Here is a 57,671-nt window from a genome sequence, read left to right on the forward strand (position 1 = left end):
TGAGAAGGTCAATAAAAGAATCCTGCATTTCTATGTGTTTTTAAAATACAAATATCTAGATTTTAATATTTCCCCACAACAATATGTATTGATCCATTAAAATTCGTTCCTGCAATATGTTTATGTCTGATCAAACTTCATTATAATATTTCCGTTTGAAACGAAAATAATCCCAATATTTGTCATTCCGAGGAACGAGGAATCACATGCAGCTCGACAAAGATTGGCGATTCTCTTTGTGGAATTTCTTGTGCGATTCCTCGTTCCTCGGAATGACAAACTTTGCAATTTGTTATTGAACAAACCAATTTAATTCATCTTGACGAAAGGAGATTTTTAGCATTACCGACAAGCGTACATCATGAAAAAAATTCTGGGGGGAATCAATTTTTGTCGATTTGCTCTTTTGGTTTCTCCTTTCGTCGAAATGAACTTTGTTTAAAACAATTCTTTTTCTTACTCAGCCTCCAAATAAGGATTTAAAATTTCTGCTAACTCATTTAGCCAATAAAAACAATTTTCCAGATTTTCTACACCTAGATTTCCTTTTTCCTTCATTGCGTTTAAGGCCAATAAATAATTCACTTTTCGTATTGACTTCGCCATGTCTTTAGGGTCAATATCATTTGCAAAAAAATCAACTAACTTAATTTCCATCTCTTCTGAAAAAGTATTTGTAGCCATTGTCTTATTTTTTATTCATCTCAAATATAATACTTTTAGACACATAAATGTGACCACGCCAAAAATAAATCTAATGAATTTTGAAATATGGATATTTCAGAAGAAACCTTTATTGCAAATCTTGGCATTCACATTAGACAACTACGTGAAAAGAAAGGTTTATCTCAACAAGATTTGGCTGATGATTGTGATATACGCAAAACTCAAATTGGCAGAATAGAAAGAGCTGAAATAAATACTACTGTACGAACTCTTGTGAAAATCGCCAATGCTTTGGATATTGAACCTAAAGTATTGTTTGATTTTCCTTTGAAATAATTCTAGAAGTTTTACATTGAATAAATACAAGAATCTCCATCTTACACAAAAGTTTGCTATTGCAATTCCTGCTTTATTTATTTTAAGCTGTCTAACAAAACATTATATTCAGAAATTTAGATATTCTCTCGAATTTCGATGGATATATGTTTATGGCAACATTGGAATTTTCCTTACATGTCTTGTACTTATTATTTTCTCCTTAGCAAATTCTATTTTGATTGTTCGGGATTTGAAAACCAAATTATTTTTAAAACTTTTTTGGCTTTTAGTAAGTTCTTCTGTTTTTGTATTTACAATTACAATGCTTATAATTATCTTCTTTCAAGATAATACATAATTCGATTTCAAATTTCAGCTAAAAGCCTTTTCTTCAAACAAAAAAACCTCCAGCTAAAGCAGGAGGCAATTCATTTGGATTTTTTTTAAATGCTAATAATCCGCTTAGTTTGTGATTACTTTTCGTTTCAACGGATTAAAATCCATTGCTATAGAATAAATCATTCCTACGGAATTTTTATAAAGAAGTTCCATCGGAACAAAAAGTATTGTAGGGATGGATTTTAATCCGTCCATCGCAATCAGGATCTCTCGTGTCTTGTGTAGTTTTGAATTTGGTCCCGAAGCCTCGGGATAATAATTGGAATTTTATTACCTTTTCAGTAATTCCAAAACCTTATCGACATTGATTTCACCATAATCATTGATATAAAAATCACATGGCGGAAGCTGTTCTTTTGTATGCGTGCTCAAAACACCTACTACTTTCATTCCGGCATTTAGCCCCGCTGTAACACCCGAAAAAGAATCTTCAAAAACCACACAATCAGACGGAGAAACCCCCACACGTTCAGCAGATTTTAGATACACTTCAGGATTTGGTTTATGATGTTGTACGTCTTCACTTGACATCATAGAATCCATTTTGTCTTCTATTTGCAAAGCGTTTATGATCAAATCGAGATTGGCGCGCGGTGCAGAGGTTGCAACGGCAGTTTTAAAGTTGCGGGATTTTAGTTCGTCCAAAAACTTCAAATAATGCGGAATTGTTTCGACTTTGTCTTTATAAATATCACGAAACATCGATTCTTTTTCGTCTTCGAGTTTTGTAAGTTCCTCTCCGGCGATAGCACGTTTAAAGAAATATGTCAGGATATAACCGTTATGTTTTCCGTACATATGGTCTTCAAATTCCTGCTCTGTATAAGGAATTTTGTAATTATCAAAGAAGGCTTCAAAAGCTTTTACATGATGCGGATTGGTGTGACAAATCACGCCGTCCATGTCAAAAATTACACATTGTTGGCTCATATTCTATTTTTGTTTTAACGGTTCGCAAGATAGGGTAATAAAGCTTTATTTCACAGAGATTCGCAAGGTTTTTCGCAGTCCTGATGGCTATTTCAGATTGATTGCTTGTCATCCTGAGGAACAAAGGACAACAAACGGAACTCTACATAAGATTGGCGAATTTCTGTGCGGAGCTTCTCGTGTGGACCTTCGTTCTCAGGATGACATAAAATGAAAAAGCTGAAACCTGAAATTCCCATGGTCCTTTATTAGAAGTATATTTACTTCTATTTTCATTGTGATATAATAATCTATGGGGAACATCTTCGCTAAAACCTTTGTAATAAATGTCAAAAGTTTTTGAATAAATAATATAAACCAAAACATAAATCAAGGCATAATTATAAAAAAAAATGCCTTTCCATTAAGAAAGGCATTTTAATATTTAAGCGGTCTGGACGGGACTCGAACCCGCGACCCCATGCGTGACAGGCATGTATTCTAACCAACTGAACTACCAAACCCACTGCGTTATTGTGAGTGCAAAAATACAATAGAAGTTGGATTCTGCAAGGGTTTTTGCGAATAAAATCAATAAATTTTTAATCCTCTGATTTTAAATAAATTCCAAGATTTTAAACCCGGGGCTTCGGGACCAAATTCCGATGTTGGAATCAAAAAAGCCTTTATTTAACCGCAAAGAACGCAAGGTTAAAAACGCAAAGTCCGCAAAGCTTTAAAAAAAACTTTGCGGACTTTGCGTAAATTCTTAGCGCCCTTTGCGGTTAATCCCGACATGCCTTAAATCAAAAAAGCCATCCACAAAAGTGGAAAGCTTTTCATTGGTCTAACTACTAAACCAGCTACGAGTTACAAATTCGTAGCAAAACAACACAACTAATCTTAGATACCGTATTTGGGCAAAAAAGCCTTTCTGTTAAGAAAGGCTTCTCCCAATATTGCGGTCTGGACGGGACTCGAACCCGCGACCCCATGCGTGACAGGCATGTATTCTAACCAACTGAACTACCAAACCTCTGCGTTATTGCGGTTGCAAAGATAGTACAGAATTTCATTTCTGCAAGTGTTTTTGCAAAAAAAATAAAATAAATATTTAAAATATTATACAAAGTTTTGTTTTTCAACTAAATATGTAGTCAGTATTTTTTCAAAACTGTCGCCAACATTTACCGGAACGTACTTAATTTGGTTCTTTGCACAGGTCAAAGAAAGGTTTTTAAAGTATTCTTCTGCTCGTTTTTCGTATTCTTCTTTTACATTATCTGCAAAAATCGATACTTCTTCTCCGGATTCGAGGTCAATAAATTTTCGCGGTGTATTATCAAAATCAAATTTCAGCTCTGTTTTATAATCAACAACATGAAACAGAACGACTTTGTGTTTGTTATGTTTAAGATGCTGCAGGGCATTAAATAATTTTTCATCATCTTCTGACTGAAGCATATCGGTAAACAAAATAATCATCGAACGACGGTGCATTTTCTCTGCAATCTGATGCAGGTAAGTAATGGTATTGGTGTTTTTTTTGACTTTTGGCTGTTCCAGTAATTGCTCCAGTTTATTGAGCAGCATTCTGTGATGGCGATCACTTCCTTTTTCGGGAGCATAATATTCGTAGTGATCTGAGAAAACGCTTAAGCCAACGGCATCGCGCTGTTTCTTTAAAATATTCATTAAAACCGCCGAAGCTAAAACTGAAAACCCGATTTTCTTTTCATAAAAAGGCTGATTTGATTTTAGTTCAGGATAATGCATTGACGAAGAATTATCTACAATAATATGACAGCGCAAATTGGTTTCCTCCTCAAAACGTTTGGTGTACAAGCGATCTGTTTTGGCAAACAACTTCCAATCAATATGTTTGGTACTTTCGCCGGCATTATAGACTTTATGTTCTGCAAATTCTGCCGAAAATCCGTGAAACGGGCTTTTGTGCATTCCCGAAATAAAACCTTCTACAACCTGATTGGCCAGCATTTCGAGATGCTGAAAACTGGAAACTTTCTCTATTTCTGATTCGATTTTCATTCGGTTTCTTTTTTTATATTCTGCTTGCGGTTTAAGCCGTCTGCTGCCTGAAACAGGTTTTGTTTTAATATCGGAATAAAATTAGGGTTTTCTTTAAAAAAGTCGGTCACTAATTCGCGGATTTTTTCCTAATTACCAAAAAAAGGCCTGACTTACGCCAGACCTTTACTACTAATTAAACTATTTAAAACAAATTACTCCGTTTGCTGAAAATCAAAACTTAAATCTCCGGCATTGTAAGTTGCCGAAACGCTTGTTGGAAAAGTCTGTGCCGTTCCCGAAAGCCATCTGTATTCATTAAATGTAATATTTCCGGCAACTATTGGATAAGTAGCAGCAGTATTATCTGCCTTGTTTTTTTTGTACCAGTCATTTCCATTCATGGAAATCAGGTATTTTTTGTCTTTTTCCAGAGCCAGTTCACTAATTTCTTTTGAAACCTGAACATCTGCTGTTGCCACGTTTAGCGTTTCTGTGCGCACTACAGCCTTAGTCTCATAATCCCAGATCGTAACACGTACTGCTGGGCTTACGGCCGGTAATTTTAAAGTAATTGCTTTAATTTTTCCTTTAACTGTTGGTGTAAATACAAGTCCAAATTCATAATCCCCCGAATCAATGAAATTGGTTACAGTAGAAAAACCGGTTTGAGTATAATAAGCTGCCAATGGATTTTCGGTTTCAAATTTTGGCTTGTTATCATTATCATTGTCGCTATCACTACTGCATGATGAGATAAAAATTGAAAGTAACATGATTGTAAAAATGGTTTTTAAAGTTTTCATAATATTAAAATTTTAGGTCGTTTTATAATTCTATTCTCTTCTCCCGCAAACTATTGTTGAATATTAAAGTGTGCACATACCTCTTCGTAACTCATTTTAGAATAATCCAATTTTGCCGTTTTGGATGTCGCAGCAGCAACTCCTCCTGGAATCAAAATATACCTCCAGCTAAGTGATGTAGGAAGATTTACAGTTGCGGCCTGATCATGTCTAAATCTGAATAATTTGATTTTCTTGACAGAAGAAATAGCGGTAATTGTATTAACAAATCCACCTGCTGTTGATGTATAAGGCAATGAAAATGTGCCAGAACCAAAAGACACATACACTAATACGGTTCCTTTTGAAACAATATCCTCTGTTAATTCCGGAGCGACAAGACTTGTAGACATTCCAGAAGTTCCGTCTACTGATTCTGCAGCGGCCACCGGAGCTGTTAACCATGCACTATAAATAACATTTGCTGTTCCTGTTGCTCCCGGTGCGCCTGCTTGTCCATTAACACCATCAACACCATCAGTTCCGTCATCGCTGCTGCATGAAATCGTAAAAATTGCAAGAAAAAAAATTGTAATAATTGGTTTTAAAAATTTCATAATAATTTTAGTTTTAAAATTCGTTAAATGATTCGTATTTAATTCAATAACATTATTTTTGTAACAGTCAGAAAGCTATATTTGATGTTTATTTCCAGCTTTTGAATTAATTACAGGACAAATTTGCGCCGATAAAACGGGCCTGAAAACAGCCAATAGACAAACAACATTTTAAATAGACAGACAACATAAATTGAGGTTCGAATGATGAAAAAATACACTTGTATTATTATTGATGACGACGAAATTGATAGATTAACTGTATTGTCTTTCGCTAAAAAATTTCCGATTCTGGATATTTTGGGTGTTTTTGAAGATGCAGAAGATGCGCTTCCTTTTTTAGAAAAAGAAAATATTGATATTTTGTTTCTTGACATTGATATGCCGGGTTTAAACGGAATTGATTTCAGGAAAAAAGCATTAGAAATTCCGGTTTGCGTTTTTATAACTGCTCATCCCGAACATGCTGTAGAAAGCTTTCAGATCGAAACTTTAGATTTTATAGTAAAGCCTTTAAAACTCGATCGTTTTACTCAAACCGTTAACCGCATTGAGGAGTTTATGGAAATTAAACTCAAGGCTTCTCTTTTTGAAGCCAGTATTGGCGGTGACACGATTTATATAAAAGAAGGGCACGAACAGACGAAAGTCAAATTACATGAAATTTTGTATCTCGAAGCCCTTAAGGATTATACGCTGATTATTACAGATAAAAAAAGACATTGTGTTTTATCAAGCATCGGAAATTTATTAAAAGAAGATCATTTTCAGTCTTTTATTCGCATTCATCGGAGTTTTGCCGTTCAGAAACAATTCATCCAGAAAATAAATTCGAGCGAAATCCTTTTAAACAATAATGTAGCTATTCCGGTAGGAAGAAGTTATAAGGAAAACCTAAACCTGATTTCATGAAAAGAATAGGTTTATGGTTTTTGTATTTGTTTCCGAATTTGGTTTTTGCCCAACAGGAACCCAATCTTGACCGTTATAAAACCACTGACCAAAAACTCAAAATCTGGCTAAAATATGCTAATGAGGTTTTAGATTTAGAAGATTATCCAAAACTATTATCAATTGTAGAAAAGGGAATTAGTCTTTCTAAAAACCATCCTGCTTACAGGAGTAGGTTTTATCTCTATAAAGGTGTTGCTTATGAGTTTAGCAATAATCAGTACGAAAAAGCTTTGGTAAATTATGAGTTTGCTTTAAAATATGCACAAAAAGCCAGACACCTAAAAAATGAAACATCTTCTTTGATGCGCCTGAATTATATTTATTATTCGCTTAATCAAACCTCAAAACGAAAAGAATTAATTACTTATATCAAAAAAGTACTTGACACTACAAAAAACTCTTATACACAGGCTGTTCTCAACGGAAGCCTGGGAGAATATTATCTCGATTATTCAGAATATGAATCCTTTATTCATTTTCAGTTAAAAGCTATTAACTACAAAAAGTTACTTGATAAAAGTGCAGTAAATAACGAAAATATTGGTATTTCATATAGCCAGATTGGGAGTGCGTATGTAAAAATGAAACAATACAATAAGGCAATCGAATATTTGAATGAAGCAAAACCTTATGTAAAAAATTCCCCTTATGTCAGTGCTTTTTTATGCAATTACTATCTGCAGTGTTTTATTCCGCTAAAAAAATCGGACAGCATTAAGAAATATTACAATTTGATATATACTTATCCTTCCAAAAAGGATTCTCTGTTTCTAAATCTGAGCTTTGCCAACCGTAGCATGTCTGAGTTTTCTATAGGTAAAAATCAAATAAATGCGGCTTATAAGTATGCCAAAAAAGCGGTTTTGCTTGGAGAAAAATCCAATGATGATGAAATTTTAATGGAAGCCAATGCGGTAATGGGGCGTGTTTTATATGAAAAAAAAGAGTACAAAAAGGCTATTGAAATTCTTACCCTTGCTTCAAAAAATGCCCTGACTTACGACAAGGAATCCTTTGTAATCATTAATAAAAAACTCTCGCAAAGTTATGCTGCTTTGGGAAACTGGAAAGAAGCTTATCACTACAACGAAATCTACAGCAAGTATAATGACGAAATGCTGCAGGAATCTGCCAAACAGAATATCGCCAATGCCGAAGCACGCTATCAGAACAAAACAAAAGGACAGGAAATAAAAAATCTCTCGATTCAGAATACAGTAAAAAACATTCAGATTGAGGAAGCCACAAAACAACGGTATTTTTTAATTGGCGGTATTTTGCTTGTCGCTATAATCGGATTATTAGTATTTAACCAAAGCCGGAACCGCAAAAAAACAAATCAAAAACTACAGCTTTTAAATCAGGAACTGGATGAGGCCAATAAAATAAAAGCGCGTTTTTTTGGAATCTTAAATCATGATTTGAGAAGCCCGGTTTCTAATTTAATCCACTTTTTGCATCTCCAAAAAGAAAGCCCTGAACTTATAGACGAAGAAACTGCTGCCAGAATGCAAAACAAAATTATTACCGGAGCCGAAAACTTATTGTCGTCTATGGAAGATATTTTGCTTTGGAGCAAAGGGCAAATGGAAAACTTTGAACCTCAGCATAAAAAAGTGGCTGTCGCTGTTTTGTTTGAAGAAACCCAAAAACATTTTTCGAGTGCAGATAACGTAAAAATTACATTTGAAAATCCTGAAAACATCATTCTGGAAACCGATGAAAATTATTTAAAAACAATCATCAGAAATCTAACCGGAAATGCCATTCAGGCTCTTGGCAAAATGCCAGACGGACACATTATCTGGAAAGCCTGGAACGCAAACAATACCAATTATCTTTCTGTAACAGATAACGGTTCTGGCGGAACTAAGGAAAAATTTAAGGCTCTTTATGATGATTCTGAAGTGGTCGGGATTAAATCCGGTTTAGGATTACATCTGATCCGGGATCTCGCCAACGCCATAAACTGCAAAATCGAGGTCGATTCCAGAACTGGTTTTGGGACTACGTTTACGCTAAAATTTTGCCACGAATTGCACTAATTTCCACGAATTATTTCTTCTCACGCAGATTGTGCAGATTTAGCGGATTAACTAAAAAACCTTTATCCTGCCAATCTGCACAATCTGCGTGAAATTTAAAAAACTTTTAATCTCTTTGATTAATTAGTGGAAATTAGTGCAATTCGAGGCAAAAAAATATAACTAAAAAAGGCCTGACTTTCGCCACAGATTAAAATGATTCTCACAGATTAGAAAATCATTTTAATCATTTTAATCTGTGGCAAAAAAATATTAATTCGTGGAAATTAGTGCAATTCGTGGCAAAAAAATCCAATAAAAAAGGCTTGACTTTCGCCAAACCTTCCTTATATAAATTATAATCTTACGATTACAACAAAGCGTCTAAACTATCTGCGTAGGTTTGTTTCGGAGCTACTCCTACTTGTTTTCCTACTACTTCACCGTTATGAAAAACCAAAACGGTTGGTATGTTGCGCACACCATATTTTGCAGCAAATTCCTGGTTAGCATCTACATCTACTTTACCAACCACAACTTTACCTGCGTATTCATCACTTAATTGGTCAATGATCGGACCAACCATTCTACAAGGACCGCACCATGCTGCCCAAAAATCTACCATTACTGGTTTATCTGATTTCAAAACTACTTCATCAAAAGTAGCATCTGTTATTGCTAATGCCATAATAATTTTATTTAAGTTCATCCCTTTGATCTCTCCGAGGGAACATTTTTTAATTAGTTCTTTAACTTGAGTACAAATTTAGAAATTTTAAACCAATCAAACGTCATTCATAAATTAGTTTTCATTATAAACGTATTGTCATTAATTATATTAATACTAAAATTCTTATTTTGAAAGTTAAAACCTACAACGCGCTAATGTACGGATTTTTTGAAATATCGTCAGATTTTTACCTTATCTTTAATATCCTTAATTATTAAGATGAAAGCGGCTTTACTCCAAATAAAACAATGGTTTCAATCGGCACCTTTGGCAAAATATGCCAGGCGGTTTGGCATTTTTATTTTAGTCTGTATGGCTTTAATTCTCCTTGCTTCGGGCGCTTTGTCTTTTTATTTTAATCGCAATAAAACAGAAATAATCGCCAAAATAAACACTAAAATCAATGAAAACATAAATGGCGAATTTCATATTTCTGATTTTCAATACAAGTTCCTGACCGGTTTTCCGAATTTTACACTTGCCTTAAAAGAAGTCGAAGTCAAAGACAAACTTTACCCAACACACAAACATACTTTACTAAAAGCAAAAGAAATTGAAGCACGTTTAAACGTTTGGAGTTTATTGCAAAACGAAATCAATATTCATAAAATCCTCATCAACGACGCCGATATTTATATTTATAAAGCCCAAAACGGGTATTCTAATGTCAATATCTTTAAACCAAAAAATAAAAAAGACACAGACAACGAAAAACGCGAAACTACAATTGACGAAATCAACCTCAACAATGTTCATTTAATAATAGACAATCATCTGGGCCACAAATTATTTGATTTTGAAGTACTAAAATTAGAATCAAAAGTAAAATTTGCTGATGATAACTGGCAGACCAATTTGTATCTTAAAACCAAAATAAACAGCCTGGCTTTTAATACCGTTCACGGCAGTTTTGCCAAAGAAAGAGAAGTTGAAGGCAATCTGGATATTTCGTATGCAGAGGAAAGTCAAAAAATAACGGTCGAGACCCAAAAATTCAAAATTGGTTCAGATCAGTTTGATATCAAAGCGTATTTTAATATCGGCAGAAATTCCCTTTTCGGAATCAATATCGGGACTCATATTTTATGGAAAAATGCATCTGACTTATTATCCGGAAACATTAGTACCAAGCTGAATCAGTTTAATTTAAAGAACCCAATTGATGTAAACTGCGACATAAAAGGCGACCTGAATGTAGAAGGCGATCCTAAAATTGTTGTGCAGGCCTTCATCAAAAACAACGAACTAACGATTCCCGACGGCGTGTTTACCAATTGCAGTTTCAGGGGTATTTTTACCAATAATTTTAAGCCCCAAAAAGGATTTAATGATCCCAATTCTGCTGTTGTACTCACTCATTTTACCGGAGATTACGAAACCATTCCGCTAAAAATTCCACAGGCTGTGATTAGCAATTTAGAAAAACCCATTGCGACAGGACTCATAAATGCTGATTTTGATGTGACAAAACTAAACGCAATGATGAATGAAAAAATGTTTCATTTTGAAAGCGGTCATGCCCGTGCCAACCTAAAATTTCAGTTTGATATTGTCGATTTATACATCACCAAACCCCGTTTTATTGGCGAAGTAGACATACAAGAAGCCACATTTGATTTTGTTCCCAAAAACATTCGGGCAGAGAAAACGGCTGTGCAATTGTCGTTTACAGAACAAGCGCTTTTCATTAAAAAAATTGCTTACAAACACAAAAAGAACATCATACAGATCAACGGAAAAATCGATAATTTCCTGAATCTCTATTACGATGCGCCCGAAAAAATGGTCGTAAACTGGAATATTTACTGCCCAAATATCGATGTAAAACAGTTTTTGGGAGTGCTGAAAAAATCGCAGTCACAGAAAACCGCTCAGAAGAAATCGACCAAAAAGAATGTCAATTTCTCGAACCAGATGAAATCGGTAATCGAAAAATGCAGCGTTATCATCAACCTAAAAGCCGACAAACTCAATTACGGCGCGCTCACAGCGACTGATACGCGCGCAACCCTGCAAATGCTGGATTCCAAGTTATTGCTCAAAAACGGAACTGTAAAAACCTCCGGAGGCACAATTGCTTTTAACGGCGCGATCGAGCCCAAAGGAAATTATTTTGTATTTAGTTCTGTAGCACAAGTCAATCGTGTGGATATTGCCAGCTTTTTAAGATCCTTTAATAACTTCGAAATCAAATCTTTTGATCCAAAAAACATAAAAGGAAAACTCAGCAGCAAGGCCAATATTACTGGACTCATGAGCAGCAAAGGCGATTTGATTGTGAACTCCATGCGCGGAAGTTTAAAATTTAATGTCATTCAGGGTGCTTTAGTCAATTTTGAGCCTATTGTCAAAGTCGGCAAATTTGCGTTTCCGTTTCGCGATGTCAAAAACATTACTTTCAGTGATTTATCCGGCGATCTTACACTTCGCGGCGAACAAATAGACGTGAACGATCTTACCATAAGTTCCAGCGTGCTCAACTTCGATATAGAAGGCGTTTACTCCTTTGGCCGGGGCACCAATCTCGCGCTGACGGTTCCGCTTCGCAACTCCAAAAACGATGCAAAACTAGAAAGCAAAGAAGAACGAGATGCCGTTAGAGAACGCGGTATTGTTTTGCACCTACTTGCTATGGATGAAAATGGGAAGATGAAGATTAAGTGGGGAAAGAAAGGGAAGTAATTTTATAAAAAACAGAAAGATGCCAGTCAGAAATGACTGGTTTTTTTATGTCTAAATCTGGAAAAAATAAAGTTCATAAAAAGTTGAAAACTAAAAATTAATGAGGTCAATTGTACGCAGGTCAATTTCTAGAACTTAAATACATTTGATTTAGTTACAACTTAAAAAAAACAAAACAACATTATCAAAAATGAAATATTTAGCAGAAATAATTTTCGGAAAAGATCAAATAAGGAAATTTCATAACAATCAAGCTTTTAATGATTTTGAAAAAATCATCAACTTAAAAAAATACAATTTTGATTCTCGAGAAGAAAGAAATGCATTTTATAAAGGTATTGACGAAGCAATTGGCTGGATGGAAATTGAAATAATTAAAGAATCTGAACACAAAAGCAAAGAAGATGAAGAAGATGAGGATAAATTTGATTATTGGTTGTTCATTGAGAAATATTATCCTAATTACTCTGGTTGTGATAATGTTTTGCTAAGTGATATACTGACTAGAAAACTTTTCGGTGAAGAAATTTGCGAACAAGATGAAGAAAATATCAAAGATTGGAATATTAGGAACGAGTTATTTGAAGTAGACAAAGAATTACTTTGCAAGGCGTTTGAAAATTATTTCAACATTGCTTTTCCTGAAAATCTTTAGATAAGAGTCGCTTTCCAAAATACCCCAAAACTTAGATGGTTTTGGGATATTATTTTAAAAAAAAGTCAAATTTAATTATATCTTAAATCTCTACAATTCCTAATGATTTAAAGAATTCAAAAGTTCCATCATACATAAATTCTGGCCTTGTAACATCCTCATTGTTACCAAAAGGAATATAAATTATCATTCCTTGTCTAGCTCTTGTCAATAAAACTCTATATGAATTAATTAAGTAATTTGTGATTTCCGAACTATTGATATTTTGCCATTTAGTTCCTTTAAATTTTCTATAATTCCACTTCTTATCATAATAAAACAAATCTCCATCCCAAGCAACACAAGTCCAATCTAATTCTAATCCTTGAATATCAAATTCAGTGGCAACTTCCTCAAGAAAATAAGACGAACGAATATCATCTTTATCATTTAAAAACCAAATTGGGGCATCAATTTTAGCTTTTACATTTAATCCAAAAGGTCGTAAACGAATTCCTCCTGACGATGCAACAACTCCAATTCTTTCTGATCCTTTTGCAGAATTTTTAAGCCAATTTCGAGCTTTCTCCAAATCACGAGTTATTTTTATTGGATAATATTCTTTAATAAAAAGCTCATAGATTTCTTTAGCATTTTCAATGTTATTATTAATTATTTCCTGAATAAAACTCGATAATTGAGCACTTCTAAATGATCTAAGAGAAACTGATAAATGTAACTCATCCTTTTTGATTGCTTTTTTATTACTTAAGATCAACAATACTTCTTTGTCCTTGATGTAATTTTCGTCTTCAACAATTTTAGAAGAATAATAAATATCCCAACCTTGAAACTTGTTTGAAAATGGTCTAATCCATTCTTCTAAGCCAGCTTCTCCTGTATTTATTTCTTGCCCGCCTCCAATCAAACAAACAATTGTGCACCAATCATCATGTCTGTCCATTACTTCAATAAGAAACTCAGGTTCTGATTTGTTAAAATCTGAAACACCTTTATTTCTCTTCATAAAGCTTGAAGCTTGTTCTTTTGTCCACGCTCTTTGAGCTTCATCAAAAATAGTTACTTTTTCGATTGGAGCTTTTTCATCTTTTATTGAAGCATCCCTAAAATGATGAATATTTTGAATAAATGATTTTACTTGAGAAGTTGCTGAAGATTTTGTTATAATTGAATTTTCTTCTCTAGCGGACTTAACTTTATCTCTCGCCAAGGCTTCACGTAAAACATCAACTAAAGGACCATTCCCAGAAAGAAAAACAGCATGCTCTTCCTCTTCATAATTTGAACGTAAATTGGCAATATTCAATCCTGCTAATGTTTTTCCTGCTCCAGGAACTCCAGTAATGAAACAAATTGATTTTCTCTTTTTATTTTTAGAATAATCTATAATTTCAGAAATACATTCTGAGGTGACTGATAAATTTTCTGCTCCAGAATCACTTCTTGATATTTCAGAAACCTTATGTTTTTTATATAAAGCTGTAGCTGCTTCTATAATAGTAGGAGTTGGTTTGTATATTGAATTTTCCCAATTTTCAACATTTATAATTTCAGAGCTTTTGAATTTTTCTAAAGTCTCAACTATAACTTCAGTTAAATTATTTTCATTCGCTACAATAGTTTCATATAAATTATCAAGAGTTTTTTTGTAACCATTTATGCAATTACTCCCATTATCAGCAATTAAAATTGGTATAATAATTTTATTGTGGCTTCCTTCGTGGAAATTATTTAAATCTAACCCATAATCAAAAACCTGATCTTTCGCATATTTATCGTAAGTATTTGAACCAATTTTAAATTCTAAAACAAAGATGCAATTATCGATAATTAAAATATTATCAACCCTTTTACCCATTCTTGGAATTGTAAATTCAAAATAAACTTTTCCATTAAAATTTAAAATTGTCTGCTTTAGAATCTTAATTTGACTTTGCCAAGCATTAGATTGCTGAATAGTCAATTTATTTAAATCATATCCGCCAGAAATTTTCCCATAAATACTATCTCGATCTTCTATACAGAAATCGCAAATAAAATTCGAATAATAAGCCCTATTCATCGAACAAGTCTTTTACCTTAACCTCTAAAGCATTCGCCAATCGCTCAACAACTTCAATAGAAACATTTCTTTCTCCTTTTTCAATCGTTGGCAAATAAGTACGATCTATCTCTGCTAAATTGGCTAGCTTTTCTTGAGATAAACCTTTGAGTTTTCTAAGCTCTTTAATTTTAAGTCCAAATTTTTTCTTAATATCCATAGAAACAAAAGTTGGAAAATGTAGACTCTAAAACAACGGAGTATAGTCGGGTTTTTGTTTATCTTTGAAATAAAAATCCTATGTTAAGTTTTGAAGAAAAGATTCAGCATTTAGAAAAATATTTGTCGCAACCAAATGAAAATTACGCTGACAGTTTTAAAGAAGATATTGTTATGTTTATAGATGATTTTACAAATAAAAATAAACTTTTACTTTTTCTCAATAAAATTAATTCAATTGAAGAAATTGAAAATTGGGTGGAGAATCTTTGCTCTAGAATTATTTTGAAGTTTGATTCTGAAGGAGAAGACACAAATGATTTTATATATGATTACATAAAATTTGGATAATATAGAGAAACTATTTATTCCTAAAAAATACAAAATATGATAGAATATTCAATTTTAGAAATTCCAACTGTGCTTCATCCACCTATAAAAATTATAGATGTTATTTATAATTGCCCTGTTTGTGATTACGAAATTGAAATAGATATATTTGTAGATGATAACAGTTTTGTAAAATGTGATGGTTGTGATCACATAACAAAATTAAAAATTAAAAGGATTTGAATTCTTATAAACGCAATTATTGCTGAGTTACTTACGAAGATTTCTCATTCTCCGAAATGACAAAATAGGCGGAACAAAACAATCACAAAAAATAAAAAAGCCACTTTTACAGTGGCTTTTCATGTATAAAAAACTTAATTATCAGTTTCCAAATAAGGATTCAGGATCTCTGCTAATTCATTCAGCCAGAAGAAACCTTGTTCGACTGCTTTTGGGTCAATTTGCATAGTTTCGCAGTCTCGCATCAGGGACATGGCGAGAAGATAATTCACTTTTCGAATTGTTTTTGCGAATCTTACAGGATCAGTCTCCTGGTTGAAAAATTCGTTTAATCGCAATTCGGTTTCTTTTGAAAGGGAATTTACACTCATAATCTGAAAGTTTAGGGAAATATAAAACCCGAACGGGTTAGCTGTCCTACGCCTTTCAGAGCGTTGCGGTTGTTTCCAATACCGCCAGCGTACCGCGCGGGCAGAAGTTTTGTCATGTTCATAATCTGAAAGTTTAGGACTGCAAAGATACCAAAAACCATAATGTTTTTGGTATGATTACGAAAGTAAATTCTGCTTAGTATTGTGAGGGCTTCTCCCGAAGCCTCGGGACGCTCCGCCTGGCAAAAAGGGTTGAGTTCTTCTCAAAAAAATTCATAATGTTTCCTTAACTCGCTTGGCTTTTTAAGCTAAAAAAAATAGCTTTGAGTAAACAATCATTAAATATAAACCGATTATGAAAGTACAAATCAACACCGATAAAAATATTGAAGGAAGCGCAAGATTAGAAAGCTATTTTTCTGCAGAAGTAGAAAAAAGCTTAGAACGCTTTGAAGATAAAATTACCCGCGTCGAAGTTCACTTTGGAGATGAAAACGGAGAAAAATTTAGTCTTAATGACAAAAGATGCGCAATTGAGGTTCGTCCTGTAAAATTACAGCCAATCACTGTTACAGAACATTCTGATACAATAGAAAAAGCTTTTAGCGGCGCTTTGGCAAAAGCCAAAAAATCACTTACTACCACTTTCGAAAAAATTAAGGAACACTAAATTTTTCAAAACCCAAATAAAAAAGACGTTTCAACCGAAACGTCTTTTTGTTTTATAATTTAAAATGTTCTGAGTTTTCCTTGCAACTTTGAACCTTTGTCACTTCCTCTTTATGATTTCGGCAACGGCGCTCCAACGGCAACATCACAACGATGGCCCGGCTGTCCGTGTGCAGGATTCATCCCTTCGGCAACTTTTGGCGTTTCTCCTGTACTTAATAAGGCAGGAACATTATTATTTGCCGGAGTTGGTACGGTAATACTTTGAGAGGTTGTTCCGCTTTTTGCTGTATTTCCGGTAGTGGCTGCTGCAGTAGTAGTCGCAACCGGAGAATTTAATGGTGATCCAACCGGAATATCACATCTGTGCCCCGGCTGTCCGTGCGACGGATTCATTCCTTTGGCTACTTTTACAGGAGCTGCAACTGTGGTAGTAGTTACCGTTTTTTGCTGATTCGGGTTCACTTGTACCGTCTGCCCCGGTTGTGCAGTTGTGGTTTGCTGTGTTTGTGCCGGGGCCGAATTTAATGGCGCACCAACGGCAATATCGCAACGATGACCCGGTTGCCCGTGTGCCGGATTTATTCCGCCGGTTGCATTCATCACCGTATTCGGATTTGTAGCAGGTGCCTGAGCTACCTGATTTGTTTTATTTACTTGCGTCGTATCTTTCACCAGTCCCAATTTTACCAATTCTGAGGTTGGTGTATTTTCCTGTGGTTCTAATTCTTTTTTACAGGAAATAAAAAGTAATGAGGTAAGAACTAACGAACTGATAACTATTTTCGGATTCATGATGTAGATTTTTAAAGCTTTCAAATATAGTAATTAAACCATATAAGTGATGTAAGAGAATTTAAGTTTTAACTTATTATCGCTCGCAAAGTTTATTCTTTTTTTGTCATTTCGGAGTCAAATAATAGCAGCAAAAAACTTTGCGGCTTCGTGACTTTGTGAGATAATTATAATATTTGCTAACTTTAAACCAAAACGAACATAACATGAAAAAAATAGTTGTACTCCTTTTATTCATTTCCGCTTTCGCGAATGCGCAAAACACAGAGAAAGACAAAATCAGCCAAATGCTTGATGCCTGGCACAAAGCTGCTGCCGATGTAAAATTTGAGGCATACTTTAGTTCATTCACAGACGATGCTGTTTATATTGGTACCGATGCAACCGAAAACTGGACAAAACCGGAATTTAAAACCTGGGCAAAACCGTTTTTCGACAAAGGAACAACGTGGAATTTTACCGCTTTGGAACGTCATATCTTTTTTGATAAATCAGGAAAAATAGCGTGGTTTGACGAATTGCTTAACACTCAGATGAAAATCTGCCGTGGATCGGGAGTTTTGGTTAAAGTGGGAAAAGAATGGAAAATCCAGCATTATGTTTTGTCAATGACAATTCCGAATGACGTAGTTGATGCTGCAACAAAAATAAAAACCCCAATTGAAGACGCCTTGATTGCAAAACTTCAGAAAAAATAAAACAAATTTGAGGATTCTTATTATAATTCTAACTTTTTGAGCACTTTACGAAAACCGTTAGCGATTATATTATAACATTTTTATCAGTTAGCCCCGTTTTTTGGACATTCAAAATAGAATACTGTCAAAAAAACGAGGCTAATTTTATAAAATCAACTAAAATAGATGGTCAGCCTCTATTTTTACCACCCTTAAAACCAAAATATTTATTTTTTTTTAACTTTGACCCTAAAAAAAATAGGGTTTAAATAAAGTTACTTAAAATGAAAATAGAAAAACGCTGGGTCATTTCCTTTCTTATGATAAGTGTCGTATGTACAATAGGTGCATTTTGGCCAACGGTAACAGAAAATAATTATGTTTTATCAGAATTTGGAACAACAGATAATATCGTTCCTGCAGATGTTGCCTGGATGCTTACCTCCTGCTGTCTGGTTTTGATTATGACTCCGGGATTATCGTTTTTTTATGGCGGAATGGTGGGCAAGAAAAATGTAATCTCGACCATGCTTCAAAGTTTTATTTGCTTGGGAGTTGTGACACTTTTATGGGTTACGGTTGGTTTTAGTTTAGCTTTTGGAGATCCGGTTGGTTTTGGTTCCGGAGACCATTTTTACAGTTTCTTTGGTAACCCGACTACTTTTGCTTTTATGGATTATGTAGGCGTTTTGCCGCATAAAAAATTAGCAAGCACAATTCCGTTTATGTTATTTGCTTTGTTTCAAATGAAATTTGCCATTATTGCTCCGGCCATTATTACAGGTTCGTTTGCAGAGCGCGTTCGTTTTATTTCTTATTTAATTTTTATCAGTTTATTTACCATTTTCATATATGCGCCTTTGTGCCACGCTGTTTGGTACCCAACAGGAGTTTTAGGAAGCTATTTTGGTGTTAAGGATTTTGCAGGAGGAACTGTAGTGCACATGAGTTCTGGTTTTGCTGCTTTGGCAGGCGTTATTGTTTTAGGCAAAAGAAAAAACAGTTTACATATTCCGACCAATATTCCGTTTGTATTATTAGGAACGGGAATGTTATGGTTTGGCTGGTTCGGATTCAATGCCGGTTCTGCTCTTGCTGCCAACGGAACAGCTGCAATGGCTTTTGCAACGACAACAACATCATCGGCTGCAGCCATGTTAACCTGGGTTTTCTTTGACCGAATGAACGGAAGAAAAGTTTCTGCCTTAGGTGCATGTATTGGTGCTGTGGTAGGTTTGGTAGCGATAACACCGGCCGCAGGTTATGTTTCGGTTCCCGAAAGTATGTTCTTCGGATTTATAACGGCTATGGTTTCTAACTATGTTGTAAACTGCAGTTTTTCAAGAAGATTTGATGATACGCTTGACGTTTTTGCCTGTCATGGCGTAGGCGGAATTATGGGTATGATCCTTACTGCAATTTTTGCTCATGGCGAAAATGCCAGTTTATTGCACGGCGGCTGGAACGTATTCTCGCACCATATGATTGCTCTGGTTCTGGTTTCTATTTTTACTTTCTTCGGAGCTTATTTCTTATTCAAAGTAACCAACTTTATTATTCCGTTGCGTGTTTCAGAAGAATCGGAACATATTGGTCTGGATTTATCACAACACGACGAAACCCTTGATCCTAAATTATTAGCTGTTCCCGAAACACCGGAGTATAGCTAAATTAGAATAGAAAAGTTAGCCACGAATTCACGAATTTTCACCAATTTTTATGCTTCATTTTGTATAAACAAATAGTAAATTAATTAGCGGAAATTCGTGTAATTCGTGGCAAAAAAATTTAAACATAAATGCGCTGTATTCATTCCGTTTATATTCCTTAATTTTGCGGAAAATTTTTGTAAAAGTGGGAAGTAAAAATAAACTAAAAAGATTCAGGGAAAACGAAACATTTCAAAACGTTTTTCAGCCAACCAGAGAAGAAGTTGTAGGCGATTTAATGCCTTTAAAAGGAAAATGGAATTCTGATTTCTTTAAAAATGATAATCCGTTAATCTTAGAATTAGGATGCGGAAAAGGTGAATACTCTGTTGGTTTAGCCGAAAAATACCCAGACAAAAATTTTATCGGAATTGATATTAAAGGTGCCCGTTTCTGGCGTGGTGCAAAAACTGCTGTTGACGACGGTTTGCATAATGTTGCTTTTGTTCGTACTCAAATCGAATTAATCAATCATATTTTTGCCGAAGGAGAAGTTGATGAGATCTGGATTACTTTTCCGGATCCGCAAATCAAATACAAGAGAACAAAACACAGAATGACAAATTCTGAATTTTTGAAACTGTATAAAAAAATCCTTAAAAAAGATGGTGTTGTAAATCTTAAAACCGATAGCGAATTTATGCACGGTTATACACTGGGATTATTACACGGAGAAGGTCATGAGGTTTTGTATGCCAACCATAATGTATATAAAAATGAAGGAAGCCCAGAGGTTGTAACTTCTATTCAGACTTTTTACGAAAAACAATATTTAGAAATTAATAAGGCAATTACGTATATTCGTTTTAAAATTAAAGATTAATTTAGTTTTTTAAAAACAAATATTAACCGACCAAAACAACTGAATGGCATTACTAACTCCTTTTCTTTCTGGTTTCATTGCCGCTTTCATCGGAATCATTCCGCCTGGTTTAATTAACATGACGGCAGCCAAAGTAAATTTGAAAGAAGGAAAAAAGAATGCCCTCTGGTTTGTTGTCGGTGCTGTTTTGGTCATTTTTTTTCAGGTTTCTCTGGCGGTTTTATTTGCTCAGGTTATTGACAACCGCCCGGATGTTGTTACCTTATTAAGAGAAGTAGGTTTCGCCATTTTCTCAATACTAACGATTTATTTTCTTTTTATCGCAAAAGAACCAAGAGCCAAAAAATCGAAAATTAAAAAAAGCAGCCGAAAAAGCCGTTTCTTCCTTGGGATGTTACTTTCGGGTTTAAATTTTTTCCCTATTCCCTATTATGTTGTAGTGAGCGTAACTTTGGCTTCGTATAATCTTTTTGTGTTTGAAAACAATGTGATTTTTACTTTTGTTTCCGGTGCTGTTGCAGGCTCTTTTGCCGCATTATACAGCTATATTGCTTTCTTTGGAAGAATCGAAAAGAAAACCGATTATATGATGCGAAACATGAATACAATTATTGGAAGCATTACCGGCATTATTGCAATCGTTACTCTTTTTAATATTTTAAATTACTATTTCGGGTAGTATAGCCACAGATTATAGGATTAAAAATGATTTCTTTGTACTCGTGGTAATTTTTTTTCATGCTGATTTAGCAGATGATTTTTTATGTGATCAACCGGTAAAATCTGCGTGAATCCAATTTTAAAATCTTTAATGTATAATCTGTGGCAAAATAATTTATGGCTGAAGATAATTTTTTTGAAAGAGTGTATGCTATTGCCAGACAAATCCCGTATGGCAGAGTTACTTCTTATGGCGCCATTGCAAAAGCCTTAGGTACGGCACGTTCAGCAAGAATGGTTGGCTGGGCGATGAATGCATGCCATAATATGGACGATGTTCCTGCACACAGAGTCGTAAACCAAAAAGGTCTCCTGACAGGAAAACATCATTTTGACGGAACAAATTTAATGCAGCAGCTTTTAGAAAACGAAGGAATTGAAGTTGTCAATAACCAAATTGTAGATTTTGACAAACACTTTTGGACGCCAAAAATGGAATTGTAAATTTTTCCTTTCTAAAATAATATAACTACAATCTTGTCATCCCGAGAAACGAGGGATCACACCAGAAACTCCGTGACGTAAATGACAATGTTTGTCGAGTCTCGTATGTGATCCCTCGTTTCTCGGGATGACAAAATGAGTGAAAAAATTAAATCAGGCAAATAACAAAATCAGTTTTATCATTGTCTGTTTGGTAGCTTAAATATCCTCCGTGTGCTTCTATGATATTTTTAGAAAGTGTAAGCCCGATACCGGCGCCGTCTTTTCGGGTGGTGAAAAATGGCAGAAAAACTTTGTCTTTTATTTCAGGATCTATTCCTTTTCCGTTATCAGATATCACAATAAAAAAGCGGTTGTTTTCTGTATAACTGGTTAAAAACATTTTCTTTTCGCTTTTGTCTTTCAATGCAAAAATGCTGTTTGTTATGAGGTTTATAATCACCTGTTCTATCTGATTTTTATCAATCAAAACAGAACGTGAACTGTTAATATCATTTATCAATTCGATATTTTCAGCTTTGAGAATCGGGTTCATCACCCGAAGGCAATCTTCAAACAGCGTATTAATTGGTGTCATTTGTTTGTCCGGAGTCGGAAGCATTGCCAGTTTCCTGTAATTTTCAACAAAAACCTGTAAATGATCGCTTCGGTTTATAATAGTAGAAATGCTGCTTTTGATATCGTCAAAATCGTCCTCTTCGAGTTTTTCCTGATCCACAATCTGAAGTAAATTCTGCGAAAGTGCTCGAATTGGAGTCAATGAATTCATTAATTCATGCGAAATAATCTTCATCAGATTAATCCACGCTTCTTTTTCTTTTTTCTCGATAACACGCTGAATGCTGTCCAGTAAAATGATAAAGTACTCTTTATTATACGTTTGTGTGTACGAAGTCTGCAGCATAAATGTCTGTAAATCTTTCTCTTCAATTTTAATGGAAATGGCAGTTTTGAGCTCTGTAAAACCAACTTTTTCTATCTCATTGCAAAGTGACGGCAGGTAATTTTTAAGATATTTCCAATGGCTGACTTTTGGCACTTTAAACAAAGTAGAAAAACAGTCATTCATTATAAAAATATTCCAGGTATCATTTTCTTTTTCGAGAATTAAGGCTGCTGTATCAATACTATTTAAGATAGAACGGTAGATAATTTCTTTTGATACTTGTTCGTGCTGTTTTTCTTTTAAAGTATCGTACAACAAATAAAGGTTCTTAAAATTACCTTTTTTGTTTTCTTCTGAGAAATTGGCCGTAAAGTCATTTTGCAGAATTGAAAGCACTGTTTTGTCATAAAACAGCAATTGACTCCTGATAAAATAATACATTTCAAACACCATTATAGCGGCAAAAAAACCGAATAAAAGCGCGTTATAATAAAACGTTTTATAAATTAGAAAAACGCAAAAGAAAAAGAGCATCATCACAAATAAGACTCTCACAAATAAAGCGTTATAAAAATTCCAATTTTTCATTTTTTATTTTTTATGCTTAAACTTAACCGCAAAGGTCGCTATAACAGCTTTGCGAACTTTAATAAAGGCAATTACAAACACAACGAAAAAAAATACTTTGCGTGCTTTGCGGTAAAGTCAAAACTGCGGTTAAGTATTTTTTAAATCGTATTTCTCAATTCTCCTGTACAAAGCAGCTCTTGACAGTCCCAATTCTTCAGCAGTTTTACTAATGTTTCCGTTATGCTTGAACAACGCTTTTTCGATAGCATTTTTCTCCATTTCAGATAATGGGTTTTCGTCGTTTTCCTGCACTTCTTCAAAATCGAGAATATCCAGGTTTAATACAGAAATCGTATTGCCATCGGCCAGAATCAGGGCGCGCTCAATCTTATTTTCCATCTCCCGGATGTTTCCTTTCCACGGATATTTTTCTAAATATTGCGGTACGTTCTCCTCAAAACGCCATTCCGAAGCTTCGGGACCATGATTGTATTTTATAGCAATCTGCTCTAATATAAAATTAGCCATAGGCACAATATCATCTTTTCGTTCCCGGAGTGATGGCAGGCTAATTTCCATTGTATTAATTCGATATAACAAATCTTCGCGAAATGTTTTGTTTTTTACCTCAGCTTTAATGTCACTGTTTGTTGCCGAAATAATTCTCACATTCAGCGGTCTGGCTTTGCTTTCTCCCAAGCGGGTTACGGTTTTAGTTTGCAGAACATGAAGCAATTTTGCCTGCAGATGAAGCGGAATATTTCCGATTTCATCCAAAAAAATAGTCCCTTCAGAAGCCATTTCAAATCTTCCCGGCGTATCTGTTTTGGCATCTGTAAAAGCTCCTTTTGCATAACCAAAAAGCTCGCTTTCAAACAAGCTGTCACTTAGGGAACCCAAATCTACATGCACAAAAGGCTGTTTTTTTCTTTCTGAGTTTTGATGAATAAATTCGGCAAAAACATATTTTCCGGTTCCGTTTTCTCCCAAAATCAAAACATTGGCATCGGTTTTGGCTACTTTTTCGGCCATAGAATAGGCTTGTTTTATTTTGGCCGAAGCACCTGTAAAATATTTCTTTTCTGATTTTTCTATTTTTTCAGAGCGATTTTTTTTATTGCCTTTGCGGCTTTCATCAACAGCTTTGTCAATTATTTCGAGTAATTTTTCGTTATGCCATGGCTTTAAAACATAATCAAAAGCACCAATTTTAATCCCTTCAACTGCGGTTTCGATTTTTCCGAAAGCTGTCATTAATATCACAATTGTATTGGGAGAAAGTGTTTTAATTTCTTTTAGCCAGTGAATCCCTTCTCTCCCATCTTCAAAACCAATCCGGTAGTTCATATCCAGAAGAACCACATTAATCTCATTTTCATTTAAAATAGAAATGATTTTTTTGGGGCTGCCCGTCGTAAAAATGGTCTCAAAATGCTTTTTGAGAATCATTTTTGCCGAAAAAAGAATTTCTTCCTGATCATCTACGATCAATATCTGGGCTTGTTTCTTTCGCATAATGTATTTTTTTGTTCGATTCTGAACGGTCAACTGTTCATTTTCGAACACTGGTTTTTTGGATGGTTTTCAGAGGTTCTTTAAAATCAATGTTTTGCAAATAATAAATTTAATGGCACAGTATTTACCTATTGATTATCAGTAAATTATTTAAAAAAATGGACACGGTAATTCCTCGTAAAAATAGAAAATTTAGAAACTTCACAATAGTAATTGGTGTTTTTTTAGCTTTGGCTGTAATTGTATTTTTTTCATTTAGCACAAAAAAAACTCTTAATGTAAAAGCTCAGGAATTGACTGTTCAAAAAGTGGAAAAAGCTTTTTTTGAAGATTTTGTAGTCTTTCAGGCGAAAGTAGAGCCTTTGAATGTAATGTTGGTAAATGTAACAGAAGGAGGGTCGGTAAAAGAAATTTTTGTCGAAAACGGCGCAACTGTTACCAAAGGTCAATCGCTGGCACGTTTGTACAACCCAAATACAGAACTTAATTATCTGACACAGGAAACGGCAATTATTGAACAAATTAATAATCTGAATACGGGAAAATTAAACATCAGAAATCAGGAACTAAACCTGACTAAGGATTTTGTGTTGATTGAACATGATTATAACGATGCCAAACGCTTGTATGATATGAATTCGAAATTGTATGCCAAAGATGTGATTTCAAAAAATGACTGGAATACTTTTAAGGAAAGCCTGCGTTTTCAGGAAGAGCGAAAAAGAACAATTCAGCAAAGCATTCAAAAAGAAAAACAAAGTAATCAGGTTCAGATTTCGCAGATTAACCGCTCTATAGAAACCATGGAAAAAAGTTTGGATATTCTTCGAAATAATAAAAAGAATTTCCTGATTACTGCTCCTGAATCGGGAAGATTAACTTCTTTTGAGCCTGTTTTGGGCAAAACATTTCAGGCTGGTGAAAGTATCGGAAAAATAGATGCTAAAAAAGGGTACAAACTCATTGCAGACGTAGATGAATTTTATCTTGAGAAAATCAGAGAAGGATTAAAAGGTCAGGTAGAATTTAAGGGCAGTATTCTTGAAGTTTTGGTAACCAAAGTAATTCCGGAAGTTAAAAGCGGGCATTTTACAGTAGAATTAGCTTTTACGTCTAAAGAAAAAATCATTTTACAGGACGGACTTAGTTTTGGTGTAAAACTGATTTTATCGGAGAAAAATAAAACTTTGGTAGTATCAAAAGGAAGCTTTAATCAGGAAACGGCAGGAAAATGGATTTTTGTCGTAAAAGGAAATAAAGCCGAAAGAAGAAACATAAAGCTGGGACGAGAAAACCCGTCTTATTATGAAGTTCTGCAAGGTCTAAAAGAGGGAGAATCTGTAATCACTTCATCTTATACCGACTATAAAGATATTGAAGAGCTGTCGATTAGTAATTCGCAGTAATTAAATTAGTTCTCCTGCAAGGTTTTCAAAAACTTGTAGGTATAAAAATAACGTCAAAACAGACTTACAAGGTTTTAAAAACTTTGCAGGACAAAATAATTAAAATTTCAATCATCAATCAAAAAACAATAACATTAAAACCTTAAAGAATATGATAACCATTCAAAATTTAACCAAAGTTTTTAGAACCGAAGAAGTAGAAACATCAGCTTTAAGCGGGATTTCTTTAGAGATTAAAAAAGGAGATTTCTTAACCATTATGGGGCCTTCGGGCTGCGGAAAATCAACTTTGCTTAACATAATCGGATTGCTGGACAGCGCAACAAACGGAAGTTATAAATTACTGGATCAGGAAATGATAGGCCTTAAGGAAAAAGGAAGATCAAAAGTCCGTAAAGAAAACATTGGGTTTATTTTTCAAAATTTTAACCTTATTGATGAACTTTCGGTTTATGACAATATCGAGCTGCCTTTACTTTACAACAATGTAAAAGCATCAGACAGAAAACAAAAAATCGAGGCGATTGCCGAAAAACTAAATATTTCCCATCGTCTAAAACATTTTCCGCAACAGCTTTCAGGAGGTCAGCAGCAAAGAGTTGCCGTTGCGAGAGCGTTGGTAAACGATCCTAAAATTATCCTTGCCGATGAGCCAACCGGAAATCTGGACAGTAAAAATGGTAATGAAGTAATGGAGCTTCTAACCGATCTGCACGCAAAAGGTGCTACAATCCTGATGGTTACCCATTCTGATTATGATGCTTCTTTTTCGCAGAAAACAATTTATATGAAAGACGGGGTTATATTTTCTGAAAAACTGAATCAGAGAAATGTTGATGTTTTTATGGACGCTAAATAAAATTAAAATGATCAAATTTATTGTAACAGCAATCTTAATCCTGGTGGGGTTTGTTTGCAAAATGATGACTTTAGAAAATAAAAATACGGTTTCGGTTTCGACGCTGACCGAATTAATTTTAAAAAAATAAACGATGATTTCTAACTGGTTTAAAATATTTATTTATCATTTAAAACAAAATAAACTGTTTTCGTTTTTAAATGTTTTAGGACTAAGCATCGGGATTGCCGGAGTGATTTTTGCCATTTTATATTGGAACAATGAAAATGCCTACGATCAATGGAATCCTGAAAAAGAGAATGTATATCAAGTTCTTAATGTTATAGGCGGAACCGGAGATACGTGGGCAACAAGTTCTATCCCTTTTGGCAATACCTGTAAAGCAACAATTCCTGAAATTGAGCAGATTTGCTTTATGAATCTTTGGTATAATGAATCTGTAATTAAATATCAAAATAAAAAATTGATAGATAAAAAGATAACGGTATCTGATAATAACTTTTTTGATTTTTTTCCATTTCCGATAATAAAAGGTTCTAAAAAAGATATTCTCAAAGAGAAAAATAGCGTTGCCATGTCAGAAGAGCAGGCAAAATTACTCTTTAACGATGAAGATCCTATTGGAAAAACGATAACCTATGAAAATAAATCTTATACTGTAAAAGGGGTGTACCGTCTTGTAAAACCATCTTCTTTTGAACCTAATTATGTTTTTGGGGGAGTTGTTCGCGAACAGGACCTTAACCAATGGGGGAACTTTAATTATGGTTTTATGATTAAAGTCAAAAAGAACAGTGACGTTGCTGTAGTTTTGAAGAAAATGCATCACGTAAATTATGTAAACAGAACTTTAAAAGATGCTAAAGAAAGTGGTCAGACACCAGAACAATATATCAAAGAAAATGGTGAAATTAAAATTATCTTTGATCAGCTGAAAACGCTACGCCTTCATGGTACAAAAGCTTCCGGACAATCGTCTCCTGAAGGCAAAGGAAACTTACAGCTTCTTTATATCATGGCAGGATTATCTGTTTTAATTCTTGTTTTATCATTGGTAAACTATATTAATTTGGCGACGGCTTCGGCCATAAAACGTGCTAAAGAAGTAGGTGTCCGTAAGATTGTAGGTGCTTCAAAAAAACAGATTATCAATCAGTTTATTTTTGAAACGGCCATTGTTGTAACCTTGGCTATTGTTTTTGCTTTGGCCATTGTAGAGCTTTCATTGCCTCATTATAATGACTTCTTAAAGAAAAATCTGACTTTGAATGGCGGCGAATTTTACCTGCAGCTTATTTTTATATTTGGATTAGTAATCATTCTTGCGGGTATTTTCCCGGCCATTTATATTTCAAATTTTGAAACTTTAAAAGTTCTAAAAGGTAATTTTTCCCGAAGTAAAAGCGGAATCTGGATTCGAAACTCGATGTTGATTTTTCAGTTTGGTATTGCCGCTTTCTTTATCATAGGGGCTTTGATTGTCAACAATCAGGTTAATTATATGATGAATAAGGATCTTGGTTTTAGTGGCGATCAGGTTATCAGAATTCCTTTTAATTATCAGGATTACAAAACAAAAGGGCAAAAATACTACACTACAAAACAAGAAATCCTTAAGATATCGGGGGTACAGGATGCTTCTACTTTTGCCGGTACTTTTGGAAACAGTACAAACTCCAGCTCTGGTTTAACACATAATGGTGTTTTTGTACAGCCGCGAAATGTTGAAATGGATTTTGGTTTTTTAGAAATGATGAAAATTAAGATTGTCGAAGGTCGAAATTTGTCACCAAAATTTGCTTCGGACACTATTGACAACTGGCTAATTAATGAGACTCTGGCTAAAAAATTAGGATTGAAAAATCCGATTAATACTATAATAAGTTCTGGCTGGGGAAATGAAAAAGGCAATTTAAAATTCAAGGTTGTCGGAATTGTAAAGGATTTTCACATTACAGGATTTCAAAATAAAGTACCTCCAATGGTTTTTATTAATATGAAAACTTTAAAATGGAATAATTTTCAGGATCTTTATGTAAAAGTTTCTGCGGATAATTTAAGCGAAACTTTGGCCAAACTAAAAACATATTGGGAGAAAAACGTAAATCCCGATTATCCTTTTGATTATGAATTTGTAAATAAAGGATTTGCCAAAACGTATCAGGAACAAGTAAAACAAAAAGATTTGTTTTTTATTTTGAATCTGGTTGTAATCATTATTGCCATTTTTGGATTGTTTGCTTTGGCTTCTTTTTCGATGGAAAGACGATTGAAAGAAATCGCAATCAGAAAAACTTTGGGAGCAGAAACAGACGCATTGCTAAAAGAATTATCAAAACAATATATTATTTTCTGCCTGATTGGTTTTGCGATTGGAGTTGTTCCGGCGTATATCTTATTGCAGAAATGGCTGGAGAATTTTGCCTTCAGAATTGGAGTTTCGGTAGTTCCGTTTACTATTGCGCTTATTTCATTATTGGTTCTGACCCTATTAATTGTTTCGGCAAAAGCCTATCAGGTAACTAAAATAGATATTCTCAAATATTTAAAATATGAATAACTTGTAGACCATTTTTTTAGAAACCGTCAGCTTTATAAAGCTGACGGTTTTTTTATTTTCAATCCATTCAGATTTCATAGTAACAGAATCAGAGGTAAAGTAATTTATCAAGGCTTTCGTCTCTTTTGTAACATCCGAAAAAACTCATCTCTCCATCATCATACTAAAGATTATTCATAGTCTGCAAATAGCAGACCGTAATTGTTATTAAAATTCATGTGTTTTTTAAATTAAAAAGTTGATTGATTTCTGAAAAGAAAACACACCTAAAAAATTTCAGTATCATTTTGAATAATCTCTATATCGACAAATCCAATCTAAAAAGGTCATAATCCGAACATAATCTGTTATCTTTGCAGTCTGAAATCAGTTTAAATAAAAACAGTTTTTTAAATTAATTTCTTTCATATAGAAATACTACGTTAAAAATGAAATTAGACAGAAAAGAAATTCTTAAGGCTCTGGAAACAATCACTATAGCCGGAGAAGGAAAAAATATGGTTGAAAGTGGTGCTGTTGCCAATGTATTAACTTTTGGAGATGAAGTAGTGGTAGATTTAGTACTTCACACGCCAGCTATGCACATTAAAAAAAGAGCCGAAGACGATATCAAAAAAACAATTCATGAATTGGTATCACCTGAAGCAAAAATCAAAGTAAATATTAAAGTTGAAACTCCTGAAAAAAACGAAATTAAAGGCCGTGCAATTCCGGGAATCAAAAATATAATCGCCGTTGCTTCTGGTAAAGGGGGTGTTGGAAAATCTACTGTTACAGCAAATTTGGCTGTTACACTGGCAAAAATGGGATTTTCTGTTGGAGTTCTTGATGCTGATATTTATGGCCCTTCTATGCCAATTATGTTTGATGTAGAAAATGAAAAGCCAGTTTCGATTACTGTTGATGGAAAATCAAAAATGAAGCCTATCGAAAGTTATGAAATCAAAATACTTTCTATCGGATTTTTTACCGCTCCAAGTCAGGCAGTAATATGGAGAGGCCCAATGGCTGCAAAAGCATTAAACCAAATGATTTTTGATGCAGATTGGGGAGAACTTGATTTTATGTTAATCGACTTACCTCCTGGAACAGGTGATATTCACCTTTCTATTATGCAATCACTGCCAATTACAGGAGCTGTAGTGGTTAGTACACCGCAAGCAGTAGCCCTTGCTGATGCTAAAAAAGGAGTAGCCATGTTTATGCAGGACAATATCAATGTTCCTGTTTTGGGAATTATAGAAAATATGGCTTACTTTACACCAGAAGAATTGCCTGATAATAAATATTATATCTTTGGACAGGAAGGTGCCAAAAACCTGGCAGAAGACTTAAATGTTCCTTTTTTAGGAGAAGTACCACTTGTACAATCTATACGTGAAGCAGGAGATTATGGTCGTCCGGCAGCTTTGCAGACAGCATCTGTAATTGAGACTGTTTTTGAAGAAATCACCAGAAATGTTGTGCAGGAAACAGTAAACAGAAATGATAGTTTACCTGCTACCGAAGCCATTAAAATTACAACAATGGCAGGTTGTTCTGCAGTAAAAAAGAATTAGATAATTTAAATAATGAGACAATAAGATAATGATTCAGGATAATTTTAAAAATTATCTTATTGACACATTATCTTATTGGCACATTGTTTAATTGACACATAAAAATTATGACAACAGAAGAATTAACAAGCAACGTATTATTGGCTCTGGATGAGATCAGGCCATTTTTAAATTCTGATGGAGGAGATATTACACTTATTTCTATCGATGATGACAAACATGTCAAAGTTCGTTTAGAAGGAGCATGCATTAGCTGTAGTGTAAATCAGATGACTCTAAAAGCAGGCGTTGAAACGACAATAAAAAAATATGCTCCGCAAATTGAAACTGTGGTGAATATAATGTAATCTGAGAAAAAATTGTAGATTTTACCCTGGCCTCAATTAATAGGAATAATAGGCCTTAAGGCTTTTTGTTTTGGAAAAATTCAAAAATTATTTATAAAAAAGCTTATAATTGCGATTTTAACAAAAAATAATACAAAGATTTAAGAGTTTTTGTTGATGGATTGACACTTATTTAACTTAAATTTGTGACCAAACCCCTTAATCTTAAAAACTTATGAAAAACTTTTACACTTTATTTTTATTATTATTTTTTGCTGCAGTAAATGCACAAGGACCTAAAACTGTGATAGTAGACAAAGCCTGGCTGAATGAATCTGAAGAATGGTCAGATTTTACATATGCTGGTCAAATTGTATTTTCTACAAATCCAAATGCAGAAGAAGGGACTTTAAGAATCGGTAATTACGATTTTTTATATGATTTTTGTGAAGGAAAAGCCAAATTTGCCAATAAAGCAACTTACAGTGCTGCAGAATTTTCTCACCCGAGAAAGTTATCTGTAACAACAGACAAACAAGGTGTTGTAAATACTACTTACGAAGGTACGTTGGTATTTCAGGCCGATAAAGATTATTATTCTGTAATTGCAGTAGTGACCTTATTAGAAAAAAGTGGTAGCATCCTTGGTGTAAAAATGCATTTAAAAGACAATAACAGAAGAGAATATGCTTTTAGCTTAAAACCTAATAGTTAAATAAAATTATGAGGGTTTGATCACGTTTTCAGATCCTGGAAAATTCCAACTAATAAAAATGGATGTATTAATAAAGATTAAAGATCGAGAAGGAGTTATACACGAATTACAGGCTCCAACTGATATGGCAATGAATATAATGGAGTTATGCAAAGCATACGAACTTCCTGTTGAAGGAACCTGTGGCGGAATGGCCATGTGTGCTTCCTGCCAGTGTTACGTTCTCAATGATGTTGCATTACCGGAAATGGGAGATGAAGAAGAAGCCATGCTGTCGGAAGCATTTTATGTTAAATCTAATAGCCGTTTGGGCTGTCAGATTCCAATCACTACCGAACTAGAAGGATTAGAATTAGAATTGGCACCTGAATATTAAATAAAATACAAAAAGCGAGAATTAAGAATTCTCGCTTTTTGTATACTACTATGCCAAAATTATAAACTGTATCGGTTTTAATCACTATTCTTCTTTTAGCAATCTCCAATCATTACTCTAGTATTTTTTTAGTCTCATAATCTGATCTTTTATTTCAAAATCTAATATTCTTTTATTTCGATTTTCGATAAATTACAAATGCTTAAGTATAACATTTGTTCAGAAGCAATTTTTTCGCAATTACCACTTACAAATCACTTTATACTTTTATCCCGAGTAAAATTCGTTATTTCCTGTAATTTCACTAAGAATCAGAAAGTTTACGATGTCTTATACTAACATTCTTAAAACTTTTATTGGCCTTATTAAAAAGGGCATCAAAATAGTTTTGTGAAAATTTAATTTTTTGAATGTTAAAATATTTTCTATCGTATTTAATAATTAATATCTAAGTAAATGAACAAACTTTTAAATTACATGAGTATTACACTGGTTGCTTTCACATTATTCTCATGTAATAAAAATGAGTGGACACCAGAAAAAGAAGCCGATTTTAAGAAACAGTTTACAGAAACTGCAAAAACTAAAGGAAAGGGCATGTTTTCGGATGAACAAGCAGCTTATATTGCAAATTGTGTTTTTGATAAAATTAAAAGCAATGATTTAAAACCGGATGATATTAAAAAACCTGGAGTCGTAATCTCTGTGAGACAAATGGGAACTGAATGCGCTCAAGAAGCACTTTTGAAATATAAATCTAAAACCCAAAATACCTGGAATCCCAAAAACGAAGAAGATTATAAAAACATTTTAAAAAAGAGCCTTCTTAGCACTGGTGCAAAAAGTAAAGACATTTCTTTTATTGCTGATTGTTTCATTTCAAAAATGAAAGAACAAAATTTAGACCCCGCAGATTTACAAGATCCAAAAAATGGTGATTTAGTACAGAAAATTGGAAAAACTTGTGGAGAAGAATTAATGAAAAAGAAATAAATTTAAAATTGGTCAAAGGATTTCTATTAAACATTTTCAAAATGAAAAAAAATCTAAAATACATATGTTTATTATTAACAATCACATTATTTTCATGTACAGATAAAAATAAATGGACAACTGAAACAGAAGCCGAATTTAAACTTGGCGCCAAAGAAGGAATGCTGAAAAAAGGAAAAGGAATGCTTTCAGAAGATCAGGTTGATTATATTGTAGATTGTTCTCTCCAAAAATTTAAAAAGCAAAATATCAAACCTTACGATACTAAAAATCCGGAAAATGAATCATTTGTAAAACAAGCGGCTAAAGAATGCGCGCAGGAATGGCTTACTAATAATCAGGACAAAATAGGAACATCGATTTTATCAGAATAAATTAAGGAAAAATTACTTTTCAATATACTTTCATCAAAAAAACCGTAATTACATTACTGCAATTACGGTTTTCTCTTTATAACAATTTTCTTTAATCTCTCGTTATACCAAACCGGCTTGGATTAAATATTCAGCGATTTGAATTGTATTTGTAGCAGCCCCTTTTCTTAAATTATCAGCAACGATCCACATATTTAAGGTATTTTCCTGACTTTCGTCACGACGGATTCTTCCAACAAATACTTCATTTTTTCCTTCTGCATACAATGGCATCGGATATGTAAAGGTATCTAAATTGTCCTGTACCACTACTCCATCTGTATGGTGCAGAATTTCACGAACTTCATTGATATCAAAGTCATTTGTAAACTCAACGTTTACAGCTTCACTATGACCACCTACAACAGGCACGCGAACAGCTGTAGCCGTAACTCTGATGGTATTATCTCCAAGGATTTTTTGAGTTTCACGAACTAATTTCATCTCTTCTTTAGTATATCCGTTCTCCTCAAAACTATCGCAATGTGGAATTGCATTTCTGTGAATAGGATATTTGTAAGCCATCTCTCCCTGAATACCTGCGTACTCATTTTCTAATTGTTTAACCGCTTTTACACCAGTTCCTGTAATAGATTGGTAAGTAGAAACAATAATTCTTCTGATGTTGTATTTTTTATGTAATGGAGCCAAAGCCAATACCATCTGGATCGTAGAGCAGTTTGGGTTGGCAATAATTTTATCTTCTTTTGTTAAAACAGATGCATTGATTTCAGGAACAACCAACTTTTTTGTCGGATCCATTCTCCAGGCAGAAGAGTTATCAATAACTGTAGTTCCTGCAGCAGCAAATATTGGTGCCCATTCTAGTGAAGTATCACCTCCTGCAGAAAAAACAGCGATATCTGCTTTCATATCAACAGCGGTCTGCAAGCCAACAACTTTATATTTTGTTCCCTTGTATTCAATTTCTTTCCCTACTGATCTCTCCGAAGCAACAGGTATTAATTCTGTAACAGGAAAATTTCTTTCTGCTAAAACTTTAAGCATTACTTCGCCAACCATTCCGGTAGCACCTACAACCGCTATTCTCATTTTTATATTTTTAAATAATAATCAAATTTATACCGCAAAAATAAGTATAATAAAAGTGATAACAAGGCGCTTCACAAAAAATAACAAAATGTTACAAAACAAACAATTATTAAAAAAACCGCCTCTTTAGAAGGCGGTTAAGTTAGACTTAGTGCAGCGGTATTATATCTTATTGTTTGTTTTTCAACAAATCCCTAATTTGTGTAAGCAACTCTTCCTGTGTTGGTGCAGCAGGTTGATTTGGAGCTGGTTCTTCTTTCTTTTTAAGGCTGTTTAATGCTTTTATAATAAGGAATAATACAAACGCCACAATTATAAAATTGATTACTGCCGAAAGAAACAAACCATATTTTACACCTCCAAAAGCTGTTAAATCTTCTATTTTAGATAAATGAGCCGCATCAAGGGCAGGTTTTAATACTAAAGGTGTAATTACATCTTCAATAAAAGAATTTACAATTTTACCAAAAGCAGCTCCAATGATTACAGCAACGGCAAGATCAACAACGTTGCCTTTCATTGCAAATGCCTTAAATTCAGAAAAAAATCCCATAATGATGTTTTTTTTGTTAATAATGAATGTCAAAAATACTAAATTTCCTCAGAATTTTCTCTCCTATCTGAAAAATACTCTTTTTACGCGTTGCGAAATACTTGCCAGGATTTCATACGGAATTGTTTTTAAGGCGTCTGCAATTTCAGTTACAGTAGGATTTTCTCCAAAAATAACAACAGAATCTCCTTCCTTGCAATCAATTTCTGTTACGTTTACCATTAACATGTCCATACAAATACTGCCAACAATGGATGCCCTTTTATTTTTAATCAGAACATACCCCACTTCATTTCCCCATAATCTCGAAATTCCGTCTGCATAACCAATTGGTATTGTTGCAATTTTGGTTTGTTGGCCAGCCATAAAACGACGTCCATAGCCAACACTGTCACCCGCCGGAATAGTTCGGATCTGGGAAATAACAGATTTTAAAGTTCCGACATTCTCTAAATATTTTTGTTCGGCAGGATCATTTGAAACTCCGTAAAGCCCAATTCCTAAACGCACCATATTATATTGGGCATCAGGAAAATTACTAATTCCGGATGTATTGAGTATATGACGAATAGGATTTATCTCTAATTCGGTTATTAATTTTGAAGATAATTTTTCGAATAAGCGAATTTGCGAAAGCACAAACTCATAATGATTCATGTCATCGCTTGTAGCCAAATGAGATAATACGCTTTGTATGCGAACTGTTGTATTGCCTTTTAAGGCTGCAATCAATTCATCAATAGTATTTTCCTCAAAACCAAGTCGGTGCATTCCCGTATCTAATTTAATATGAACAGGAAAATCTTTTAAGTTCTTTTCACGTGCAATTTTCAGGAAGGCATTTAATCCTTTAATACTATAAATTTCCGGCTCTAACTGATATTGAATAATGGATGGAAAACTCGTAGATTCAGGATTCAAAACCATAATCGGCAATTTGATTCCGCCGTTTTTAAGTGAGATTCCTTCATCGGCAAAAGCCACACCCAAATAATCAACGTTATGATGTTCCAGTAATTTAGCTATTTCCAAGCCTCCGTTTCCATAACTAAAAGCTTTTACCATAACCATGATTTTGGTTTCGGGTTTTAGTTTGGATTTAAAGAAATTTAAATTGTGACTGATTGAATCGAGATTGATTTCGAGAATTGTTTCATGGGTTTTCTCTTCCATTAAAGTAACAATTTCTTCAAACTGAAAAGATCTTGCTCCTTTTATTAAAATGGTTTCATTAGCAAAATTCAGGCTGTCAAAATTAGCTATAAAATCGGCTGTGTTTTCAAACATAACAGCATTTGAAAATTTAATTTTAAAAGAAGAAATCGTGCTCCCAATCCCGATTACACGGTTTATATTATTATCCGTTATTAATTGTGCCACTTTAGAATACAGCTCCTCATTTGAAAATCCGCTTTGAAAAATATCCGATAAAATGACTGTTTTTGAAGCGTTCTTTTTTTGACTTTCGAGAAAATCTAAAGCAATTTTTAGCGATTGAAAATCAGAACTATAACTATCATCAATGATACTGCAATTGTTTATTCCGTTTTTGACTTCAAGACGCATTTCTACCGGATACAGCATCTGCATACGATTTTGAATTATAGCCGGGTCATATTTAAAACAAAGCAAAACCATTAAACAGGAAATAGCATTTTCAATAGATGCTGAGTCCTGAAAAGGAATTTCTAACTCAAAACTTTCGTTTTTATATTGATATTGAATACTTGTCTTTTCGTTTATATTTTCCTTTTTCAGAATAAAGACATCAGCTGTTTTATCTGTGAAACTCCATGAAAAAACAACTCTTTCTTTTACTTGGTTTTGGTCTAAAAAAGCACTTAGGCAAAAATCTACAATTTCATTTTTCTGATAAATTATAACTTTTGAATTTTTGAAAAGCTGTAGTTTTTCATTGATCTTTTGTTCTAAATTCAGAAAACCTTCATCGTGCGCAGAACCTATATTAGTAAGAACACCAATGTTGGGCTTAATAATTTTTTCAAGATTAGACATTTCGTTAACCGTCGAAATTCCGGCCTCAAAAATTCCTAAATTATGTTTTTCATTTATTGCGATAACAGACAGCGGAACTCCAACCTGAGAATTATAACTTTTTGGACTTCTGATAATATTATAATCCGGGCTCAACAAAAAGTTCAGCCATTCTTTTACTATCGTTTTACCGTTGCTTCCTGTCAATCCGATTACCGGAAAATCAAAAAGATTGCGATAATAAGCTGCAAATCCCTGCAATGCTTTGAGTGTATCTTCTACAACCAAAAAATTAGCTTTTTCTTTGTAATTATCCGGAATATATTGCACTACAAAATTCTGAACTCCTTTTTGAATAAGTTCAGAAATATATAAATGAGCATCATTATTTGCACCTGATAAGGCGAAAAATAAAGTTTGTGATCCGTTTTGCAGCGAACGGCTGTCGATGGAAACGTGATCAATAAAAATATCAGTATTTAAGCCAATCCATTCTGCATTAAGAACCGGGATAAGGCTTTTTAAATTTATGCTCATTGAAAATTCTTTTTGTCAAATTTAAAAAAAGGTTTGCCACGAATTACACGAAGGGTATCGAATTTATTTTGAAATAAAAAAAAGGTTTTTGCCACAAATTGCACCAATTTCCACAAATTATTCTACTTGCGGATTTTAAAATAATAATCACAGATTAGTAAAGCATTTAAATTCTTTTAATCTGTGGCAAAAAACTAATAATGCTTAACGAAAAACAATCAAATTAATAGAAAAAACCATTATTTTATTATATTTGTTCAATACCAAAAAACAAAGTTTTGAAAAAAATATTGCCTTTATTCTCCTATATATTACATCCGATTTTTATCTCGATGTATGCTACTTTGTTTTATTTGTATTGCAAAGAAGATATCTTTACAAACAGGGAAAAATATTATGTTTTATTTCAAATTCTTATTATTACGATTTTGGTGCCCATATTATTTTTCATGCTTTTGCGTTCTACGGGACACGTAAAATCGGTGATGGTACCCGAAACTTCGCAACGGCAGATCCCGCTTCTTTTGCAATGTTTTTTATATATTTTACTGGTAAAAAGAAGTATTGTAATTGCCCGTTATCCGGAACTTCATTTCTTTTTTCTAGGAGCATTATTCAGTACCATAATAGCCTTAATACTTTCTTTTTTTAAAATAAAAGCGAGTTTACACATGATGGCCATTAGCGGACTGGCACTTTTTGTAATTGGGCTGAATATACATTTGAAAATGCAAAATCCGTATTGGACAGCATTATTGGTTTTGTTGACAGGGGTTGTGGCTTCATCAAGACTTGAAATGGAAGCTCACACGAATAAAGAATTGATTATTGGCCTTTTGGCCGGCGTTTTTCCTCAGATTTTGTTCCTGTATCTGTGGTTATAAAATATAGAAAATTAACCCCGCATTGATTGTCCTAATATCCAGATTTTCTCCGGATAGTGTTTTTACCGATTTAAACAGAGGATTCAGGCCGTAATAAATATAAAGGTTCCAGGTATTGTACCCTGCTGAAAGATAGGGACCATATTGAAATTGATTGATATTGGAGTCATTGCTGATCTTATAAGTAGTTTCTCCATCGTCTAGCACAGATTTGGTTGCAAATGCATAGCTAAGTTTTACACCCAGATAAACCCTCCAGAATTTATAACTGTCAAAAGTAGAATTTCTCCATCTGAATTCTATCGGAACGTCTACTAAATATTGTCTGTATCTATTGGAAACAAATTCATTATAATCATTTACCTGATAAACCGAAGCACCTGAGCCATCTTTTGAAATGGTTAGATTCTGAAAGAAATTCTGGTAACTCAATCCCAAACCTGCAGCAATGGCAAAGGTTCTGTTTTTATTAATGGGCATATCACGCAAAAATCCGGCAGAAATACCCAAAGAAAATTTATTCTGCTTAAGGTCTGCTGGAATATTAGAAAATAGATTATACGTTATGGTTGTATAAAACTGATCTTCACGATAAAGCGAATCGATTTTCACGATTGGTTCTATTTTAGGCTTTGTTTCCTGTTGTGAAAAGACATTCAAAAACGAAACTAAAAAGAAACAACTAAAAAGTAATCGCATATCGTATTTTGGTTTTAAAGAGTTTTTCAAGTAAACGTTTTTTGCAGTGAATTTATTTTACTTACAAATATAATACAATGTCGTCTCTGGAGACAATTAGTAGTCAATTATTCTGTTTTTCATCAAAATTACAAGGATTTGCAAAACTATTTTTAACAAATTAGCAACAGAACTAAAAAAATAATCCCATTTTTCGTTCGTCTTTTATACCTTTGTCCTGCATGAAAAGAAAGCAGCTCATATTAAGTGTTTCTCTGGCGCTGACAGTATTGTTCTCAATCCTGTTTCAGTCTATACACAGTTATGAGCATATTGTAAAACAGCTTTCAGAAAAACAATGCCATCACGATTATAGTGATCCAAATGGCGAGATTACACATCAGCATCATGATTATGATGTTTGTTTTGTTTGTCATTTTACTTTTGGAAGTTATATTGTTCCTGATAAATTTTCATTTCAGTTTGATATATCAAATAAAGAAATACCTTATTTCTTCGCTGTTTCAGAAAAAATATTTTCATTTCCTGAAAGCGCTTATTTATTGCGGGGCCCGCCTGCAGCTGTAGTTGCCTAAATTTCGAATCAACGAAATCAAAATCACAATCTTTTAATTTAATTCCAAACAAACATTGGATTTTCCCATCCTGAATCAATCGGGATCGGCAGGCTTTATTGTTTTTCAGGTTTTTGTTTTAAAGAAAAATCAATTTAACTATAGCATCATTTCAAATGAAAAAAATAATATTAACCCTTATTTTAGGGTTTTCAGGGCTGCTTTCAGCTCAAAACTCTGTTTCCGGAACTGTAACAGATTCTCAAAATCAGCCTATGCCCGGAGTATCGGTTTATGCTCCCGAATTACATAAAGGTACTACTACAGACGAAACTGGAAAATATCAGTTTACAAATCTTCCAAACGGAAACTTAAGGCTTTCTTTTGCATTTGTTGGCTTTACAACTCAAAATAAAACTGTTATTAAATTATTAAAAGAAAATACCTTAGACGTTACACTCGAAGAGTCAATTCTTGAAATGGATGAAGTAATTGTCTCTACCCCATTCAACAAACTGCAATCGCAAAACGTAATGAAGGTAGAACACGAAAGCATCAAAACGCTACAACAAAAAGGAACTTCGACATTGATTGAAGGCCTGGCCACAATTCCGGGAGTTTCACAAATTTCTACAGGAACATCTATAGGAAAACCGGTAATTCGCGGACTTAGCGGGAATCGTGTTTTGGTTTATTCTCAAGGTGTTCGTATAGAAAATCAGCAATTTGGTGATGAACATGGTTTGGGATTAAATGATGCTGGAATCGAAAGTGTTGAAGTAATTAAAGGCCCGGCTTCTTTATTGTACGGATCTGACGCTTTGGGTGGTGTTTTGTATTTTAACCCCGAAAAATTTGCTGACGCGAATACTTTTAAAGCCAATTTTAGCCAAAAATATTTTACCAATACAGAAGGAAGTAATTCCTCTATTGGATTAAAAACTTCTACGGATAACTGGAAATTCCTGGCACGCGGAAGTTTCAATACCCATTCAGATTACAAAATTGCCGATGGAGACCGTGTAACCAATTCACGCTACAATGAAACTGATTTTAAGACAGGAATCGGATACAGTAATTCAAGTTTTTCAAGTGTATTGAGATATAATTATAATAAGCTTGATATAGGAATTCCGGAAGAAGGAATCGCAGAACAATCTTCAAGCAAAGATACCCAGTTTCCAAGACAGGGAATTTTTAACCATTTATTGAGTCTGAACAATGTTATCTTTTTTGAAAACTCAAAACTAGACGTTGATTTAGGTTATATAGCTAACGACAGAAGCGAATTTGAGGACAGTAATGATGCCTCTTTGCGAATGAAACTGAATACATTCAATTATAATGCAAAATATCATTTTCCGAAATTTGGTAAAATTGAAACTATTTTGGGTGTACAGGGAATGCATCAGACAAACAAAAACTCAGGTGAAGAATATTTAATTCCTAATGCCACTACAAATGATTTTGGTGTTTTTGGAACTGCAAATTATGAATGGAACAGCAACGTTTTACAAGCTGGATTGCGTTTCGATAACAGAAATGTTACTTCTGAAGCACATGTAAGTGAAGGTGAAGAAGGTTATTTTCAGGATCTAGACAAATCATTTAAAAGCTTTAACGCTTCTTTGGGTTATAAAACCCAATTGGCTGAACCTCTAACGCTTCGCTTAAATGTTGCTACCGGATTTAGAGCGCCAAACTTAGCAGAGTTAACATCAAATGGGGTTCACGAAGGAACTAACCGATACGAAATTGGAAATTCGGATTTAAAAACGGAACAAAACGTTCAGACAGATTTGAATTTAGAATATAAAAATTCACATTTTGAATTTTTTGTAAATGGATTTTACAATCATATAAACAATTATATCTACACTTCTCCAACGGGAGAAACACTTGACGATAATGATGTTTTTGCTTACGTTCAGGATAATGCACAATTATATGGTGGTGAGATAGGATTGCACTTTCATCCGCATCCTTTGGACTGGCTGCATTTTGAAACAAGTTTTGAAACTGTTACAGGCAAAAAAGACAATAAGGATTATTTGCCCCTGATTCCTGCAAACAACTGGAATAATACACTTAGAACCGAATTTGATATTAAAAACTGGTTAAAGGAAGGATATGCTTCCTTGAATGTTTCTTCGACTTTTGATCAGGATAATGTAAGTGGTTTTGAAACCGCTTCTAAAGGGTATACTCTGGTAAATTTAGGTTTTGGAGGAACAGTTAAACTTGGTAAAACTGCTTTTGACATTAACCTGAACGGAAACAATTTATTTGATGAAAAGTATATTGCCCATCTTTCAAGATTAAAAACAGACGGAATTCCAAATATTGGAAGAAATATTGTTTTGGGAGTAAACTTCACTCTATAATTTTTTAACCGCAGAGTACGCTAAGATTGCGCAAGGAGCGCTAACTTATTTCTCGCAAAAGTCGCAAGGACGCAAAGTTATTTTCTTTGCGACTCTGCGACTTTTGCGAGATTTAAATAAAGCTTTGTGTCCTTTGCGAAAAGACTTTGCGTGCTTTGCGGTTAAATTTTATATCTTCACAAAAAGCACTATTTTTGTTACAACTGACAAACTTAAACTATGAAAAAAACAATTCTTATAATGGCTATTACTACTGCAGGAATTTCATTTGGGCAAACAAAAATTCAGTATCCCGAAACAAAAAAGGGTGAAACTATTGACACGTATTTTGACACAAAAGTAAACGATCCTTATCGTTGGCTTGAAGATGATAAATCTGCCGAAACCGGTGCATGGGTAAAAGCGCAGAATGAAGTTACCTATGCTTATTTAGCTAAAATTCCTTTTCGCGAAGAGCTAAAAAAACGTATGGAAAAATTATGGAATTATGAGAAAATCGGAGCTCCGTCAAGAGAAGGGAATTTTACTTACTATTCTAAAAATAATGGTCTGCAAAATCAATCTGTAATTTACCGAAAAGATAAGAATGGCAAAGATGAAGTCTTCTTAGATCCGAACACTTTCTCTAAGGACGGGACAACTTCTCTGGGCAGTTTGGATTTTTCTAAAGATGGATCCAAGGCTGCATACTCTATTTCTGAGGGAGGAAGCGACTGGAGAAAAGTTATTATTATTGATGCTTTGTCTAAAAAAGTTTTAGAGGACACTATTGTTGATGTCAAATTCAGCGGGATTTCATGGTTTAAAAATGAAGGTTTTTACTACTCCAGTTATGATAAGCCAACAGGAAGCGAACTATCTGCCAAGACAGACCAGCATAAATTGTACTACCATAAATTGGGAACTTCTCAAAAAGACGATAAAGTTATCTTTGGGCTTGAAGATAAAAGAAGATATGTTGGTGGCTACGTTACCGAAGACGATCATTTTTTAGTGATCTCGGCTGCTAATTCAACCTATGGAAACGAATTATATATTAAGGATTTAAAAACTGCAAATAGTCCGATTGTCACAATTGTAGACAACTTTGACAGCGACAATTCTATCATTGAAAACGAAGGAACCAAACTTTTTATTGAAACAGATTTAAATGCACCCAATAAAAAAGTTGTTTTTGTGGATGCAAAAAATCCGAAACCGGAAAACTGGAAAGATTTTATCAAGGAAACCGAAAATGTTTTGGCACCTTCAACCGGAGCCGGATATTTCTTTGCTAATTATACTAAAGATGCTGTTTCATTAGTCTTGCAATATGATTACAGCGGAAAACTAGTTCGCGAAATCAAACTTCCTGCTGTGGGAACTGCCGGAGGATTTGGCGGTAAAAAAGAGGAAAAGATTCTTTACTATTCTTTTACAAACTATATCACGCCGGGAACAATCTTTTCGTTTGAACCAAAATCAGGTAAATCAGAAGTATATCAAAAACCAAAAGTAGATTTCAAAAATGAGGATTATGAATCAAAACAGGTTTTCTACACCTCAAAAGACGGAACAAAAATCCCGATGATAATTACTTATAAAAAAGGAATAAAATTAGACGGCAAAAACCCTACAATCCTTTATGGATATGGTGGATTTAATATAAGCCTAACTCCAAGTTTCAGCATTTCAAATGCAGTCTGGATGGAAAACGGAGGGATTTACGCCGTAGCTAATTTACGAGGCGGCGGTGAATACGGGAAAAAATGGCACGACGCAGGAACAAAACTGAAGAAACAAAATGTTTTTGATGATTTTATAGCTGCTGCAGAATATTTGATAAAACAAAAATATACTTCATCTGATTTTCTTGCAATTCGCGGAGGTTCTAATGGAGGTTTATTAGTGGGCGCAACAATGACGCAGCGTCCGGATTTAATGAAAGTAGCATTGCCGGCAGTTGGGGTTATGGATATGTTGCGTTATAATGCTTTTACTGCAGGTGCAGGATGGGCTTTTGATTATGGAACAGCTCAGGACAGCAAGGAAATGTTTGAATATCTTAAAGGATATTCACCAGTTCAAAATGTAAAAAAAGGAGTTCATTATCCTGCTACTATGGTCACTACCGGAGATCATGATGACCGTGTAGTTCCGGCGCATAGTTTTAAATTTGCTGCTGAGTTACAGGATAAACAAACCGGAGAAAATCCTGTGTTAATCAGGATTGATGTAAAAGCCGGACATGGTGCCGGAAAATCAGTTGCGGCAACCATTCAGGAAAATGTAGATATTCAGGCGTTCACACTTTACAATATGGGATTTAAAGATTTGCCGAAAAAATAAACTTTAGTCTATAATTTAATAGCCACGAATTCACGAGTTAAATTGTGAGTTCGTGGTTTTTTTATCTGTGAAGTTTTTTGCCACGAATTCCTCGAATTTTCACTAATTAAATTCGTGCTAATTTTTGTATTTAGTGGCTACTTTTTATAATATGTGAGAATCTTTTAATCTGTGGCAAACTTTTTAAGCGCAAAGAATTAGTGAAAATTAGTGTAATTCGTGGCAAACCTTTTTTAAATTTGAAATAATAAAAAAATAAAACGATGAAAATTATAAAATGGGGAATTATAGGCTGCGGTAATGTAACTGAAGTTAAAAGCGGACCTGCCTTTCAAAAAGCACCGAATTCGGCTTTAGTTGCAGTAATGCGACGAGATGCCAAACTTGCTGAAGATTACGCCAAACGCCACAATGTTCCCAAATGGTATTCTAATGCTATTGATTTAATAAATGATCCTGAAGTAGATGCGGTTTATATTGCTACACCTCCATCGTCTCATAAAGAATATACCATTTTATGCGCCAAAGCAGGAAAACCAGTGTATGTTGAAAAGCCAATGGCATTGACATTTGAAGAATGTAATGAAATGATAAGCACTTGCAAAGAACATAATGTTCCGCTATTTGTTGCTTATTACAGAAGAAGTTTACCAAGATTTTTAAAAATAAAAGAATTAATTGACGAAGGTAAAATTGGGACGATAAGACATGTAAACTGTGTTTTATATCACCCGTTTGAAAAACGTTATGATGATGAAATCAATTTACCATGGACAGTTATGCCTCATATTTCAGGAGGTGGAATATTTGTTGATCTGGCCTGCCATACTTTAGACTTCCTTGATTTTGTTTTAGGACCGATAAAGTCTGTCCGCGGACATGCAAGTTCACAACTTCTCGCTTATCCTGCGGAAGATTCTGTCTCAATGTCGTTTTTATTTGAAAACGGAATTCACGGAACAGGTTTATGGAATTTTGCGAGTTTTGAACGTTATGACAATACAGAAATTGTAGGTGATAAAGGAAAAATTTCTTTCTCAACTTTTGGAAATGATCCAATACATATTCAACTTTTGAATGGAGAAAAAGAAAGTATAACTATCGAAAATCCGCTTCATATTCAACAGCCTTTTATAGAAACTGTTGTTGCTGAACTTTTAGGTAATGAAGGTGTTTCTCCTTCTAAAGGAACTTCTGGAGCAAGAACTACCTGGGTTATTGATGAAGTTTTGAAGGAGTTTAGAGGTTTGAAATAATGAAACAAATTATATAACACAATTTTGTCATCCCGAGGAACTAGGGATCGCACTAGAAGCTGGGCAAAGATTGTCGATGTGCTTTACGGAATTACTAGTGTGCTCCCTCGTTCCTCGGGATGACAAACAACACGTCAAAAAAAAGAGGATATTCTATCGAATATCCTCTTTTTTATAAACTTATTAATTCCTTTAGAAAATTATAGGCTGTATTTAAGCCCTATAGTTATACCTAAACCTGAAATTCCAACATATGAACTTAATTCATCCATAGCGTCGTCTTTTCTGGTTGTATCAGCAGTATCTGCTGTAGTTGTATCAGGATTAAACAAAGGGTTATTAGAGTTTACATCTAATCTTTCGTGATAATTAGTATGTATTTGTGATTTAGTCCTTGTTCCTAAAGCATCTTGCCCATTAACCGTATATTCAGTAGTTTCCTTAGTTTTACCATGAACAGTAAAGTTACGGTATTCTAATTCAGCAAAAGCAGAAATGTGTTTTCCCAATTTGTATGATGTACCTAAAGCAGCCATAAATCCAATTGTTGGATTTGGTTTTACTACATCTTTAGAATAAATATTAGTTGTGTTTACAACATCATTACCTACATAAGACACAAGCTGTCTATCTGTTTTAATGTCTAAAGTTCCATGAATTGGCACAATAACCCCAACTTTAGTATAAGGTTCAAAACCATGTGCTTCACCTAAAAACATTACAACTGCAGGAGCTAAATCAAAAGCTTTGATTTGCCCATCAGCCTCAAAGCTAATGTATGTAGCAACAGTAGTATTTGGATTATATCCATAAAGTCTACCAGTAGTTTCAGCCATTGTCTTACTATTACTTATGTAATAATTTGCAGACAACTCTACCCCTATACGTGTAGAAAAACGGTACCCTGCAGTAATTCCACTTCTAAAACCTTGTCCAAAAGAACCTGTTATACTTTCTCTTGAAACTAATTTATTATTTGTTAAGGTTCCTGAATATACATCTCTATTTGGCGCTTGTCCTCCTACTTCAGGAAATTCTGTTGAAGCAGTTTGATTGAAGTATGATCCTCCCAATTTAAAATACCAGCTTTCTGGTTTATTTGCCGTGTCAGTTTGCGCCATAGCGGTCATTGAGCAAACTAATAATCCTAATAAAAATAGGTTCTTTTTCATAATTCCTGATTTAATTAATTTATACAAACTTAAATTATTTTAACATAATTTTTCAGATTCGCTCAGTACGGTTCGTACGAAATCGTTGTAATTTCAGGCAATATTACTAAAAAAGTATTATGCATGCATAATTTTAACACTATAAAAAAGCATTCTATTAAATTTTAACTGTTAATTTTTTAGTTCAATTTAAAATTAATCTGCATTTTTTCCAATTCCTGCAGTAGTTCTGCAGAAATCTTTACTTTTAAACGCCTGCTGGGCATAGTTAATTTAGTAACAACCTTAATTTCCTCTACTTCATTTACCTGCTGAATTTTGGTTTGCACAACATCTTCGTTATCATTTTCTTCTTCAAAAACAGCTTCATCGGTCTCTTCAAAATCTGTTGGTGTTTCTACCTCAACCAATCTTTTTATCTTTTCCAGTTCCATGATTTCAAAAGCCACAGAATTATCTCCTTTATTCTCATTAAACAAATGACTTAATTTATGAATAAATTCAGCCTGCAGATCTTTAATGTTCAATAGTAAAATCAGTTTTTTTGAAAATGCTTCTAATATATCCTGCAATTGCCTTACTTCGACAAACTGCATTCTTGGTTCCGATTTTTTACCCGTGTCATGATTTACCCAGCCATCTTTTATCAATATTTTCAAGTAAGCAAAATTATTCTGAATCAGGAAATGACGAAACTTCAGGTATTCTTCACCAAAAATCTTAAACTCAAAACTTTCATCATAACCTTCTAAATTAAAAGCTGCCCAGCCTTTTCCATTCTTGGCTACACGGTGCTGCACATTATTAATGATTCCGGCAAAATTGAGGTTTTTACCTACATACAATTCCATGTTTTTTAAAGCTTCTAATCGGGCATTACAGAAGTATTTCATCTCAAATCTAAAATCATCCAGAGGATGCCCTGAAATATAAATCCCGACAACTTCTTTTTCTTTTGCCAGTTTTTCCATCGTGCTCCAGTCTTCACATGGTGGCACAACAGGCTCTGCAATCTGAACTTCGCTTGTTTCTCCAAACAGACTTACCTGCGATGAATTTTCGTTTTCCTGAAATTTCGATCCATAACGTATTGCCTTTTCATAAAAAGTAATTCCGTCTCCATCATCATGAAAATACTGTGCTCTGGTTGTTCCTTCAAAAGAATCAAAACCACCTGCAAGCGCTAAGTTTTCTATTGCTTTTTTATTGGCTGCACGCAAATCAATTCGCTTAGCCAAATCAAAAATCGATTTATATCTTCCGTCTTTTCGGTTCTCTACAATTGTTTCTACAGCTCCGGAACCAACACCTTTAATAGCACCCATTCCAAAACGAACCGCATAATCGTCGTTTACCGTAAATTTATAGTATGATTCATTAACACAAGGCCCTAATACCTGCAACCCCATACGTTTACATTCTTCCATAAAGAACGAAACCTGCTTAATATCATTCATGTTATTAGAAAGTACCGCCGCCATATATTCAGCAGGATAATGCGCTTTCAAATATGCCGTTTGATACGCAATCCAGGCATAACAAGTAGAGTGCGACTTGTTGAAGGCATAACTCGCAAAAGCCTCCCAGTCTTTCCAGATTTTCTCTAAAATTTTTGCATCATGACCTTTTGCCGAAGCTTGCTCCACAAACTTAGGTTTCATTTTGTCCAGTACGTCTTTTTGTTTTTTACCCATCGCTTTACGCAAAACATCTGCCTCACCCTTTGTAAATCCTGCCAAAGACTGAGACAAAAGCATTACTTGCTCCTGATAAACCGTAATTCCGTAGGTTTCAGACAAATATTCGGCACAGGCATCTAAGTCGTATTTGATTTCCTCGTCACCGTTTTTTCTTCGAACGAAAGACGGAATATACTCCAAAGGTCCCGGACGATACAAGGCATTCATGGCAATTAAATCTCCAAATACAGTCGGTTTCAGGTCTTTCATGTATTTCTGCATTCCAGGCGACTCATATTGGAAGATTCCAACGGTTTCTCCTCTTTGGAAAAGCGCATAGGTTTCTTCATCATCAATAGGAAATGTATCTGGATCCAGCTCAATTCCGGTTCTGTATTTTACCAGTTTAACCGTGTCTTTTATCAGCGTAAGGGTCTTCAGACCCAGGAAGTCCATTTTTAGTAATCCTGCACTTTCTGCAACCGAGTTATCAAACTGCGTCACATATAAATCAGAATCTTTTGCCGTAGTAACGGGAACGAAATTGGTAATATCCGATGGCGTAATGATTACTCCACAGGCGTGAATTCCCGTATTTCGCATAGAGCCTTCAAGGATTTTTGCCTGCTGAATGGTTTCTCCGGCCAAATCACCTTCATTGGCAATCGCGATCAATTCTTTTACATTTTCAAATTCATCAGAACGAAGCGCTTTTTTAACCTCATCTTCGCTCTCCGAAATAAAACGCGCCAAATTCCATTTTGACGGCATCATCCCGGGAATCAGTTTGGCAATTCTATCGGCTTCAAATAAGGGTAAATCCAAAACACGTGCTGTATCACGAATTGCCGATTTGGTTGCCATTTTACCGTACGTAATAATTTGCGCTACCTGATTTTTTCCGTATTTATTGATTACATAATCCATGACACGTCCACGTCCTTCATCATCAAAATCGATATCAATATCGGGCATCGATACACGGTCCGGATTTAGGAAACGCTCAAAAAGCAAATCGTACTTAATTGGGTCAATATTTGTAATTCCTAAACAATAAGCAACGGCAGATCCCGCTGCAGATCCACGACCCGGACCTACAGAAACATCCATTTTTCGGGCTTCGGCAATGAAATCCTGAACAATCAAAAAGTAACCCGGATATCCTGAATTTGAAATCGTTAAGAGTTCAAAATCCAGACGTTCCTGAATCGATTCGGTTATTTCTCCATATCTTCTTTTGGCACCTTCCATCGTAAGGTGTCTCAAATATTTATTTTCACCACGAACACCTCCGTCAGCTTCATCTTCGGGAACAAAAAACTCTTGCGGGATATCAAATTTTGGAAGCAATACATCACGATAAAGTGAATAACCTTCGACCTTATCTACAATTTCCTGAATATTAATAATGGCTTCCGGTAAATCGGCAAAGAGTTTTTTCATCTCTTCCTCCGACTTATAATAGTATTCCTGATTTGGTAAACCATAACGGTAGCCACGGCCACGACCAATTGGAGTTGCCTGTTTTTCACCGTCTTTTACACACAATAAAATGTCGTGCGCATTGGCATCTTCTTTATTTAAATAGTAGGTGTTGTTTGTTGCGATTAATTTGACATTATGTTTTTTGGAGAATTCAATCAGGGTTTTGTTGACACGGTTTTCGTCTTCCTGATTATGGCGCATCACTTCCAGATAAAAGTCATCGTCAAATTGTTCTTTCCACCAAATCAAAGATTCCTCGGCTTGGTTTTCTCCGATGTTCAGAATTTTACTTGGAATTTCTCCATATAAATTTCCGGACAAGACCATAATGTCTTCTTTGTATTTTTCGACGATCTTTCGGTCAATTCGCGGAACATAATAAAAGCCTTCTGTGTAGGCAATGGAAGCCATTTTGGCCAAATTGTGATATCCTGCTTTGTTTTTAGCCAATAATACAACCTGATAACCATTGTCTTTTTTGCTTTTATCTAAATGATTTTCACAAATATTAAATTCACAACCTACAATTGGTTTTATTTCTGTTTCTGTTGGGTCTTCTCCGGCTTCAACCAAAGCTTTATTTTTTCCAGATGCCGCTTTATTGTGGTTCATAACAGCGCTCACAAAATGGAAAGCTCCCATCATGTTTCCGGTATCTGTCATGGCAACGGCCGGCATTCTGTTTTTGGCTGTAGCCGAAACAAGGTTTCCAATACCAATAGTAGATTGAAGCACCGAAAACTGCGTATGATTGTGCAAATGCGCAAATTTTGCCGCTTTAAAATCTGCTTTGTCAGAGGCTGAAACCGTAGTTTGTTTGTCATCAGATTGCAAAGCTTTTATTTGCTCTCTGATTTTATCTGAAGCCGCTTTTAAATTGATGTGTTTTAAACCGATTAATGGAAATTCCTGTGGATTTCTTTCTTGAAATTCCCTGAAATAATCCTTCGGAACATCCAGTTCTTCTTTGGTAAAAACCTCTCTTCTTATTAACTCCAGAAAACAACGCGTAGTTGCCTCAACGTCGGCAGTTGCATTATGCGCTTCCGCGAAAGGTTTGTTAAAAAGATAATTATGTAATTCTGTTAAGGTTGGCAGTTTGAATTTTCCTCCACGACCTCCCGGAAGTTGTAATAAGGAAGCTGTAACTTCGGTACACGTATCCAAAACAGGAATTGAAGCCATCGGAGAGTCTACGCCCATTCTATGGAATTCTGCTCCCATAATATTAACGTCGAAACCTAAATTCTGACCAACAATAAATTTGGTTTTGCTTAAAGCAATATTGAATTTCTCCAAAACTTCAGCAAGCGAAATTCCTTCGGCCTCAGCCAATTCAGTCGAAATTCCGTGAATACGTTCAGCATCATAGGGAATATTAAATCCGTCGGGTTTTACCAAATAATCCTGATGCTCAATAAGCTGCCCCATTTCGTCATGCAGCTGCCATGCGATCTGGATACAGCGAGGCCAGTTATCAGAATCGGTAATGGGAGCATCCCAGCGTTTTGGTAATCCGGTTGTTTCGGTATCGAATATTAAATACATAGATTTTTATAAAAAGACAATTTTAAAAATTCCAAATTCCAATTTTAAACATTGTAAATCCTTGATTACAGGAATTATAAAAAGGTCATAAAGTGAATTTGGAAGAGGTTCAAATTTACGCTTTTTTTGGAAGAAAGAAAATCCATATAACCCAAAAAATCATTCTTATGAACTAATCAGTTTTTCTCTTAAAATTCATAAAATTTGATAAAAATATACTACTTGGATGTCGTAGTATTAGGAACATGTATTGAATCTAAATAACAAACAAAAAACAATTCAAAAAGTACTGAAAAACAAATAAAGCCACAACTCAAAAAAGAAATCAAAAATACTAATTATTACTATTTTTACTCGATATGTTACATTTTTTCTAATTAATTATTACTATATGTGGCGATTATGAGATAAATTTGCAAACTATTAAAACAAAAAATAATTAAAAGAAATTAAAGCTAAAAAAGAAAATTAAAATCAATTTCTGAATCATTTTTCTGCCAAAATTGAATACATAAAAGCTTATTAGCAATACGTAATTTAGTTTGGGTATCGTATATAATGAAATATTGAAATTGACGCCCTTGTATCTTTTTTTACTTTTGTTTTGCTATTATCAGGAATTGCTGTGATTATAGAAATTACAATTAAAAAAAATAAAAAATGAGTAAGACATTATTTGACAAAGTATGGGATTCACATGTAGTGCGTAAAATTGAAGATGGACCAGATGTGTTTTTTATTGACCGCCATTTCATTCACGAAGTTACAAGTCCTGTTGCTTTTTTAGGATTAAAAGCCAGAGGCGTTAAGGTTCTTTATCCGGAACGTACTTTTGCAACTGCAGATCACAATACACCAACTATAAACCAACATTTACCAGTTCAGGATCCTTTATCCGCCAATCAGCTTCAGGCTCTTGAAGATAATGCTAATGAATACGGAATTTCGCACTGGGGATTAGGTCACATTAAAAACGGAATTGTACACGTAGTTGGTCCTGAAAACGGAATTACTTTGCCAGGTGCCACTATTGTTTGTGGTGATTCGCACACGTCTACTCACGGTGCTTTTGGAGCGATTGCTTTTGGTATCGGAACTTCTGAGGTGGAGATGGTACTTTCTACACAATGTATCATGCAGCCAAAACCAAAGAAAATGCGTATTAACGTAAACGGTCAATTGAGCAAAGGTGTCGGTCCAAAAGACGTTGCTCTTTATATTATTGCCCAATTAACTACTTCTGGAGGAACAGGTTATTTTGTTGAATATGCTGGTGATGTTTTCGAAAATATGACAATGGAAGGCCGTATGACGGTTTGTAACCTAAGTATCGAAATGGGTGCCCGCGGCGGAATGATCGCTCCTGACCAGACTACTTTTGATTTCCTTGAAGGAAGACTTTACGCTCCAAAAGGAGAAGCATGGACAAAAGCTGTTGAATATTGGAAAACTTTAAAAACTGATCCGGACGCTGTTTTTGATGCTGAATTAAACATCAACGCCTCTGATATTGAACCAATGATTACTTATGGTACTAACCCTGGAATGGGAATTGGTATCTCAAAACATATTCCAAACGCCAATCAGGTTGAAGGGGGAGAAGAAACGTATAAAAAATCGCTTGCTTATATGGGCTTCCAGGAAGACGACGTGATGATTGGAAAACCAATTGATTATGTTTTCCTGGGAAGTTGTACAAACGGCCGTATTGAAGATTTCAGGGCTTTCGCTGAAATTGTAAAAGGAAGAAAAAAAGCTGATAATGTTACCGCTTGGTTAGTTCCGGGTTCTCACGTTGTTGAAGCTCAGATTAAAGAAGAAGGTATTCTGGATATTTTGACAGAAGCAGGTTTCGTATTACGTCAGCCTGGATGTTCTGCTTGTTTAGCCATGAATGATGATAAAGTTCCAGCCGGAAAATATGCAGTAAGTACTTCAAACAGAAACTTTGAAGGTCGTCAGGGTCCTGGTTCAAGAACGCTTTTAGCAAGTCCGATTATGGCTGCCGCTGCCGCTGTTACAGGAAAATTGACAGATCCGAGGGAATTATTTTAGATTAAAGAGTTGAGATTTAGATTTCTTATTTTGAGTAATCTTCATCTAATTTCTTTAAATAAAAATTCTTTACATTATTTATACAAAACATTTTAGCCTTTAGATTCATCCCAGCGAGAAAAATCTAAAAACTAAAATCCAAAAATCTAAAATTAAAATGGCATACGATAAATTTAATATACTTACCAGCAGTGCAGTGCCGCTGCCAATTGAGAACGTAGATACAGATCAAATCATTCCGGCTCGTTTCCTGAAAGCTACAAAACGTGAAGGTTTTGGAGACAATCTTTTCAGAGACTGGAGATATAACGGAGATGATACTCCAAAAGCAGATTTCGTTTTAAACAACCCAACTTACAGCGGAAAAATTTTGGTTGGAGGAAAAAACTTTGGTTCAGGATCTTCGAGAGAACATGCTGCGTGGGCAGTTTATGATTACGGGTTTAGAGCTGTAGTTTCAAGTTTCTTTGCAGATATCTTTAAAGGAAACTGCTTGAATATTGGTGTTTTACCAGTTCAGGTTAGCCCAGAATTTGCGGATACAATCTTTAAAGCAATCGAAGCTGATCCTAAAACAGAATTGGAAATCAACCTGCCAAACCAAACGATTACTTTATTGGCAACGGGTCAATCAGAATCTTTTGCAATCAACGGATACAAAAAGAACAACATGATCAATGGCTTTGATGACATTGATTATCTGCAAAATATTAAAGAAGATATTGTGGCTTTCGCCGATAAACTTCCTTATTAAAAAATCAGGTTCAGTCCTATGAGACCCGGCAGGTTTTTGAAACTTGTCGGGTTTTTCTAAATTAAATTAGAAAACATAGAACGCGGATAAAACAGATTTGCTATCGCAAAAACGCTGAAAAAAACAGATTTTATTTTTAACTTAAGTAAAAATCAGTGGTAATCTGCGTCTTCGCAAAGCGAATCCGTAAAATCAGTGTTCAAATTAAAATATTAGGATATCACTTAATCCAAACAGTTAGAAATTAGAATATCAATATGGAAAAAAGAAAAATTGAAATAATGGATACGACGCTTCGTGATGGTGAACAAACCTCCGGAGTATCTTTTTCTGCTGCAGAAAAACTGACCATTGCACAATTGTTGTTGGAAGAACTAAATATTGATAGAATCGAAATTGCATCTGCCCGCGTAAGTGAGGGCGAATTTCAGGCCGTGAAAGGCATTACATCCTGGGCAACCGAGAGAGGCTATATTAATCGTATTGAGGTGCTTTCGTTTGTAGACGGAGGTGTTTCTATAGACTGGATGAAAAAAGCCGGAGCAAAAGTGCAGAATTTGTTGACCAAAGGTTCAATGAATCACTTAACGCATCAATTAAAAAAAACTCCGGAACAGCACTTTTCTGAAATTGCCCAAATCATTGCTTTAGCAAAAGAAAACGATATTGAAACCAATGTTTATCTGGAAGACTGGAGCAACGGAATGCGAAATTCTCCGGATTATGTTTTTCAATTTCTGGATTTTTTAGCAACTCAGCCTGTTAAAAGAATTTTACTTCCGGATACTTTAGGCGTTTTGATTCCGTCTTTGGCTTTTGAATTTATTTCAAAAATCAGAATAAAATATCCGAATATTCATTTTGATTTTCACGCTCATAATGATTACGATTTGAGTGTCGCCAATGTAATGGAAGCCGTAAAAGCAGGCATAAACGGACTTCACGTAACGGTAAACGGAATGGGAGAACGTGCAGGAAATGCACCACTGGAAAGTACTGTTGCCGTAATAAACGATTATCTGCCAGAAGTTAGCATTAACATCAAAGAGACTTCTTTATATACGGTAAGTAAATTAGTTGAAACTTTTACAGGATATAGAATTCCTGCCAACAAACCAATCGTTGGGGATAATGTTTTTACTCAAACTGCCGGAATTCATGCTGATGGTGATAATAAAAACAATTTATACTTTAATGATTTGCTCCCGGAACGTTTTGGAAGAAAAAGAAAATATGCGCTCGGAAAAACTTCAGGCAAAGCCAATATCGAGAAAAATCTTCAGGAATTAGGTTTAAAATTAAATCAGGAAGATTTGAAATTGGTTACCCAAAGAATTATCGAACTAGGCGATAAAAAAGAAACTGTCACCAAAGAAGATTTGCCATACATTATTTCTGATGTTTTGGACAGCCATACCTATCAGGATAAAATTACAATTGAATCTTACGTATTAATGCATTCAAAAGGAATGCGTCCGTCGACAACTTTGCTTCTTAAAATTGATGATGAAATTATCGAAGAAAGTGCGCAGGGCGATGGTCAGTTTGATGCTTTTATGAATGCTTTATCTAAAATTTACAAAAGCAAAAAACTAACGTTGCCAAAATTGATTGATTACGCCGTAAGAATTCCACCAGGAAGTAGTTCTGACGCCTTATGCGAAACGATTATAACCTGGGTAAATAACGGAAAAGAATTTAAAACAAGAGGATTAGATTCCGATCAAACCGTTGCTGCCATTATTGCAACGCAAAAAATGTTGAATGTAATAGCCTAAGGTTCTAAGTTGCTAAGATGCTAAGGTTCTGAGATTTTTTCTTTGAGCTTATAATCTTAAAAACTCAGAATCTTAAAAAAACATGAAGTTACTAAGCCCACTAAGAAAGAACTTAGAATCTTAGAAACTCAGAAACTTAGAACCTTTAAAAAAATTATAAATAAAAGTTCTGCTTACTAAGAAAAAAACTTAGAACCTTAGTAACTCAGAACCTTAGAACCTTAAAAGAAATGAAATTTAACATAGCCCTTTTAGCCGGTGACGGAATCGGACCAGAAGTAATTAATGAAGCCGTAAAAGTATCTGATGCTATTGCAAAGAAATTCAATCACGAAATAACATGGACACCAGCTTTAACCGGAGCATGCGCTATTGATGCAGTAGGAGTTCCTTATCCTGATGAAACCCACGAAGTTTGTATGAAAGCCGATGCTGTTTTATTTGGAGCAATTGGTCACCCAAAATATGATAACGATCCAAGTGCACCAGTTCGTCCGGAGCAGGGATTATTATTGATGCGCAAAAAATTAGGCTTGTTTGCTAACGTACGTCCAACTTTTACTTTTCCTTCCTTAATTGATAATTCTCCTTTAAAAAGAGAAAGAATAGAAGGAACTGATTTGGTTTTCTTAAGAGAATTAACCGGCGGAATTTATTTTGGAGAAAAAGGAAGAAAAGATAACGGTGATACTGCTTTTGACAACTGTGTTTACACAAGAGCCGAAGTGCAGCGTTTAGCTAAAAAAGGTTTTGAATTAGCCATGACAAGAAGCAAAAAACTTTGTTGTGTCGATAAAGCAAACGTTTTAGAAACTTCACGTTTGTGGAGAGAAACCGTTCAGGCAATGGAAAAGGATTATCCGGAAGTTACGGTTTCTTATGAATTTGTTGATGCTGTTGCGATGCGTTTGGTACAATGGCCAAACTCTTACGATGTGTTGATTACAGAGAATTTATTTGGAGATATCTTA

At 34.5% G+C, this 57,671-nt stretch carries 51 protein-coding genes and 2 tRNA genes (1 of these 53 running past the window's edge); 32 read left to right on the forward strand and 21 right to left on the reverse strand.

Annotated elements, in window-relative coordinates; all coding sequences use genetic code 11:
* Positions 1 to 456: 456 nt before the first annotated feature.
* On the reverse strand, positions 457 to 684 hold the full coding sequence (locus JOD96_RS18955) for a hypothetical protein (protein ID WP_209565796.1): 228 nt from the start codon (positions 682 to 684) through the stop codon (positions 457 to 459).
* A gap of 87 nt (positions 685 to 771) precedes the next feature.
* Here JOD96_RS18955 and JOD96_RS18960 point away from each other — a divergent pair, with 87 nt between their 5' ends.
* Positions 772 to 1,002 (forward strand): helix-turn-helix domain-containing protein, encoded by a 231-nt coding sequence (locus JOD96_RS18960; protein WP_209565797.1) that lies wholly within the window; start codon positions 772 to 774, stop codon positions 1,000 to 1,002.
* Positions 1,003 to 1,653: 651 nt separating this feature from the next.
* Here JOD96_RS18960 and JOD96_RS18965 read toward each other — a convergent pair.
* The 7 genes from JOD96_RS18965 to JOD96_RS18995 form a co-directional block, all read right to left on the reverse strand.
* Positions 1,654 to 2,313 carry an HAD family hydrolase gene (locus JOD96_RS18965; RefSeq protein ID WP_209565798.1) on the reverse strand — a complete coding sequence of 220 codons (660 nt, stop codon included), beginning with the start codon at positions 2,311 to 2,313 and terminating at the stop codon, positions 1,654 to 1,656.
* 142 nt (positions 2,314 to 2,455) lie between these two features.
* Positions 2,456 to 2,686 (reverse strand): GIY-YIG nuclease family protein, encoded by a 231-nt coding sequence (locus JOD96_RS22610; protein WP_209565799.1) that lies wholly within the window; start codon positions 2,684 to 2,686, stop codon positions 2,456 to 2,458.
* A gap of 56 nt (positions 2,687 to 2,742) precedes the next feature.
* Positions 2,743 to 2,816: transfer RNA gene (locus JOD96_RS18975), tRNA-Asp, on the reverse strand.
* 438 nt (positions 2,817 to 3,254) lie between these two features.
* Positions 3,255 to 3,328, reverse strand: a tRNA-Asp gene (locus JOD96_RS18980).
* Between the two features lie 86 nt (positions 3,329 to 3,414).
* The gene (locus tag JOD96_RS18985; RefSeq protein ID WP_209565800.1) at positions 3,415 to 4,341 is read right to left on the reverse strand and encodes a DUF58 domain-containing protein; all 927 of its coding nucleotides are present in this window, start codon (positions 4,339 to 4,341) and stop codon (positions 3,415 to 3,417) included.
* 194 nt (positions 4,342 to 4,535) lie between these two features.
* Positions 4,536 to 5,126 carry a DUF4082 domain-containing protein gene (locus JOD96_RS18990; RefSeq protein WP_209565801.1) on the reverse strand — a complete coding sequence of 197 codons (591 nt, stop codon included), beginning with the start codon at positions 5,124 to 5,126 and terminating at the stop codon, positions 4,536 to 4,538.
* A gap of 50 nt (positions 5,127 to 5,176) precedes the next feature.
* Positions 5,177 to 5,722, reverse strand: a complete 546-nt coding sequence (locus JOD96_RS18995) for a hypothetical protein (protein ID WP_209565802.1) — start codon at positions 5,720 to 5,722, stop codon at positions 5,177 to 5,179.
* Positions 5,723 to 5,926: 204 nt separating this feature from the next.
* Here JOD96_RS18995 and JOD96_RS19000 point away from each other — a divergent pair, with 204 nt between their 5' ends.
* A complete protein-coding gene (locus tag JOD96_RS19000) occupies positions 5,927 to 6,634 on the forward strand; it encodes a LytR/AlgR family response regulator transcription factor (RefSeq protein ID WP_209565803.1) in 708 nt (235 codons plus the stop codon).
* The gene (locus JOD96_RS19005) at positions 6,631 to 8,721 is read left to right on the forward strand and encodes an ATP-binding protein (protein ID WP_209565804.1); all 2,091 of its coding nucleotides are present in this window, start codon (positions 6,631 to 6,633) and stop codon (positions 8,719 to 8,721) included. The genes JOD96_RS19000 and JOD96_RS19005 overlap by 4 nt, the downstream gene beginning before the upstream one ends.
* Positions 8,722 to 9,070: 349 nt before the next feature.
* Here JOD96_RS19005 and trxA read toward each other — a convergent pair whose 3' ends face one another.
* The gene (gene trxA, locus JOD96_RS19010) at positions 9,071 to 9,409 is read right to left on the reverse strand and encodes a thioredoxin (RefSeq protein WP_116753810.1); all 339 of its coding nucleotides are present in this window, start codon (positions 9,407 to 9,409) and stop codon (positions 9,071 to 9,073) included.
* A 240-nt stretch (positions 9,410 to 9,649) separates the two neighbouring features.
* Between trxA and JOD96_RS19015 the strand changes: the two genes are divergently transcribed.
* Positions 9,650 to 12,112: an AsmA-like C-terminal region-containing protein gene (locus JOD96_RS19015; protein WP_209565805.1), complete on the forward strand. Its 2,463-nt coding sequence runs from the start codon at positions 9,650 to 9,652 to the stop codon at positions 12,110 to 12,112.
* A gap of 190 nt (positions 12,113 to 12,302) precedes the next feature.
* Positions 12,303 to 12,767: a hypothetical protein gene (locus tag JOD96_RS19020; RefSeq protein WP_209565806.1), complete on the forward strand. Its 465-nt coding sequence runs from the start codon at positions 12,303 to 12,305 to the stop codon at positions 12,765 to 12,767.
* An 82-nt stretch (positions 12,768 to 12,849) separates the two neighbouring features.
* Here the strand turns inward: JOD96_RS19020 and JOD96_RS19025 are convergent, their stop codons facing one another.
* Both JOD96_RS19025 and JOD96_RS19030 read right to left on the reverse strand, forming a co-directional pair.
* Positions 12,850 to 14,829 carry a DUF2075 domain-containing protein gene (locus tag JOD96_RS19025; protein ID WP_209565807.1) on the reverse strand — a complete coding sequence of 660 codons (1,980 nt, stop codon included), beginning with the start codon at positions 14,827 to 14,829 and terminating at the stop codon, positions 12,850 to 12,852.
* The gene (locus JOD96_RS19030) at positions 14,822 to 15,028 is read right to left on the reverse strand and encodes a helix-turn-helix domain-containing protein (protein WP_209565808.1); all 207 of its coding nucleotides are present in this window, start codon (positions 15,026 to 15,028) and stop codon (positions 14,822 to 14,824) included. The genes JOD96_RS19025 and JOD96_RS19030 overlap by 8 nt, the downstream gene beginning before the upstream one ends.
* An 80-nt stretch (positions 15,029 to 15,108) precedes the next feature.
* Between JOD96_RS19030 and JOD96_RS19035 the strand changes: the two genes are divergently transcribed.
* On the forward strand, positions 15,109 to 15,378 hold the full coding sequence (locus JOD96_RS19035) for a hypothetical protein (protein WP_209565809.1): 270 nt from the start codon (positions 15,109 to 15,111) through the stop codon (positions 15,376 to 15,378).
* 36 nt (positions 15,379 to 15,414) lie between these two features.
* Entirely contained in the window at positions 15,415 to 15,600 is a 186-nt protein-coding gene (locus tag JOD96_RS19040) for a hypothetical protein (protein ID WP_209565810.1), read from the forward strand.
* A 134-nt stretch (positions 15,601 to 15,734) separates the two neighbouring features.
* Here the strand turns inward: JOD96_RS19040 and JOD96_RS19045 are convergent, their stop codons facing one another.
* Positions 15,735 to 15,971, reverse strand: a complete 237-nt coding sequence (locus JOD96_RS19045; protein ID WP_209565811.1) for a hypothetical protein — start codon at positions 15,969 to 15,971, stop codon at positions 15,735 to 15,737.
* Between the two features lie 355 nt (positions 15,972 to 16,326).
* On the opposite strand from JOD96_RS19045, the gene JOD96_RS19050 reads away from it, so the two are divergent.
* Positions 16,327 to 16,641: an HPF/RaiA family ribosome-associated protein gene (locus tag JOD96_RS19050; protein WP_209565812.1), complete on the forward strand. Its 315-nt coding sequence runs from the start codon at positions 16,327 to 16,329 to the stop codon at positions 16,639 to 16,641.
* Between the two features lie 110 nt (positions 16,642 to 16,751).
* On the opposite strand, the gene JOD96_RS19055 is transcribed toward JOD96_RS19050, so the two are convergent.
* The gene (locus JOD96_RS19055) at positions 16,752 to 17,435 is read right to left on the reverse strand and encodes a hypothetical protein (RefSeq protein ID WP_209565813.1); all 684 of its coding nucleotides are present in this window, start codon (positions 17,433 to 17,435) and stop codon (positions 16,752 to 16,754) included.
* Between the two features lie 206 nt (positions 17,436 to 17,641).
* On the opposite strand from JOD96_RS19055, the gene JOD96_RS19060 reads away from it, so the two are divergent.
* From JOD96_RS19060 to JOD96_RS19080, 5 genes are all read left to right on the forward strand, one after another.
* Positions 17,642 to 18,133 (forward strand): nuclear transport factor 2 family protein, encoded by a 492-nt coding sequence (locus JOD96_RS19060; RefSeq protein ID WP_209565814.1) that lies wholly within the window; start codon positions 17,642 to 17,644, stop codon positions 18,131 to 18,133.
* A gap of 263 nt (positions 18,134 to 18,396) precedes the next feature.
* The gene (locus JOD96_RS19065) at positions 18,397 to 19,782 is read left to right on the forward strand and encodes an ammonium transporter (RefSeq protein WP_209565815.1); all 1,386 of its coding nucleotides are present in this window, start codon (positions 18,397 to 18,399) and stop codon (positions 19,780 to 19,782) included.
* Positions 19,783 to 19,966: 184 nt separating this feature from the next.
* Positions 19,967 to 20,644: a tRNA (guanosine(46)-N7)-methyltransferase TrmB gene (gene trmB, locus JOD96_RS19070; RefSeq protein ID WP_209565891.1), complete on the forward strand. Its 678-nt coding sequence runs from the start codon at positions 19,967 to 19,969 to the stop codon at positions 20,642 to 20,644.
* Between the two features lie 43 nt (positions 20,645 to 20,687).
* Entirely contained in the window at positions 20,688 to 21,323 is a 636-nt protein-coding gene (locus tag JOD96_RS19075; RefSeq protein WP_209565816.1) for a LysE family transporter, read from the forward strand.
* Between the two features lie 158 nt (positions 21,324 to 21,481).
* Positions 21,482 to 21,808, forward strand: a complete 327-nt coding sequence (locus JOD96_RS19080) for an MGMT family protein (protein ID WP_209565817.1) — start codon at positions 21,482 to 21,484, stop codon at positions 21,806 to 21,808.
* A gap of 148 nt (positions 21,809 to 21,956) precedes the next feature.
* Here the strand turns inward: JOD96_RS19080 and JOD96_RS19085 are convergent, their stop codons facing one another.
* Together JOD96_RS19085 and JOD96_RS19090 are read right to left on the reverse strand one after the other, a co-directional pair.
* The gene (locus tag JOD96_RS19085; protein ID WP_209565818.1) at positions 21,957 to 23,282 is read right to left on the reverse strand and encodes a sensor histidine kinase; all 1,326 of its coding nucleotides are present in this window, start codon (positions 23,280 to 23,282) and stop codon (positions 21,957 to 21,959) included.
* A 129-nt stretch (positions 23,283 to 23,411) separates the two neighbouring features.
* Positions 23,412 to 24,779: a sigma-54-dependent transcriptional regulator gene (locus tag JOD96_RS19090; protein ID WP_209565819.1), complete on the reverse strand. Its 1,368-nt coding sequence runs from the start codon at positions 24,777 to 24,779 to the stop codon at positions 23,412 to 23,414.
* 158 nt (positions 24,780 to 24,937) lie between these two features.
* Here JOD96_RS19090 and JOD96_RS19095 point away from each other — a divergent pair, with 158 nt between their 5' ends.
* From JOD96_RS19095 to JOD96_RS19135, 10 genes are all read left to right on the forward strand, one after another.
* Positions 24,938 to 26,185 (forward strand): efflux RND transporter periplasmic adaptor subunit, encoded by a 1,248-nt coding sequence (locus tag JOD96_RS19095; RefSeq protein WP_209565820.1) that lies wholly within the window; start codon positions 24,938 to 24,940, stop codon positions 26,183 to 26,185.
* Between the two features lie 151 nt (positions 26,186 to 26,336).
* Entirely contained in the window at positions 26,337 to 27,044 is a 708-nt protein-coding gene (locus tag JOD96_RS19100; RefSeq protein WP_209565821.1) for an ABC transporter ATP-binding protein, read from the forward strand.
* Between the two features lie 7 nt (positions 27,045 to 27,051).
* Positions 27,052 to 27,174, forward strand: coding sequence for a hypothetical protein (locus JOD96_RS22555; RefSeq protein ID WP_262898527.1), 123 nt, complete (start codon positions 27,052 to 27,054; stop codon positions 27,172 to 27,174).
* Between the two features lie 3 nt (positions 27,175 to 27,177).
* Positions 27,178 to 29,604, forward strand: coding sequence for an ABC transporter permease (locus JOD96_RS19105; protein ID WP_209565822.1), 2,427 nt, complete (start codon positions 27,178 to 27,180; stop codon positions 29,602 to 29,604).
* Positions 29,605 to 30,032: 428 nt separating this feature from the next.
* Complete coding sequence (locus JOD96_RS19110; protein ID WP_209565823.1) at positions 30,033 to 31,163, forward strand: Mrp/NBP35 family ATP-binding protein; 1,131 nt, start codon at positions 30,033 to 30,035, stop codon at positions 31,161 to 31,163.
* A 107-nt stretch (positions 31,164 to 31,270) separates the two neighbouring features.
* Complete coding sequence (locus JOD96_RS19115) at positions 31,271 to 31,510, forward strand: NifU family protein (RefSeq protein ID WP_026982674.1); 240 nt, start codon at positions 31,271 to 31,273, stop codon at positions 31,508 to 31,510.
* Between the two features lie 214 nt (positions 31,511 to 31,724).
* On the forward strand, positions 31,725 to 32,204 hold the full coding sequence (locus JOD96_RS19120; RefSeq protein WP_209565824.1) for a hypothetical protein: 480 nt from the start codon (positions 31,725 to 31,727) through the stop codon (positions 32,202 to 32,204).
* Positions 32,205 to 32,262: 58 nt separating this feature from the next.
* Entirely contained in the window at positions 32,263 to 32,580 is a 318-nt protein-coding gene (locus JOD96_RS19125) for a 2Fe-2S iron-sulfur cluster-binding protein (RefSeq protein ID WP_026982672.1), read from the forward strand.
* A gap of 456 nt (positions 32,581 to 33,036) precedes the next feature.
* A complete protein-coding gene (locus JOD96_RS19130; protein ID WP_209565825.1) occupies positions 33,037 to 33,573 on the forward strand; it encodes a hypothetical protein in 537 nt (178 codons plus the stop codon).
* 41 nt (positions 33,574 to 33,614) lie between these two features.
* Positions 33,615 to 33,947 carry a hypothetical protein gene (locus tag JOD96_RS19135; RefSeq protein ID WP_209565826.1) on the forward strand — a complete coding sequence of 111 codons (333 nt, stop codon included), beginning with the start codon at positions 33,615 to 33,617 and terminating at the stop codon, positions 33,945 to 33,947.
* A gap of 102 nt (positions 33,948 to 34,049) precedes the next feature.
* Here JOD96_RS19135 and JOD96_RS19140 read toward each other — a convergent pair whose 3' ends face one another.
* The 3 genes from JOD96_RS19140 to JOD96_RS19150 all read right to left on the reverse strand — a co-directional run bounded on the left by JOD96_RS19140 (position 34,050) and on the right by JOD96_RS19150 (position 38,124).
* Complete coding sequence (locus JOD96_RS19140) at positions 34,050 to 35,039, reverse strand: aspartate-semialdehyde dehydrogenase (protein ID WP_209565827.1); 990 nt, start codon at positions 35,037 to 35,039, stop codon at positions 34,050 to 34,052.
* 169 nt (positions 35,040 to 35,208) lie between these two features.
* A complete protein-coding gene (gene mscL / locus JOD96_RS19145; RefSeq protein WP_209565828.1) occupies positions 35,209 to 35,592 on the reverse strand; it encodes a large conductance mechanosensitive channel protein MscL in 384 nt (127 codons plus the stop codon).
* Between the two features lie 63 nt (positions 35,593 to 35,655).
* Positions 35,656 to 38,124 carry a bifunctional UDP-N-acetylmuramoyl-tripeptide:D-alanyl-D-alanine ligase/alanine racemase gene (locus JOD96_RS19150; RefSeq protein ID WP_209565829.1) on the reverse strand — a complete coding sequence of 823 codons (2,469 nt, stop codon included), beginning with the start codon at positions 38,122 to 38,124 and terminating at the stop codon, positions 35,656 to 35,658.
* A gap of 278 nt (positions 38,125 to 38,402) precedes the next feature.
* Between JOD96_RS19150 and JOD96_RS19155 the strand changes: the two genes are divergently transcribed.
* Complete coding sequence (locus JOD96_RS19155; RefSeq protein ID WP_209565830.1) at positions 38,403 to 39,008, forward strand: hypothetical protein; 606 nt, start codon at positions 38,403 to 38,405, stop codon at positions 39,006 to 39,008.
* Here the strand turns inward: JOD96_RS19155 and JOD96_RS19160 are convergent.
* The gene (locus JOD96_RS19160; protein ID WP_317195305.1) at positions 39,003 to 39,737 is read right to left on the reverse strand and encodes a porin family protein; all 735 of its coding nucleotides are present in this window, start codon (positions 39,735 to 39,737) and stop codon (positions 39,003 to 39,005) included. The genes JOD96_RS19155 and JOD96_RS19160 overlap by 6 nt on opposite strands.
* Before the next feature lie 191 nt (positions 39,738 to 39,928).
* On the opposite strand from JOD96_RS19160, the gene JOD96_RS19165 reads away from it, so the two are divergent.
* From JOD96_RS19165 to JOD96_RS19180, 4 genes are all read left to right on the forward strand, one after another.
* Entirely contained in the window at positions 39,929 to 40,282 is a 354-nt protein-coding gene (locus JOD96_RS19165) for a hypothetical protein (RefSeq protein WP_209565831.1), read from the forward strand.
* 155 nt (positions 40,283 to 40,437) lie between these two features.
* The gene (locus JOD96_RS19170; RefSeq protein WP_209565832.1) at positions 40,438 to 42,645 is read left to right on the forward strand and encodes a TonB-dependent receptor; all 2,208 of its coding nucleotides are present in this window, start codon (positions 40,438 to 40,440) and stop codon (positions 42,643 to 42,645) included.
* Between the two features lie 219 nt (positions 42,646 to 42,864).
* Positions 42,865 to 44,973 (forward strand): prolyl oligopeptidase family serine peptidase, encoded by a 2,109-nt coding sequence (locus JOD96_RS19175; protein WP_209565833.1) that lies wholly within the window; start codon positions 42,865 to 42,867, stop codon positions 44,971 to 44,973.
* Positions 44,974 to 45,236: 263 nt separating this feature from the next.
* Positions 45,237 to 46,229, forward strand: coding sequence for a Gfo/Idh/MocA family protein (locus JOD96_RS19180; RefSeq protein ID WP_209565834.1), 993 nt, complete (start codon positions 45,237 to 45,239; stop codon positions 46,227 to 46,229).
* 200 nt (positions 46,230 to 46,429) lie between these two features.
* Here JOD96_RS19180 and JOD96_RS19185 read toward each other — a convergent pair whose 3' ends face one another.
* Positions 46,430 to 47,401 (reverse strand): outer membrane beta-barrel protein, encoded by a 972-nt coding sequence (locus JOD96_RS19185; RefSeq protein ID WP_209565835.1) that lies wholly within the window; start codon positions 47,399 to 47,401, stop codon positions 46,430 to 46,432.
* Between the two features lie 179 nt (positions 47,402 to 47,580).
* Positions 47,581 to 52,113, reverse strand: a complete 4,533-nt coding sequence (dnaE, locus tag JOD96_RS19190) for a DNA polymerase III subunit alpha (RefSeq protein ID WP_209565836.1) — start codon at positions 52,111 to 52,113, stop codon at positions 47,581 to 47,583.
* Between the two features lie 660 nt (positions 52,114 to 52,773).
* Here dnaE and leuC point away from each other — a divergent pair.
* The 4 genes from leuC to leuB all read left to right on the forward strand — a co-directional run.
* Positions 52,774 to 54,168, forward strand: coding sequence for a 3-isopropylmalate dehydratase large subunit (gene leuC, locus JOD96_RS19195; protein WP_209565837.1), 1,395 nt, complete (start codon positions 52,774 to 52,776; stop codon positions 54,166 to 54,168).
* 157 nt (positions 54,169 to 54,325) lie between these two features.
* Positions 54,326 to 54,922: a 3-isopropylmalate dehydratase small subunit gene (gene leuD / locus JOD96_RS19200; RefSeq protein ID WP_209565838.1), complete on the forward strand. Its 597-nt coding sequence runs from the start codon at positions 54,326 to 54,328 to the stop codon at positions 54,920 to 54,922.
* 257 nt (positions 54,923 to 55,179) lie between these two features.
* Positions 55,180 to 56,700, forward strand: a complete 1,521-nt coding sequence (locus JOD96_RS19205; RefSeq protein ID WP_209565839.1) for an alpha-isopropylmalate synthase regulatory domain-containing protein — start codon at positions 55,180 to 55,182, stop codon at positions 56,698 to 56,700.
* Positions 56,701 to 56,930: 230 nt separating this feature from the next.
* Positions 56,931 to 57,671, forward strand: partial view of a 3-isopropylmalate dehydrogenase gene (leuB, locus tag JOD96_RS19210; RefSeq protein ID WP_007809706.1) — the 5' portion only. The gene runs 321 nt beyond the window's last position; 741 of the gene's 1,062 nt are visible here — the first part of the coding sequence; it begins with the start codon at positions 56,931 to 56,933; its stop codon lies beyond the right edge, outside the window.

Source organism: Flavobacterium sp. 1355 (genome assembly GCF_017833415.1).
Classification (GTDB): Bacteria; Bacteroidota; Bacteroidia; order Flavobacteriales; family Flavobacteriaceae; genus Flavobacterium.

What these genes read in the sequence shown, in the direction of transcription:
- JOD96_RS18955 (WP_209565796.1), bottom strand. Translation starts at nt 684, where the DNA reads ATGGCTACAAATACTTTTTCAGAAGAGATGGAAATTAAGTTAGTTGAT.
- JOD96_RS18960 (WP_209565797.1), top strand. Translation starts at nt 772, where the DNA reads ATGGATATTTCAGAAGAAACCTTTATTGCAAATCTTGGCATTCACATT.
- JOD96_RS18965 (WP_209565798.1), bottom strand. Translation starts at nt 2,313, where the DNA reads ATGAGCCAACAATGTGTAATTTTTGACATGGACGGCGTGATTTGTCAC.
- JOD96_RS18985 (WP_209565800.1), bottom strand. Translation starts at nt 4,341, where the DNA reads ATGAAAATCGAATCAGAAATAGAGAAAGTTTCCAGTTTTCAGCATCTC.
- JOD96_RS18990 (WP_209565801.1), bottom strand. Translation starts at nt 5,126, where the DNA reads ATGAAAACTTTAAAAACCATTTTTACAATCATGTTACTTTCAATTTTT.
- JOD96_RS18995 (WP_209565802.1), bottom strand. Translation starts at nt 5,722, where the DNA reads ATGAAATTTTTAAAACCAATTATTACAATTTTTTTTCTTGCAATTTTT.
- JOD96_RS19000 (WP_209565803.1), top strand. Translation starts at nt 5,927, where the DNA reads ATGATGAAAAAATACACTTGTATTATTATTGATGACGACGAAATTGAT.
- JOD96_RS19005 (WP_209565804.1), top strand. Translation starts at nt 6,631, where the DNA reads ATGAAAAGAATAGGTTTATGGTTTTTGTATTTGTTTCCGAATTTGGTT.
- trxA (WP_116753810.1), bottom strand. Translation starts at nt 9,409, where the DNA reads ATGAACTTAAATAAAATTATTATGGCATTAGCAATAACAGATGCTACT.
- JOD96_RS19015 (WP_209565805.1), top strand. Translation starts at nt 9,650, where the DNA reads ATGAAAGCGGCTTTACTCCAAATAAAACAATGGTTTCAATCGGCACCT.
- JOD96_RS19020 (WP_209565806.1), top strand. Translation starts at nt 12,303, where the DNA reads ATGAAATATTTAGCAGAAATAATTTTCGGAAAAGATCAAATAAGGAAA.
- JOD96_RS19025 (WP_209565807.1), bottom strand. Translation starts at nt 14,829, where the DNA reads ATGAATAGGGCTTATTATTCGAATTTTATTTGCGATTTCTGTATAGAA.
- JOD96_RS19030 (WP_209565808.1), bottom strand. Translation starts at nt 15,028, where the DNA reads ATGGATATTAAGAAAAAATTTGGACTTAAAATTAAAGAGCTTAGAAAA.
- JOD96_RS19035 (WP_209565809.1), top strand. Translation starts at nt 15,109, where the DNA reads ATGTTAAGTTTTGAAGAAAAGATTCAGCATTTAGAAAAATATTTGTCG.
- JOD96_RS19040 (WP_209565810.1), top strand. Translation starts at nt 15,415, where the DNA reads ATGATAGAATATTCAATTTTAGAAATTCCAACTGTGCTTCATCCACCT.
- JOD96_RS19045 (WP_209565811.1), bottom strand. Translation starts at nt 15,971, where the DNA reads ATGAGTGTAAATTCCCTTTCAAAAGAAACCGAATTGCGATTAAACGAA.
- JOD96_RS19050 (WP_209565812.1), top strand. Translation starts at nt 16,327, where the DNA reads ATGAAAGTACAAATCAACACCGATAAAAATATTGAAGGAAGCGCAAGA.
- JOD96_RS19055 (WP_209565813.1), bottom strand. Translation starts at nt 17,435, where the DNA reads ATGAATCCGAAAATAGTTATCAGTTCGTTAGTTCTTACCTCATTACTT.
- JOD96_RS19060 (WP_209565814.1), top strand. Translation starts at nt 17,642, where the DNA reads ATGAAAAAAATAGTTGTACTCCTTTTATTCATTTCCGCTTTCGCGAAT.
- JOD96_RS19065 (WP_209565815.1), top strand. Translation starts at nt 18,397, where the DNA reads ATGAAAATAGAAAAACGCTGGGTCATTTCCTTTCTTATGATAAGTGTC.
- JOD96_RS19075 (WP_209565816.1), top strand. Translation starts at nt 20,688, where the DNA reads ATGGCATTACTAACTCCTTTTCTTTCTGGTTTCATTGCCGCTTTCATC.
- JOD96_RS19080 (WP_209565817.1), top strand. Translation starts at nt 21,482, where the DNA reads ATGGCTGAAGATAATTTTTTTGAAAGAGTGTATGCTATTGCCAGACAA.
- JOD96_RS19085 (WP_209565818.1), bottom strand. Translation starts at nt 23,282, where the DNA reads ATGAAAAATTGGAATTTTTATAACGCTTTATTTGTGAGAGTCTTATTT.
- JOD96_RS19090 (WP_209565819.1), bottom strand. Translation starts at nt 24,779, where the DNA reads ATGCGAAAGAAACAAGCCCAGATATTGATCGTAGATGATCAGGAAGAA.
- JOD96_RS19095 (WP_209565820.1), top strand. Translation starts at nt 24,938, where the DNA reads ATGGACACGGTAATTCCTCGTAAAAATAGAAAATTTAGAAACTTCACA.
- JOD96_RS19100 (WP_209565821.1), top strand. Translation starts at nt 26,337, where the DNA reads ATGATAACCATTCAAAATTTAACCAAAGTTTTTAGAACCGAAGAAGTA.
- JOD96_RS22555 (WP_262898527.1), top strand. Translation starts at nt 27,052, where the DNA reads ATGATCAAATTTATTGTAACAGCAATCTTAATCCTGGTGGGGTTTGTT.
- JOD96_RS19105 (WP_209565822.1), top strand. Translation starts at nt 27,178, where the DNA reads ATGATTTCTAACTGGTTTAAAATATTTATTTATCATTTAAAACAAAAT.
- JOD96_RS19110 (WP_209565823.1), top strand. Translation starts at nt 30,033, where the DNA reads ATGAAATTAGACAGAAAAGAAATTCTTAAGGCTCTGGAAACAATCACT.
- JOD96_RS19115 (WP_026982674.1), top strand. Translation starts at nt 31,271, where the DNA reads ATGACAACAGAAGAATTAACAAGCAACGTATTATTGGCTCTGGATGAG.
- JOD96_RS19120 (WP_209565824.1), top strand. Translation starts at nt 31,725, where the DNA reads ATGAAAAACTTTTACACTTTATTTTTATTATTATTTTTTGCTGCAGTA.
- JOD96_RS19125 (WP_026982672.1), top strand. Translation starts at nt 32,263, where the DNA reads ATGGATGTATTAATAAAGATTAAAGATCGAGAAGGAGTTATACACGAA.
- JOD96_RS19130 (WP_209565825.1), top strand. Translation starts at nt 33,037, where the DNA reads ATGAACAAACTTTTAAATTACATGAGTATTACACTGGTTGCTTTCACA.
- JOD96_RS19135 (WP_209565826.1), top strand. Translation starts at nt 33,615, where the DNA reads ATGAAAAAAAATCTAAAATACATATGTTTATTATTAACAATCACATTA.
- JOD96_RS19140 (WP_209565827.1), bottom strand. Translation starts at nt 35,039, where the DNA reads ATGAGAATAGCGGTTGTAGGTGCTACCGGAATGGTTGGCGAAGTAATG.
- mscL (WP_209565828.1), bottom strand. Translation starts at nt 35,592, where the DNA reads ATGGGATTTTTTTCTGAATTTAAGGCATTTGCAATGAAAGGCAACGTT.
- JOD96_RS19150 (WP_209565829.1), bottom strand. Translation starts at nt 38,124, where the DNA reads ATGAGCATAAATTTAAAAAGCCTTATCCCGGTTCTTAATGCAGAATGG.
- JOD96_RS19165 (WP_209565831.1), top strand. Translation starts at nt 39,929, where the DNA reads ATGAAAAGAAAGCAGCTCATATTAAGTGTTTCTCTGGCGCTGACAGTA.
- JOD96_RS19170 (WP_209565832.1), top strand. Translation starts at nt 40,438, where the DNA reads ATGAAAAAAATAATATTAACCCTTATTTTAGGGTTTTCAGGGCTGCTT.
- JOD96_RS19175 (WP_209565833.1), top strand. Translation starts at nt 42,865, where the DNA reads ATGAAAAAAACAATTCTTATAATGGCTATTACTACTGCAGGAATTTCA.
- JOD96_RS19180 (WP_209565834.1), top strand. Translation starts at nt 45,237, where the DNA reads ATGAAAATTATAAAATGGGGAATTATAGGCTGCGGTAATGTAACTGAA.
- JOD96_RS19185 (WP_209565835.1), bottom strand. Translation starts at nt 47,401, where the DNA reads ATGAAAAAGAACCTATTTTTATTAGGATTATTAGTTTGCTCAATGACC.
- dnaE (WP_209565836.1), bottom strand. Translation starts at nt 52,113, where the DNA reads ATGTATTTAATATTCGATACCGAAACAACCGGATTACCAAAACGCTGG.
- leuC (WP_209565837.1), top strand. Translation starts at nt 52,774, where the DNA reads ATGAGTAAGACATTATTTGACAAAGTATGGGATTCACATGTAGTGCGT.
- leuD (WP_209565838.1), top strand. Translation starts at nt 54,326, where the DNA reads ATGGCATACGATAAATTTAATATACTTACCAGCAGTGCAGTGCCGCTG.
- JOD96_RS19205 (WP_209565839.1), top strand. Translation starts at nt 55,180, where the DNA reads ATGGAAAAAAGAAAAATTGAAATAATGGATACGACGCTTCGTGATGGT.